The sequence below is a fragment of the Bacillus sp. 1A genome, assembly GCF_052682215.1.
This window is the reverse complement of record NZ_JBQYLZ010000001.1, coordinates 4,675,902-4,733,572: the sequence shown is the minus strand read 5'-3', so window position 1 is coordinate 4,733,572 and position 57,671 is coordinate 4,675,902. Positions and strand designations below refer to the sequence as shown.

The following is a 57,671-nucleotide window of genomic DNA, read 5'->3' as shown; positions in this document are numbered from 1 at the left end:
AATTATGTAACGAATGTGCTTGGCTTCTGGGGGATTACAAATCCAGAGACTGTTGTAATTGAAGGGCACAATCAATATCCAGATCGTTCACAACAAATTGTTGAAGAAGGTTTAGAGAACGTTAAAAAAGTAGCGGCGAAATTTTAATTGATAGTAAATGCAAAAAACCAACATGGATGACCATGTTGGTTTTTTAGTCTATTTCTATGTTAAAAAATGTATATTTATAAAATAAAAGAAAAGTTTGAAAATAGTATTGCAAAATATTATATAGCAAACTATAATGAGTTCAAGAATAGTTAATAGTTGAATTGAAAATTCAGAAAATTCAATTAGTTAAAAATGGAAATGAGATAAAAGGATTGGAATGGAGGTTATATTATGACGAATAAAGTACCGTTTTCGTTCATAGTAGTTATTGGTTTAATGTTATTCGCACTATTTTTTGGAGCAGGAAATTTAATATTCCCGGCAATGCTTGGTCAATCGGCAGGAGAGAATGTATGGATTGCTAACGCTGGATTTTTAGTAACAGGTGTAGGTTTACCGTTGCTAGGAGTATTAGCATTTGGTATTTCAGGTAAAGAGGATTTACAATCGTTAGCAAGCCGTGTGCATCCAGTATTCGGAATTGTATTTACAACAGTTTTATATTTAGCAATTGGTCCGTTATTCGCTATTCCGAGAACAGGCAGCGTTTCTTATGAAATTGGTATTAAGCCGTTCGTGCCAGAAGATTTCAGTTCTACAGCACTTATTCTTTTTACAATTGTATTCTTTAGCATTACTTGTTTTTTTTCGCTAAATCCCGCGAAAATTGTCGATATTGTAGGAAAAATCTTAACGCCAATTAAATTAACGTTCATTGGAATTTTAGTAGTATTTGCTTTTATTCATCCAATGGGAGAAATGCAAGCACCTGCAGAGGCGTATACATCACATGCATTCTTTAAAGGGTTCCAAGAAGGTTACTTAACAATGGATACGTTAGCATCATTCGTATTTGGTATTATCATCATAAATGCGATTAAAGAAAAGGGTGCAAAAACAAAAAAAGATATTATGATTGTTTGTGCAAAAGCAACATTGATTGCTGCATCTATTTTAGCAATAATCTATTCAGCACTTTCATTTATGGGAGCTTCAAGTGTTGCAAAACTTGGTCATTTAGATAACGGTGGTGCAGTATTAGCAAAAGTTTCAAACTATTATTTCGGGGCATACGGCGGAATTATATTAGGGATTATGGTTATAGCAGCATGTTTAACTACTAGTGTTGGACTAGTCTCAGCGTGTTCTTCATTTTTCCATAAGCTATTCCCGAGGATTTCATATAAGAAGATTGCAATTGTATTATCAGTGTTCAGTGCAGTTGTTGCGAATGTAGGTTTAACACAATTAATCGCAATTTCTGTTCCAGTATTAATCGCAATTTATCCATTAGCAATCGTATTAATTTTCCTAACACTACTTCATCCATTATTTAAAGGACGAGCAGAAGTGTATCAAGGCAGCTTATTAGTAACATTTATTGTAAGTATGTTTGATGGATTAAATGCAGCTGGTATGAAATTAGCAGTAGTGAACGATATTCTTACTAAGTTACTTCCAATGCATGAAGTTGGATTGGGTTGGATTTTACCAGCACTTATTGGTGGATTGATCGGATACGGCATTAGCATTATGAAAGCAAAAAATCAAGTTCGATCAGCAGCTAGTACGAATAAGAAAATAAGTTAAATGAAAAAAGTTATAGAATTTGTTTCTATAACTTTTTTTGTTACTATTGATAAGGATAGAAAAAATAAAGTAGTAGGGGAAATATAATGAAAAAAACAATTGATCATATCGGCATCGCAGTTCGAGATATAGATAGTACGATACGTTTTTATGAAAATTGTGAAGTGACAACAAAGTTGTATTCTTTACAAGAAGGTTGTTCATTCTACAACAAAGTTATACACGATACATGAAAGATGTACACTTAAAATAATATAAGATTATATGGGAAAAAGCATAACTTTACGTTATGCTTTTTTGCAATTTCAAAATGGAATTTAAGGGGATCTTGAAGAATTAGTAAAGGTTAGAGTTCTATGGTTACAGAATGATTTTTAATTATTAGGTTAAATATTAAATTAAATATTAAATTAAATATTAAATGGAAATTTGAAGGAGAGTACCAGTTGCTAATTTAAGATTTCTTTATTAGATCTTTATATAGAAAATAAAAAAAGAGCCTGTCCCTGAAACAAGCTCTAGCTACAAGAAATAGCGTAATTGAGATGTCTATATATTACCATTTAATGAATGGAAGTTCTAGGTGTATTATGTTGAGAAATAAATTATAGGTATCTTAATGAAAACTTCATTTGAGATTAAATAAAGTCCCTAAATATAGGGCGTTAAAGTTTTAATTAACTACGTGTGAAGAGAAGTTTTAAAATATTTTTTTTATGGGGAAAAACAATGAGAAAAACTATAGAACAGCATTTTTTATGAAAATCAAGTATGTAATCAGTTCATGATAGAAGAAAGAAATGGTTCAGTGTATAAAAAATTAATTTAGGTGTATTTTACTTTGCAGCAAATATACTTCTTGGAAAAATACAGACAAATGTTATATGATAAATTTAAGAGATTGGGGGAATGAAACTTTGAACGAGTCATATACAGCAGAAGAAGCTGCGAAGAAGTTGAAAATATCTAAATTAACTGTTTATGAACTTATCAAAAGAGGGGAACTGCCATCTTATCGAATAGGTAGGCAAGTTCGAATTGATGTAGAAGATCTACAAAAATACATAGAGCAAAGTAAAACAGGGAGCCTAAAAAATTCCGCTCAATTATCTAAAAAACATAATTTAACGAATGTAATTGTAATTAGTGGGCAAGATATGGCATTGGACATACTAGGGAAATATATGGAGAGTAGTATGGGAAAAAGAATGCTAAGAGCTTATGATGGAAGTCTTACAAGTTTGATTCGTTTGTATAAAGGTGAAGGAAGTATAGTCAGTCTACATCTATTTGATGGTGATACTAAAGAATATAACATTCCCTACACTAAAAGAATTTTAACAAATTCCCAGTATATAATTTTTAATTTACTTTTAAGAAATGTAGGATTTTATGTACAAAAAGGTAATCCAAAGAATATCAAAACTTGGGAAGATTTATGTAGAGAAGATGTAAAGATAGTGAATAGAGAAGTTGGAGCGGGTATACGCGTTTTATTAGATGAACAGTTACGTATTCATAATATACATAGAACAAAGATTAAAGGTTATGATTACGAAGAAAATAGCCATTTTAGTATTGCAACTAGCGTAGCTATGAATAAAGCGGATGTGGGAATAGGGATTGAAAATGTAGCCAATATAACAAAGGTTGAATTCGTTCCATTAATAAAAGAACAGTATGATCTTATTATCTTAAAAAATGAAAGTAATGTTAAAATCATTAATGAGATTAAAGAAATACTGCATTCAACAGATTTTAAACAGGAACTAGAGTCTATTGGAGGATATGATTTAACATTGACAGGAAACACGATATACGAATCTTTTTAGGTAGATTTAATATCTTTTTTATTTATAATAATGAGATATAAAAAGCTTGTTATCTGTTTATAGATGGGATTTACACATAGAAAAAGACTGCTTTATAAAGCAGTCTTTTTCTATGTGTAAAGAATTACTAATTAATAAGATAGTAAGTAGTTTAATAAGAATAATAGACCGATAACACAAATGGTTTTGTTTAATTCTTTTCTTTTTCCAGTTAGAAGTTTTATTATTGGATAAAATATAAAACCAAAAGCTATACCGTCAGCTATATTGTAAGTTAGTGGGATCATAATAATTGTTAGAAAAGCAGGGAAATATTCAGAGAAATCATCAAAATCAATCTCTTTTATGCTTTTTAACATTAAACTTCCAATAATAATTAGTATAGGTGCAACGGCTCCATCTGGAATCATTTTTATAAAAGGCATAAAGAAAAATGAGATGAGAAATAGTAAGCCAACAAAAATAGAGGATAAACCAGTTTTTGCACCAGCCGCTATTCCCACAGCACTTTCTAAACCAGCTACAGTAGAACTAGTACCAAAAACCCCAGCAAAAATGTTAGACATCCCGGTTGCCTGATAAGCTCGATTGAAACGTTTATTGTCATTTTCAAAACTTTGTATGGTTCCTAGATTTTGAAATAATAGAATCATTGTTAAAGAAAAGGTAGCTGTCCAAAAGGAGGCGTTTTTTACTTGTGCAAAAGAAAAAGCATTAAACACAGCTGGGTAATGCTCATATAAAGACCCCATATTATAGGAAGGATCTAATTTTGTTATGCCACAAAGGGCTGCAACCAATGTACTAATTCCTATAACGATTAAAAATCCACCTCTGATATTATAAATAAAAAGGATTACGGCTAATGCCAGAGTAAAAATTGTAAGTAATGTATTTGCTTTAAATAGGTTATCCAATCCAATTATTGTTACAGAAGAATCTGTAATAAGTCCACCTTTCTGAAGTCCGATAAAGGTCAAAAATAGGCCAATCCCTACAGTAATAGCATTTTTTAAGGAGTGTGGAATAGAGTTGATTAAAAGTCTAGAAAAAGGTGTAAATGTAATCAGTGTGAAAATAATGCCTGATAATAATACGACGCCTAAAGCTTCCTGCCAATTTAGTCCTAAAGATTGAACAATTGTATAGGAAAAGAATATATTTTCTCCCATTCCAGGGATAATTACGAGAGGGGAATTTGCCCAAAAACCTATTATAAGGCAACCTAAAAAGCATGTTAGAGTAGTGGCTACTACAGATGCCTCTGTACTAATCCCTGCGTCCCTTAATATGGAGGCATTTACAATCACTATATAAGAAACAGTGAAGAAACTTGTTAGAGCAGCTAGTAATTCTTTTTTTATGGTTGTATTGTAGTGTGTCATATTAAAGTGAGTATAAATCCATTCTGTCATGACATAAGTCTCCTCTGTTCAAATTTTTTATACATTAACTGGATACTTCGTTTTTATTGTGACTTTCAAAGTTGAAATTGTTCTAAATCCAAAAGTATCGTTCCATTCTAGATCGTCAATAATAAGTGACTTATCTTCTATAAAAGGTTGTATGGTATTTAAAAATACTTTTAGTGATTTTCTTGTTAGATTTGCACCGGCACAGTAATGAGAACCAACTCCAAAACTTAAGATTGGAGGGGTGTTTGATCGTTTTTGGCATTCATTTGGGTTTTCATATTTACTCTGATCTCTATTTCCAGAAGAGATAAACAAAATAATTCTATCACCTTTATTAATGAGTTTATCTTCTAAAGGTATATCTTCATTAGCAACACGTGCACAATAGGGAAAAGGGCATTCCATTCTTAAAGATTCTTCAACTATATTTTCTAATGTTAGTAAACTGTAAGGGTTATTATGAGGTAATTTATCATTCTGCGTTTGTATGTAAAGATACATTAATGTTTTTACAGCACTAAGAAATGGTTCATGTCCATCTACTGTTACATTTGCGATTAGGGCTAAACTATCTTCTACTTGATCTACATTTTTCAGTATTAAATCGAATAAACCGTTTTTTTCGTATCTTTGTTGGTCACGAATTTCAGAAATAATGCTATAGGTTTTATCAATAGAGTGAACAGTTTTTTGTGAGTCTTCGAAACTAGGAACCGGAATCCAAAGGAAATCCACAGCTTTAAAAGCTTCTTGTAGAATTAATTTATAATCGTTTACATCTAGGCCCAATAAATTAGCAAGAGTGTTTTCTGTAAACGGTATAGCTATTTCATTAATAACGTCAATGAATTCATTATCTTTATTCAGAGAATTCAATACTTTGAGTGTAGAAGATTTAGCTAACTCTTCTATAATAGAGTTTGTTAAATTGATAGGTACTTGTACGTGTTTACGCAATTCCTTATGATCAGGATTATCCATATACATTAACCATCTAGAGTAAAAATTAGAGAGTTTATCTTTATACTGAACAGGTATATCTAGCTTTTCGATGAATTGTTTTTTTCGATTAGCCTTTAATCGAGAATCTTTTAATAGTTGAGTGATATTGGTGTAATCAAAAACAAGCCACGCATTGAGTTCTTTATCCCAAATAATATTTTCTGTAGCTAAGGCCGCTGTATAAAATTTATATCTATCTTCGATGATTTTTTTTATAGTACTGTTAGTCATTTCGTCACTCCTAGATTCACTTTTATTTGTAATATTAATTTTCTTGTAATTGATATTTCATATTATTGTGAGTGATCTGGTTGCTGGAAGAGAAAAGAGAAAAAATGCTTAAAAAATATATATTTATAGATATGGACCTATTTTCCAGTTATAACTAAATTATATTAAACAATAATTTTAGATATAAAACAATACTTATTTTAACGAAACATAACTAAATATAACAAAACATAACTGGATATATATTTGTTTAATCAATTCAGAATATTCTTCATTTTTTTGTTAAGATGATAATTTTTATGATTAATGAAGTGAAAATCTTTTATTAAATTGTAGGCTATCAAGGGTTGTAACTAAGAAATAAAGCTCCCAAAAGGTTTTTATCCTGAAAACAAAGAAAAAAATAATTTTGCAATTAATAGAATTGATATGATATGTTTTCTTTGTTAATAATTTGAAAAATCTACATAGTCTATTAAATTTATGTTTGATTTATTTTAAAGACATTATAGATAAGCAGAGGGGAAGGTAGATGATAGATCAGCATTGGGTAGAGTGAATAGCTGTGAGTAACTTAAAGTAAAATCACTTTGTTTATTTTTGAGTTATTATATAATCTAGGAGAAGTAAGAAGGGGAGTGCAAATTTTGAAATTTGTCTTTGATTTAGATGGTACAATTTGTTTTAAGGGAAAACCAGTTTCAGAAAAAATTCTTGCATGTTTAGATAACATTAGTAAAAATGGTCACGAAGTTATATTTGCTTCTGCAAGACCTATTCGTGACATGCTACCTGTGATACATCCGCGCTTTCACGAATATACATTGATTGGCGGAAATGGATCTTTAATTTCTCAAAACGGAAAATTAATTTATTCAAAAGAGTTCGAGAAATCGCAACTAAAAAAGGTTCTTGCTTTGATAAATGATTTTCAAGCAACTTATTTAATTGACGGTGATTGGGATTATTCATATACTGGTCCGGATAATCATTCTATACTTAATAATCTAGATCCAGCTAAACTTGCTAAATCTGTTAAGGTGACCTCTTTAAATTCGATAGTTAAGATTTTAATCCTTACAGCAAGCGACATGGAAGAACTATCGAAGAGTCTAAGTTTATTAGATGTTGTTGTGCATAAACATAGAAATGAGAATGTAATAGATATTAGTCCAAAAGGTATTCACAAATGGAATGCACTGCAGGTATTAGGTGTCAAAGAAGGGGAATATGTGGCTTTTGGAAATGATGCGAATGATATAAGTATGTTCGAACATGCTGCATATTCAGTAATGGTTGGACATCATCCAGAATTAGCGCCATTCTCTAAAGAAAGCATCCCTATGGACATAGAATACGAAATAGAGATCATAAATAGGTTAGAGAAACTTTCTGAATTATACAGCCTAAGTCATAATTAAATGTTTAAAAATCCATTAATATATTTTTAAATTATTAGATGTGGAATAATTAAATATTGTAAAATGAAAAATATCCCTTTGGATGATCAAATCCAAAGGGATATTTTCCTAACTTTATCTTAAATTAACTGTTGGATTGTTAGTACAGCTTGGTAGCCAAAGTAAATACCAAAACAGATTAAAATAAGACCTGCTGAAATGGAAATCCATTTCATTACAGTAGCGTTTACAAAGCGTCTACCAAAATGTATGGATGTAGCCATGAATAAATCCCATAGCATAATACCTGCAAAAATAGCTGTACTATACCATAGTGCTTGTTCTTTTCCAATTGTATTTATTGCACTAGTAAGAACAGAACCGTAAATTCCTATCCAAAATACAATATTTAATGGATTTGAGATTGCAATTGCAAATCCTGCTAAAAAAGATTTTAGAGGATGTTCTTTTTCGCCAGTTAAAGAATGATGTACTTGTTTAGGAGCATCCTTAATACTTTCATATCCTAAGTAAAGCATGGTAATAAAACCGAAAATCCAAATGCAAAGTTGAGCAATTGGAGTTGTTAGAAAAGTGGAAACCCCAAAATAAATGAGTAACATCATAATTACATCAGCTGACATAGCGCCTAATCCTACAAACCAAGCACTCCAAAATCCATTTTTAATGCCTTTATTTATTTGAGCCACATTGATTGGACCCACAGGAGCAGAAAGGGAAACACCTAACAATATATAACTAAAGATCATACTAATCATGTTTTTTTACACCTGTAATCGGACATCTCATTACACTTTCTTCATTTGTTTCAGGTAAAATATACTGTTTCCACTCATGTGAATTTTCAGCACCATAATCACCTATATCTGGATGCATTGAAATATTATCGTAGGCTAATAAACGTTTCCTAATAACTTTACGGACTTGTTTTCCTTGTTTGGTATCACCTGTAATATCATCTAACGTTCCGCGGGGTTGAAGGGTAATTTCAAGACCATTCTCTGTATATCTGCTTTGTCTTTCAGCATAGATAGGTGCTCGGCAAACTACAAATATAGGTTCTCCAGCAAAACAAAATTCCCATTTAGCATGGTAAGGATCTGTTGGGATTTCTGGATTCCATGGTTCAGGATCATTTTCGATTAAAAATTGTAGTACATTCCAAAATTGTTTTTTATATTCTTCTGCTAGTAATTGCTTACTTGAGGGTTTGAAGAATATCACTAGCGTAGTCCGCTTGGCAATTTGCTGATATGTCTTTATATATTCATAAATCCCATCTCTAAGCTTTAGCAGCTCTTTTTGATCATAGGCTGAGTCAATAAAAAGATATCTGGACCAACCATGTTTTTCGGAATCTACTGCAAAATAGCAAGGAAACGGTTTAGAATTATCCATAATACTTTTGTGGAAACTGTTGTAAGCGTGTATTTTCCAGTTTTCTAAGAAGTCATTGTTCTTTTCATCAAGAATTCTATTCTGATTATACAAATAAGATTTGGTTAATTGGATTACCACTGTAATCTCTCCTTCTTGTGAGTATAAAATCATTAATTGTTTTCATAAATTAAAATGTTGTTTTTGACTATATTTAAAATTTTATTGATATCCTCTGTGTGTATCTCAATTGTTAACTCAGGTACGCCTGGAGATAGTAGAAATTTATTATAATTATAGATCTTTTTATCTATAATAAGGGTAACCTCATCCTGATATCCGAAAGGGGCTACACAACCGGGGACACAGGAAGTCTTTTCAATCAACTCTTCAGCTGAACAAATTGAAACCCTCTTGCCAATTAGTTCTTTCATTGATTTTGAATCTAATTTCTCGCCTTCAATCGTAACTAGTACATAATTATGTCCGGTTTTATCTTTTAGAAATAAACTTTTACTTGGAACACCTTCTAAATTAAATCTTTTTCGTATTTCTCTATCTGTATCATAATCCAGATTGGGTTCATGCTTGTATTGTTGATAAGAAATATTAGCTTGATCTAATAGTTGCATCACATGATTATACATAATTATCCTCCTTTAAGATTTATGAAGTACATAGAAACTTTTTGTTTCAAAATTAATTTTTGTTAATGTGGCTTATGAAAAGGCACTTATAAAGTAATAGGATTTCGGTATCAAAAAATTCAATATAAGGGTTATATTGGAACCTTTTTAATATATTAAACTTTTTCATTGTAGAAAGGTATTGATAAATTTTCTTTTAAATACGGAAATTCTGAGATGATTTCATTTTCGAAAATTCAGAAAGATATTTTTGTATTGAATAAGAGAATCTGTTTTTAAAGATTAAAATGTATCATTTAATGTTTTGCATGTGGTTTTCTTAGGCTTGTTACAACAAGGATTGTTCTCTATATAATTACATATTACTCTCGGTAGGAGTATTTAGGGCTTGGTTTGCTTCTTTTTTCATTATTAACAAAACAAGTATTATACTAATAACCAGTGAACTAACTCCAACTGATATGAAAGATGAGAATTGAAAAATTTTAACGTCCCAGAACAAGCCGGACAGGTAAGCTCCTAATGCAGCACCTATACCCATGGTAAGAACTGTGTAGGTAGTTTGTCTTTGGCTAATTAAATCTTGGTCTGCATTTAAACTTAAAATGTTCATAGCACAAATGTGATATAAAGCAAAGGTAAAAGCATGCATTAACTGTGAAATTACTAATAAAGTGATGCTTCCGACAAAAAGTTCTATTAATGTCCATCTTAGAATACCTAAAATAGAACACAATAAGAGAATAGATGAAACATTCATATATTTTAGAAGCCTATGACCATAAGCGAAAGTAACAATTTCGCATATAACTGCAAAAGCAATTAATGAACCTATTGCAAAACCAGTATAATTATTTTCCAACAACTTAATAGAAAAGAATCCATAATAAGGTGCATGTGTTAATTCAAATAAGAAAAATACAGAATAAAAAAGAAAAAGTTTTCTTTCAATAAAAATACTTTTTGATTTTTTTTTCGTAACCTCAATCGGTTCAAGGCGAATTAGTAGAATAGAGGAAATTAACAACATAAACCCTAAAAATATTAATATAAACCAAAAAGATAGTGGGCCGAATTTAATAAGGGCATGACTTGCCCAAACTGAAAAGAAAATAAATCCGATGCTTCCCCACATTCTAATGGTTGAGTATCGTTTCATGTCACCATTTAATTTTGATAATGAAATTGTTTCTATGTTGGGTAAAATAGATATCCAAAAAATATTTAATAAGGAGAGTGCTATAACTATAGCCAAGCTATTTTTAACTTGAGTACCAACAAACAGAACGACTAAAAGGAGAACGCATTGTATAAGGTATATGCTTGCTAAATTTCTATTTAGTTTTGATATCATTAGGAATACATATGGTCCTAGTATTCTGGCTAGAATTGAAATGCCAAGGATTATCCCTATCTCTTTGCTACCAAAGTGTAATTGATTTAAAAAAAGGCCGGTTAGCGGAACTACAATAGCAAATGTTGCAAAGTATGAAAAGAAAGTAAAGGAACAGTACTTATCAAATGTTTTCATTTTTATCCACCTCTTTATTAAGATTGGTATTGTTATAGTAGTGATTGATCTGTATTAAGAACGTTTTTTTATTAGCTTGTAGCAACTTGTACTTGAAATTAATATATTCAGTTCTTAAGTGTATTTTATAATGCGGTTTAAATAATTTTTCTCCCAATGATTAGTGGTTTGTAAATTGGAAAAATAATATATTTAGTGATTTTCCACATGCTTGAAATAATTCTTAGTGTCTGGCGTATTTTCAACTGTAATATTTTGGAGAGAAGCCTTTTGTGTTTGTTCCTTCATAGATTAGAAAGTTATTTAATATACAAGTAAATGGTTTATGTTTATAGACTGTATTTTTAACTGAAAGGAGGTAGTAGTTCTTATAATGAAACTAGTCCAGTATAAAATTCTACAGGCTATCCAACCAATAAACTTCTTTTAAAAACATACTAATTTGAAGTTATGTTCCACATTGATTATTTCGAATTTATTGTTGGTAAATGTAAGTACGTATTAATATGAAATCAATTGTAACACCTCCTTTTTTATTATTCTGAAAATACAAAAAGAAGTATACAATACTTTTGATTTAATTGGAATATATTTCTTCGCAGATTTTAATGTATAACTAATTATAACTAAACATAATAAAAGATAACTAGATATAATTAAGTTTGAGTATTTTCAGTTTTTTTTTTCGCAAAAAATTTCTCTTATGAAATAAAATCGCATATTTCGACATGTGATGTTGTTATTTTATAAACATTTATTACATTGTTTTAAAAAAAATGAGGATCCACAATACTTTATTTGTTTAAATTGAGTGAATATTATTGTACAAATGTTTCTCAAAAATTAAATCTGAAAATATAGAAAAATTAGAATTTAAACTATAGTGAGAATGTTGTGGTATGTTCTGTTTGCGAGAATTAAATTTTGTACAAGTAATGCTTTTGGTAAAAGGAGGAGATACAAGAGTACTTTTTTGTTAGGTAATTTATTTATTGTCTTTTATTAAGAAGGGAGAAAAATTATGAAAACAATTAAATCATTTTTATTATGTGCTGTTTCTGTTTTTATGCTCGCAATTTTTACAGGATTCTCTCCTGCTCTGGCGGAAGAAAATGTTAATAAAACTGAGATAAAAGTATTTGCTGCTGCAAGTTTAAAAGATGTTTTAGAGGAAGTTACAGCTAATTATGAGAAAACTCATGGAAATGTAAAGTTTACTTTCACTTACGGTGGTTCAGGCTCACTTCAACAAATGATTGAGCAAGGTCAATCAGCAGATCTATTTATCTCCGCTGCCGAAAAAAATTTCACTCCTCTAGTTGAAAAGGGGTATATCAATCCGAGCCAAGCTATTAATTTTTTAGGGAATGAATTAGTATTGGCAACACCAATCGAAAAAAATATTGTGCATAGTTTTTCAGACTTGAACACAAATAATGTGCAAAAGATAGCTATTGGTAATCCTGCAACAGTACCTGCTGGAATGTATGCAAAACAAGTATTTGAAGGGCTGAATCTGTATGAAGTTTTAAAACCTAAATTTGTATTAGCAACTGATGTAAGACATGTATTGTCGTTGATCGAAACGAAGCAAGTTGATGCTGGGCTTGTATATAAGACAGATGCGCTCATTTCACCTCAAGTAAAAATAGTAGATACAGCAGATTCTAGTTTACATGATCCTATTATTTATCCAATGGGTGTTCTTAAAGCGACACCGTCTCCAGTTGAAACTACAGAATATTATAACTATCTTCAAACGGACCAAGTAAAAGAAGCATTTGTAAAATACGGATTTTCAGTGCTAAATCAGAAACAGGGATTAAACAAAGCAGCATAAACATAAATTGTAGATTTTGTACAAACTTAGAGTATCCACCATTAGATAAAAAATATTTAGTGGTGGATACTTTCTTGTTTTATAAATATCAAATTAAGTATTAACTATAATTAGATAAATAAAGAAGTTTTAATTCTTTTTTAGGAGCTACTTAAAATGAATTCTATGTTTGAAGTTGTCATATGTGATTTAGATGGTACTTTGCTAAACAATAATAAAGAGATTAGTAATAGGACATTAAAGACTATACAATCTTTAAATCAAATGAAAATACCTGTTATTCTCGCAACGGCAAGAGCACCAAGAGATATAGAAACATATTTAAAAGAATTAGCACTTGATACTCCTAGCATTTGTTATAATGGGGCATTAATTTTTGATAATAGAAAAAGTGAAATACTTACGTCTAATATGATTGATATTTCCATAGTGAAAAAATTATTTGAAGTATTAAGAGAAGAAAAAAGCATTGAAAATTTTTTAGCTGAAAAAAATAACGAATTTTGGGTGGATGTAATAGATAAAGATGTACAGTGTTGGATTGATGCGGGTTGTCCACCACATGCAATAGGATATCCATCTACTTTTTTAGATGACCATTTATCTAAGTTGATCGTTAGGGGAAATACCGAATTTATTATCAGAATTTTGGAAAAGCAATTCAAAGAACACTTAATTTATACATTTTCTGACTCCCGTAAAGTTTGGTTAGAAATTTTGTGTAAAAATGCAGGGAAAGCAGCGGCTGTAAAGTGGATAGCGAATCACTACAGTGTGCCACTTTCAAACATAGTGGCCTTTGGTGATGCAGAAAACGATATTGGAATGTTAGAACTAGTTGGTATGGGGGTTGCTATGGGGAACTCTGAAAAAAATGTGCAATTAAGAGCGAATTGTATTGCACCAACAAATGAAAATGATGGTGTAGCACACACTTTACGTGGGATTTTTTCTATATAAAGACTATAACTTATAAAGGGAAAGGATAGAATCTAATGACGAAAAATGGTTTGTTATATACATGCGGTAAATCAAAATCGATGTATCATGGTGAGGAAAATGATTCAATTATCATGCACTTTTTGGATAGTGTATCTTCTTATACACAAAATAAAAATGCTCGAATTATAGGAACTGGAATACTAAGATGTGAATTTTCTTCTCACATATTTGAGTTGCTCCATAAAAAAGGGGTACCTAATCATTATATATCCAATATAGGAATGGGGAGAATGAAAGTTAACAAGTTAGATATGATTAAATTGGAGATAATTCCTCGAAATATTGCAGCTGGTTCAATTGTAAGGAATTATCCTATCCAATATGGACAAGTTTTTAATCAGCCTATTTTAAAATTAGACCTCAAATATTCAAACGATCCGATGATGAATTCCGATTACATTGTTGCAATGGGCATTGCTACTAAAAGAGAAATAGAAGTTATAAGAGAGATAGCTTTTGAATTAAATGCTATTTTAAAGGGTTTTCTTTTGGAAAGAGGAGTAAAATTAGTTGATTTTAAGTTCGAAATGGGAAGAAATGCAGCAGGTGAGTTGGTAATAGGAGATGAAATTTCTCCAGATGGTATGCGTCTTTGGGATATAGAAACAAACCAATCTCTAGATAAAGATGTATTTCGTTACAACAAAGGGGACTTGGTACATGCTTATGAAGAAATATTGAAACGTATAATGCCAGTAGAGAGTATGAAATAATAAGATGAATAATGTAGATGTGAATTTTATTGAATACTCAACTGATACAGCTAGTTTTGAGTTATCTCCAGAGAGAGAACCGGTTTTATATGTAAATCCAGGTCAAGAAATCTCAATGGAAATAATGAATGCATTTTCACAAGAGACGGATAATGAAGAGGAACTAAATAATGTAATTAATAAAGGCAAACATCATCCGTTTACAGGGCCAGTTTATATCAATGGAGCATTGCCAGGAATGACAGTAGCTATAAAAATTAAAAATATTCATTTAGCAAAGCATGCATATACATGTATTTCGCGTTCTTCAGGAGTGTTGAAGGGTCAATTCACAGAACGAAATTATAAGAAAATAGAAATTAAAAATAATAGGATAGATTTTGAGGGAATTGATTTACAGGTTAGACCTAGCTTGGGAGGGATAGGACTAGCTGATCCCTTTAGAACAAGAAATGGTGCAACATGTAAATACGGAGGGAATTTAGATATCCGCTGGTTGGTTGAAGGAACAACAATTTATTTACCAGTAGCTGTCGAAGGTGGTTTATTATACGCTGGTGACTTACATGCTTTACAAGGAAATGGAGAACCCTCAGGGATTGCTTTAGAGGCATCAGGCACTTTACACATAAATGTAAATATATTTGAAAATAATATTCCTACTCCCATTTTACAGGTAGAACAAGGACTTGTAATAATTGGCTTTGGGGAGACATTTGAGGAAGCTGTTAAGATGGGCGTAGATACTTCTACAAAGATAATAGCTCAAGCAAATAATATGAATAAGGCAGATGCCTACATGTTATTGGGATGTACCTCGGACATTGTTATTGGGCACTTAACAGGGAGAATTAAAAGTGTAGGAGTGTTAATTCCATTTGAAGTTTTACGTATAGAAGATGTACTGATTAAAAAGTAAACAAAGAAGAAAATGAAAAATTATTAACATTTGATTTTATATTTTCTATGAAGAGAGGAATCACTTTGTCAGTTAATGAAGAGTTTATTACAATTGCTCTTTCAAAGGGACGCTTATTATCAGAAACCTTGCAGATTCTAAGAGCAAGTGGGATTAATATCCCCGTAGATTTAGAGAGTTCGCGTGAACTGTGTTTTGAGTTAAGTGAACAAAATTTGCGCTTTGTATTGGTAAAATCAGTAGATATTTTACTTTTTTTAGAGAAAGGGATTGCTGATTTAGGCGTTGTAGGAAGTGATTTACTATTAGAAAAGGGTGAAGGTTTTGTAGATATACTTGATCTTAAAATTGGGCAGTGTGAACTGTGTGTATGTGCAAAACCTGGAATAAATATAAGAGATGTAAAATCTGTAGCAAGTAAATATCCTGTAATTACAAAGAAATATTTTGATAAGCAATACCTTGATATAGAAGTGATACATTTAAATGGTTCGGTGGAAATTGCTCCAGTGTTGAATATGGCGGATTGTATTGTGGAAATAGTGCAGTCAGGTAAGACACTTGTTGAAAATGGATTAATAGTCTATGAAAAAATTGAAGAGATTTCAGCAAAAATAGTTAAAAGAAAAAAATCATTATATGAAAAAGAAAAACAAATTAATGACTTTTTAGCAAACCTTAATAATTATTTTTATAACATTAATGTGCCATCTAAGTTATAAAAATAACATTTTGAGAAAATAGGTGGTGTTTTGAAGTGAAAATAATAGTAATAACTGGTGCAAATCGCGGTTTGGGATACGGAATTGCAAAATCATTTGCGGAAAAAGGGCACAAGGTTATTGGATTGAATCGGACTTTGTGTAAAGAAGAATGGTTAGAAGAAATTAAATGTGATCTTTCACAAAAGATAGATATTGAAAAGTCTGTTGCCGAGATAATTAGACGATATGGAAAAATAGATATATTAATAAATAATGCAGGTATAAGAAGATTTAATAACATTTCAAAGATAACAGAACAAGATTGGCAAGACAGTATAAGTACAAATCTTTCAGCCCCATTATGGTTGATTCAGTTTACTGCCCCTATGCTAAAGCAGAGTAAAGGGCTAATCATATTCATTGGAAGCCATGCGGGTGAATACTATTTTGAGCAAGGTGTTGCATATTCAAGTACAAAATCTGCTTTGCACGCAATGGCAGAGGCAGCAATACAAGATTTAAGATACGAAGGAATACGTGTTAGTCACCTATCCTTAGGAGCAATTGCCAACAGGTCGATGGAAAATGATGAATGGAAAATGCGCCCACAAGATATAGGTCAATTGGCTGTTGCAATCTCAGAATTACCATCCAGCATAATGCCTGCTTTTGTAGAAGTTCGGCCTTCTATGCCAAATAGGTCTCCAATTTCTGGATTGGAAAGATTACAGTATATATAGGTGTATTAGTGATGATTTTCTTTTTAGCCCCATTTTGTTACACAAAAATGGGGGTTTTTGGGGTTATCTTTAGAAAAGATTACTTTACAAAAACGAATTATAGTTGAGCTGGGGATTAAAAGAGAAAACCGTCTATTGTGAATTTGAAAAAAGAATAACTATTTATTTAATATTTTTAATTAAACTATATTCCAAAACAATACCTATTATAATAGGTAGGGTTAACCAGTATTCTATGCTCTTGTTATAATAAAAACATTAAGGTGCTGTTCCTCTTTGGAGATGATGATCAACAAGGGGATTTCTTATTTTTTAAAATGTAATTGTCTGAAAAATCCTCTACTTAAGTTTAGTAATAATAATTTCAAGAAAAACTACTAGTTATGATATAAAAAATCTATTTAATTCTATTGATAATGAGGTCAGCCCTTTGAAGATATTTATATTATTTAGCATATATATCCAGAAATTAACGGATTGTTTTTTTCATTGCTTTCAAGGCCTCATGAAAGTTTTATTTTCCATGGGTAATCAACCCATGTAGGGATTTATTCGATTTAGAAAATGTAGTGGTGAAAGTAAAATCCTGTTTTGTATATGGAAAACTAGTAGTTGTTTTCTCATGAGACTATGGGGAACATAATGGAGATTTTGGAAAATAGTAATAAATTAGTGCTGATAAAATTTTCTAATGATGACAAAACAATTATACAAAATTTAGCTGGTATTAAACTGTTGTTAACTTATGATAAACACAAAAAGAGAGCGCAATGTTAATATATTATCGAGGAGTGTTTATTTTAGAAGTTTAAAATCTTAGTAGAATAAATTTAATAGGTAAAACTTTTTTGGAGGTTAATTTGTACTAAGGGTAAATAATACGAATTAGGAGTAAGTTACATGGACAAAGAGTTAAAGAAATTTTTTAAAGTTATAAAAGAATTGAGAGAGAGCAATATTATTAGATCCGACCGTTATTTAGGTGACATTGGCGAACATATTTGCCAGAAACTGTACGGTCTAGAACTAAATAAATCTGGAAGGGAGCAAGGATATGATGGGGTACTAAATCAACAAAAATATGAGGTTAAGTTCCATAATTCGTTAACAAGAACAAACATATATTTAGGAAACCCAGATATTTATGATATTCTTTTGGTTGTACTTGGTCCGGAAAGTCTACTCCGACCAAAAGGTGAAAAAGATTCCTTTCTTATTTATAAAATGGAAAGTGAATATATAAAAGAATCTTTTAAACACAAAACAGGTTTCAGTTGTGGTAAAAGGTATTTTTCAGAATCAATCCCTGATAGAACATATAACCTTCTATAAAAGAGGGGAGGATAATTTTGGGGAATTAATAGTGACAGAGAGTTATTTTTTGAAAATATGTATGCAAATTATCCAAAAAACCTTAGTCTAGAATGAGGGGTTTACTCTAAGACGGAGCGGGTAGTAGTTAACCTGCGTTGAAGTGTTAGATATAGAAGTTGGTGTTTTGGGACAAGATGGAAAATCAAAAATGAAGATTGATAAAAAATAGCCTCTCCAGGTACTATATCTATAAGTGGTTATTTTATTTTACTGAAAAGGTGTGATATGTATGTTTCCTGAGTATAACCCTGAAAATCCTGAATTGTTAGAATCTATCGTGTGTTTCACTGATATATTAGGTTTTTCGAATGAGTTTACTACTTTAAGGGAGAATTCTTTATGAGAGCTATAAGTATTAAATGCCGATAACAAATACTATTTAAAAGCTGTAAATCTATAGTCTCTTGAAGATATCTTTTTAATAGCAACCGTGGCTAACTACTTATTCATGAGTAAATCTACAACATATTTACTAAGCGATTAATTCTCACCATATATAAGAATTTTTCCATCGTAATCATCTGGAAATAGAAAAAACGCTATCCTTTCTATAAGATTTTTTAGAGTTTTATGGAGAAGAATTATTAATTCTTATGAATTCAACAATCACAGATAGTGCGAACTGTTGGCTTATCAAATTAATTAGAACTCATTATACTTCGTTTCATCCTATCCGACATATATTACTTACTATTTTTTTGGGTAAATCCGTGAAAAATCTAACTGAAAATAATGAGGGGAAAATTAATCTTTTTGGCGAAGGACCATATATTTGTTTGAATAAAGCAGCAGAACATTATAATACTCGTATTATAGAAACAGTCGAAATAAAAAAATTTAAAGATAAAATAAAAGGAATTTTCGAATGTAATTGTGGATTTAGTTATTCTAAATTGGTGCCGGATCATATTTCCGATGAAAAAATGTATTGGGAAATTGAAAAATATGGAAAGGTTTGGAGGAATAAGCTATTTGAACTAAGATATGTTGAAAAACTACCAATAGCTAAGATAGCGAGAATATTAGGTACATACGATGCTAAAGTATACTATCATTTAAGAAATAAATTGTGTCTTGAGGATAGACAAGAAGAATTAAAGCATCAAAATAGAAGGAAATATTTGGATTTAAAAGAAAAACATCCTGATTTTTTAATCACTCATCTAAAAAGAATTGATACGAATGTAATCGCCTGGCTGTATAAAAATGACAAAAAATGGATAATGAAAAATAAGCCAAATGTTAAATATAGACGTGGTAACAATTCTAAAACTTATAGAGAAGTGAATTGGCTGGAAAAAGATCTAGAATATTTACATAAATCAAGAGGCATTTTAGATAAATTATACCAGATTGAGCCTCCAATACATGTTACTAAAAATCGTGTAGCAAAAGAGTTAGGTATTAAGGGGTTTACAGGATATGAAAAGAAAACACCTAAAACTGTACAGTATTTACAGATGCATACTGAAGATAGAGAAGGTTATCAGTTGCGAAAAATTAAATATATTATCCCTATATTGATTAATAAAGGAGAAAAAATTATTAAAAATAACATACGAAGTTATGGATCCGTTAAATGTTTCGAGTTTAAAAACCCTGAAATGCAGAAAGAATTTATTGGATTAAGAGAGAAGTATAATTTTTAATATATGTATAGTGTGCAACTATCTTGTTTTAATAAATGTCTTGATTAATTATGGAGGCAATTAAGGGATAACCTTGTTGTAGCTATCTGTAAATTGAAATTGAAAAATAGGGGGTTATATACCTTATGAAATATAACTATCTTGAAACAAAACACTTGTTTCTATAACTTTTTTTGTTACTATTAATAATGAGCAAAAATAAAGTATTAGGGGAAATAAAATGAAAAAAATTGATCATATTGGAATCGCAGTTCGTGATATAGATAGTACGATACGTTTTTATGAACAGGTTCTCTCAGGGGAATTAATAGATCATTACGTAAGTGAAGCACCAGGTGTGGAAAGTGAAGTCGCTATTATAGAAGTGGATGGAGATAGAATTGAATTACTTGCACCGACGAATAATAAGACATCTCCAATTGCCCGATTTATAAAACAAAAAGGTAAAGGTGTTCATCACGTTGCGTATCGTGTCGATGATTTAGATGTGGCTCTAGAAGATTTAAAAGAACAAGGTATTCGGACATTAGAGCACACACTTCGGATTAATAAGCACGGTAGAAGATTAATATATCTTAACCCAGCGGATACAGAGGGAACAATCATTGAGTATTGTGATTATCCAGAAGAGAAGTAAAGAAATTTTATGATTGAAGAAGGGTATTACGTAATAACGTAATGCCTTTTTTATTTATGTATTTCACACTTTCTTCACAAATAATTCACGATAACCTTTCTTCTTTAGGAACTTACATAAATATATTTTATGATATAATAACAATCGACTTTAAAAATGTAAGTTGTATCTGTGAAGGTAGTTACTATCATATTAGAAGTTTAGAGGTGAAAGAGAAATAAAGAGTTTTACTGTATAGAAGTTTATATTTAATCAGGTTAATATTTATTCAAGTAATCGACTTGGTAAGTAGATGTAATGAAAATAGAGCGATGAGGAAGAAAGAAGTGAAATGAGTGTGAAAGTAATGAGAAGGTTAGGGGCATGGTTATTAATTGTATGTATGCTTATTATATCGATACCGAAAAGCGCATCTGCTCATGCGTACGTTGTGAAATCAAACCCTGCTGAAAATGAAACGTTGAAGAAAGCACCATCTGTAGTGAAAATTGAATTTGATGAGGATATACAAGTTTCGCATTTTAATACATTGTTTGTAAGAGATACCTCAGGTACAAGAGTAGATTTAAAAGATGCTCATATTGATAAAGAAAATAAAAAATTATTAGAAGCAGGGTTAAAAGAAAATTTAAAAAACGGACTCTACTCTATTCAGTGGAAAGTGATTTCTGCTGATGGGCATCCCATTCAAGGAGTGATTCCGTTCCGAATTGGGTCAGCAGAAGCGGGAGCAGACGATATACAAGTAGAAGAGATGGGGTATGTCCCGAAAATAGATATGATTATGGAACGTGGAGTTTTATATACAAGTTTCTCACTATTTATAGGAGTGCTATTCTTTAATCTTATTATGTATAAAGGGAATGCAACCTCGGTTCGATCAAGGAGTAAGAATGTAATATGGATCTCATTATTGGGTATATTGATTAGCTTATTATTCAATCTGCCATTGCAAGCGAAAATAAATGCTGATGTTTCATGGTTAGAAGCATTCGATCCATTACTATTAAAAGAAACATTACAGCTTTCTGTTTTTGGATATGTATGGATTACTCAAATGGTTCTTATTAGTTCGCTTATAATTGTTACTTATTTTGCGATGAAGTGTGAGAAGCTGTCGTCGTTTAAAGTATGGAGCATTCCAATACTATTGTTTATCGGGATACTTGTTATGAAAGCCTTTAATAGTCATGCATTTGGTTTAAAGTTTAAAGAGATTGCGGTCGTTATGGACTTTCTACATTTATTCGCAGCTTCGTTATGGGTCGGAGGTCTATCATCCATTATTCTTCTTTTACGTAAAGAGGAAGACAAGTGGAATATGTATTGGGATATGATTAAGCGTTTTTCACCGTGGGCAACAGGTGCTGTCATCGTGATTTTAATAACAGGTCTTTTTAACAGTACATTCTTTATACCAACAATTCATTCGTTATTTGATACGAAGTATGGTTTAGCTTTATTAGCGAAGATACTTTTATTCATTTTCATGGGGATATTGGGAATTGTTCATTATGTGAAAGGGAAAATGAGAGCGGAGCAAGGATTAGGCGCTACGGTGAAAGTAGAGTTTATCATAGGAATTATCATCTTTGTCATCGTAGCTTTTATGACAAACGTACAAACACCACCGATGCCTCCTACTGGACCTTTTACAGAGAGTAAGCAACTAGATAATGGGTATGAACTTACTTTACATGTAAGTCCTAATAAAGTAGGACAAAATACATTCCATATTACTTTAAAGGATGAGAACGGACAACCTGTTACCGATATGGAGCAAATTATTTTAACTACGCAATCATTGGATATGAACATGGGAAAAGGTTCATTTAAAGTTTCGGCCGTTTCACCAGGAGAATATGAAGCGGAAGGTATGTATATTAACATGACAGGAAACTGGAATATACAAGTGCATGGATTAACAAAATCTCTTGATAGCTTTGATGCGGATTATAAATTTATAGTAGGCGGCAGATAAAGAGAAGGTATAAATAAAAAGGAGTTAATAGAAAATGAAACGTATAAAAAAAATTGGCACAACAATGATCGCAACAATTATTGCAATGGGAATTTTTTCGTTACCTGTTAGTGCGCACGTCACTGTGAAACCAGAAGCTTCGGACGTTAATTCTTGGGAGACTTACACGATAAAAGTACCAGTTGAAAAGAATGTAGCAACGACAAAAGTTACATTGAAAATACCGTCTGGAGTGGAATTCCAACAGTATGAACCAGTACCAGGATGGAAAGTGGAAGAGCAAAAAGATAATGCTGGAAAAGTGAAAACTGTAGTATGGGAAGCAACAGGAGAAGGGATTTTACCTGGCCAGTTCCAGCGATTTACTTTCGTCGCTAAAAATCCGGATAAAGAACAAAAAATAGCTTGGGATGCATATCAACAATATAAAGACGGAGAAATTGTTGAATGGACAGGCGATGAAAAAGCTGAAAAACCACATTCACTTACTACAATTGCAAAAGGTACGTCATTAACAGGAGAACATGGTGAAGTGTCTAGTGTAGAACAGAATGAAGGTACTAGTAATATGCAAGTAATAGCGATTGTCTTATCTATTTTGGCGATTGTATCGTCGGCAGGTGCGTGTGTTTTTGTAGTACGCCGTAAAAGGTAAGTAAGATTGAAAGGTCTCATCGAAAATAATGAGACCTTTTTTATTAGGTCTATGGATTAGAAAGAATGAAGATAGTGGTACTATTATAGCCACTCTATAATGAAATTTATTGATGTATGGAAATCAATTGACGATTATTAAGTCTTCCGGCAGGATATCATGTTCGAGCCAGTTTTCAATTAAAGTATTAAATAGTATGGGATTTGCTAAAGAGATTCCATGACCAATTTTAGGAATGATAATACCTGTGCAATTCGTATTATTTTCAAGGATTTCAGTCATTGAGTCTTTCATAATTCTTTTTTCTTTGTTTCCAACAGTTACTAATATATTACTATTAGCATCCTTGAAACCTTCTGGTATTGTAAACGACATATTTTCTTCTAATATCCTTACAAATGTATTTTTATTTATTTGACAACTGTCATGATAATAGTTATCAAAATGTGTTTCATCTATGTACATTGATGTTGCTTGTATTTTGGAAAATGTCTTACTCTTTATTAGGAAGTAGGTTAAGCTAAGGGAGCTTATTAATGTTTTAGCGAAAGGGATTGGTTTAACTAATGCGCTATTGATCATAGCATATTGAATTAAGTTTGGCTTCATGCTGAGCATGGAAATTAATACTTGAGCGCCTAATGAAAACCCAATTACTATAACAGTTTGACCCTGACTTTTTTCTTCAATTAGGTCTATGATTTTTTCAGCACTAAAGTTTATTGAGAAAGGATCTTTACTTTTATTTTTTCCTTGCTCAAGTAAATCAGGAACAAGGCAGTGATAGTTAGTAAAATGTTTAATTTGTTTGTCCCACATCCAACCACTGACTCCACCCCCATGAATAAAAACCATAAGTGGTGAGCTTGAATCTCCAAATTCTTTATACTGTAAAACCATATAATGCCCCCTTATGATTAGAATTGTTAGTCCATCCATATATAGTAGAGGTAATATTCTTACTACTTAAGTATCATCATACAATAAAAAGAAAAAAATTCCTTTTAATAAAACTCTCTGTAACTGAACTGTACTGATAAAAGGGTGAAAAAGAGCCTACAAACAGCAGGCTCTTTTTCATTTTTATTTCACTTCAACCTGCTGCCTTACAGCAAGTGTTTTCGGCTTTATATTTACGAAACAAATACTCACCACAATAAATAATAGTCCGATGAATAAGCTAATAGTAATGGCCTCATGTAAGAAAATTGAACTTACAATAATAGCGATTAAAGGAATAAGAAATGTATAAGCCCCAACTTTACTTGCTTCACCAGCTCCAACAAGAGTAAAGTATGCAAGCCATCCCATTGCAATAACAAAGAATGAAATAAAGAGAAGTACGCTAACAAATGGTATACTCCAAGCGATACTAGACCAGCTTTCAAACTCTGAACCAAATCCAATTAAGCAAAGTCCACCAATAATGAGCTGAAGTGTTACCATCCAAATGGAATTAACGCGGTGCCCAGTCTTCTTAATAAATACTGTTCCAAGTGCCCAGCCAATAGCGCATCCTATCGCGAGAAGGATTCCAAAAATAGAAATATGTCCAGTTAAACTACTAGAGCTAATGACACCTACGCCAATAAATCCAAGAACAAGCCCAAAAATTTTTAAGCCGTACATAGATTCTTCAAGCCAAATCCATGAGAAAATGCCCAGTAAAACAGGTTGTAGAAATACAATGGCTGAAAATAACCCAGCGGGCATATATTGAAGGCCTACAGTTTGTAATCCGTAAAATATAATGATGTTAAGTAAAGAAGAAATAACGTATAAATGCCAAGTTTCTTTTAAGTGTAACTCTTTGTATTTCGGTAATGCGAAAAGGAGTAAAATGAATCCTCCAATTAAAGTTCGAACGCCTGCAAATAAAACGGGTGGTGTATAATGCAGGGCAAACTTAGATAAAGGCCAATTGATTCCCCACATGAAAACGAGAAAGGTAAGGATTATGGCCGTCTTAGTTCGAGAAAGCTGTGTCACGGTAAGACCTCCTTGTTGTTATTCATTTCACTATGATATGATATCGACTGTAATAAATAAAATGAATCTTTTTTATAAGGAGTATAAGTGATTAGTTATGACCATTACACAACTGCAAGTATTAATAAAAACTGTTGAGTTAGGTAGTTTTACGAAGGCTGCTCGGGTGTTAAATATGACGCAGCCAGCTGTAAGTCATGCGATTTCAAGTATTGAGTCAGAGTTAGGAGTTACGATTCTTATACGTGATAAAAGAAAAGGGCTAATCGTTACGGATGTAGGAAACAGAATTCTTGTGCATATTAGAGAGATTTTGAACGGTGTAGAGAAGATTGAACAAGAAGTTGCGATGGAGAAAGGACACGAAGTTGGGACGATTCGAATTGGGAGTTTTCCGAGTGCTTCTGCACATTTCTTACCCAAAATGATAAATCTTTTTAAGGAGAAGTATCCGAACTTAGAAGTCGTTCTTTGTGAAGGAACGATTAAAGAAGTTGAAGATTGGTTAGTATCGAGGGTTGTTGATATAGGAATTGTTATTTTGCCTAATAAAGAGATGGAGATTGTCCCATTAACGAAGGGGAAAATGGTTGCTATCTTAAGAGATGATCATCCTCTTTGTAAGAAGGACTCTATTGCAATTAGTGATTTAGAGAATGAACCGATCATATTATGTAAGGGTGGATACGAACCACCCATTATTGATATGTTTAAACAAGCAAACGTACCACTTCGGGCTGAGTATGTAATATCGACCGTTACTACAGCTTTAAATATGATTCAAGAAGGGTTAGGTATTGCAATATTAGCTCAATTATCTTTAACGAATTTACCACAGAATGTGCAAACGAGAGAATTGGAACCACAAGTATGGAGAGAAATTGCTTTAGCTGTTCCTTCATTAAAGGATTCCTCAATCGCTGTGCAGCTATTTATTGAAGAATTTCAAGCGCTATTTACAGAATAAAAAGAGGTGTCTCATATATCATAATGGGACACTTTTTAATTTGCTTATAAAAAATCTATGAAAAGGATTGACTTATCTTTTCGTTGTAACTATAATGATTACATCGAGGTGGTGATCACAATGAAAATTAGTAGCCGCTTTTCTATAGCTGTTCATATTTTATCTATTTTGAAAAACAATCCATCTTCACTTTGTACTTCAGACTATATAGCTGAAAGTGTAAACACAAATCCAGTAGTCATTCGTAAAATGATGTCGTACTTGAAACAAGCTGGTTTTGTATATGTAAATCGCGGTCCAGGTGGTGCGGGATTATTAAAGGATTTACATGAAATCACATTGTTAGATGTATACCATGCAGTAAATGTAGTCGAAGAAGACAAACTATTTCATATGCACGAGCAACCAAATCCAGATTGTCCAATTGGAGCAAATATTCAAGCAGTGTTAGAAGTTATATTAATACAAGCGCAATCCGCGATGGAAGAAATTTTGAGAAATATTACGATGGGGCATTTGTTTGAAACTTTGCAAGAAAAAATGAATGCTTAAATCATATTTATATTTTTTTATTATTAATGTAACTAATTTGATTACAACTATAAAGGTAAGGTGTAAAAGTATGACTGTAAAAATGAAAGTATACTCAGATTTTATATGTCCATTTTGTTTTTTAGCAAAAGGTCCATTAGATGAAGTAGCGAAAGAGAAAGATGTAGAAATTGAATGGATGCCATTTGAATTACGTCCAAGTCCATATTCAAAAATAGATCCATGGAATGAGCCAGAAAAATTAGGCTCATGGGATGCTTTTATTCTTCCAACTGCGAAGAAGTTAGGAATCGATATGCGTTTGCCGCGTGTTTCACCGCATCCATATACACATTTAGCTTTCGAAGGATGTCAATTTGCGAAAGAACGTGGACTAGGAAATGAGTATCATCACCGCGTATTCACAGCATTTTTCCAAGAAGAGCAAAACATTGAAGATATTGATGTTTTAACAAAATTAGCGGTAGAAGTAGGTCTTCCTGAAGCTGAATTTAAAGATGCTTTAGTAACTCGTAAATATAAAGAAAAGCATCAAGAAGCAATTCAGCATGCATATGATGAAGCAAATATTATGGCTGTTCCAACTGTCATGATTGGAGATGAAGTCATTCAAGGGCTTGCTAGTAAAGAAACGCTACAAAGAGTCATCGATAAAGAAATTGAAAAGGATAAAACAAATTCATTTGAAGGTATGCAATGTAATACAGATGGATATTGCTAATTCGCTTGTTATGAAATAACAAAATAAATTATAAAACAAATATTTGGAGGAATTAAAATGTCAGCAACTACAACAAATTTAAAAGAAGCAATCGTGAACCGTCGTTCTATTCGTAAAGTAACAAAAAACGATGCAATTACGAAAGAAAGAATTGAAGAAGTTTTAAAAACAGCTTTACACGCACCAACATCTTTCAATATGCAAAGTGGTCGTATGGTTGTATTAATGGATGGAGAACATGAAAAGTTTTGGGATATTGTTAAAGAAACACTAAGAGCCCGAGTACCAGCAGAAAACTTTGAAGCGACTGTAGAAAGATTAAAAGGTTTCCATACAGGTGTTGGGACTGTGTTATTCTTTGAAGATCAAGCAACAGTAGAAAAAATGCAAGAAAATGCACCATTATATAAAGATCAGTTCCCATTCTGGTCTCATCAAGGAAATGCAATGTTACAACATACTGTATGGATGTTATTATCGGCTGAAGGAATTGGTGCATCCCTGCAACACTACAATCCAATCGTAGATGCTGAAGTGAAAGAAACTTGGAACATTCCAGCAGAGTGGAGCTTAGTAGGACAAATGCCATTTGGTGAGCCAAATGAACAACCAGGAGAAAGAACATTCTTACCTACTGAAGATGTAGTGAAATTTTATTAAGAAATTTAATATATAAAAAGTTAAATAAAAGGAGAGTACATATTAGCCATATATGTGCTCTCCTTTCGTATGTAATGTTAAACACTTACTGCAAGAACAATTTCCTTCATATGAATCGAAGTCTTTCCTTACAATTACAAATCTATTATGTTTATTATTTTGAAATGACAGTAAACATCCCCGTCATGTTTGGTGAGTAATCCTTAAAATCAAATTTTTCATAGAATGATTCTTTATCTTGTGATGCAAATAAACCGACAAACGCTTTATCAGGGGCATTCTCATGTAAGTATGCAACTAAACGATGCATGATTTCTTTCCCGATACCATGTTTCTGATAATCCGGATGAACTACTATATCTTGAATATAGAAATAGATAGATTCGTCACCAACAATTCGCCCCATGCCAATTATTTGTTCATTATCTTTCACTGTGATGCAGTGAATAGAATTCTTCAGTGAAGTATCTGCTACATCAAAATTCATATAATCAGTCCATCCAACAGAATCACACAAATATTTGTACTCTTGTAGTGTTGGAATGTTATGTTTAAACTCATATGTTTTCAAAATAAACCCTCCAAGTCCTTAAATTCAACAAGTATATAAATTCGACATTTTTTTGTCTTTTCCTCTTATGTAATTGCTTTCACCTATTGAGTTTCGTACAGTTTCCTTATTTATATTTGTGTTAATTTATAAGAGTTTAGGGAAGAAATATAGAAAATAATGAAGTAGAAAGGGAAGTGGCAAAATGAATGATGAGAAAAAATATACAGTGGTAGGTACTGATGTTGAGGAAGTAAAACGTTTAAATAAAAATTCAGGGTTAACATATAATCAGGTGAAGGAATTATTAGCGAAGCAAATGAAAAAAAGAATGAATTAAATTGAAATTTTTCATTTTTTCATTTAGCATTTTAATAAGAGAGGGTTATAAGGATAACTCTCTTTTTCAATACAATTGAGCAACTTTTAGAGTGGAGGAACAACATGAAGAAGTGGGTAAAGATAACGCTGTCAATTGCTGGAGGTATTGTCCTATTGGCATGTGCCGGAGGATATTACGTGTATAAAAACTATTTTCCAAAGGAACCTGAGCGTATCGTATACGATAAAGATAGAGTGTTAAAACCGATACATAACCAGTTGAAAGGAATTAACATAGAAAACGTAAAGATAAAAGAAAAAGAAGTCGTAAATGCGACTGTAGATGAGTTTCAAAAAATGATTGATGATGGGAAATTATCATATGAAGAATTAACGAGTATATATCTTTTTAGAATACAAGAACATGATCAAAATGGAATAACATTAAATGCTGTTACAGAGATAAATCCAAATGCAATGGAAGAAGCGCGAAAGTTAGACAAAGAGAGGGATTTAAATAAGAAATCGAACTTATACGGCATGCCGGTTATCGTAAAAGATAATGTACAAACGAAAAATGTGATGCCGACAAGCGCGGGCACTTATGTGTTAAAAGATTGGATTGCAGATGAAGATGCGACGATCGTGAAGAAGTTGAAAGAAGAAGGTGCTTTTGTTTTAGGAAAAGCGAATATGTCTGAGTGGGCAAATTATTTATCTTTTACAATGCCTAGCGGATATAGCGGGAAAAAAGGACAAAATTTGAATCCATACGGTCCGATTACGTTGGATACATCGGGATCAAGTTCGGGATCTGCTACAGTAGTTGCGGCAGATTTTGCACCACTTGCAATCGGGACGGAAACGACTGGGTCAATTGTAGCACCCGCGACGCAGCAATCAGTAGTTGGGTTACGTCCATCACTAGGTATGGTGAGTAGATCTGGCATTATTCCGTTAGCTGAAACACTTGATACAGCAGGGCCGATGGCAAGAACGGTGAGGGATGCGGCAACATTATTTAATATAATGGTAAGTTATGATGAAAAAGATGCTATGACAGAAAAAATGAAAGATAAAGAAAGAATTGATTATACGAAGGACTTATCAATAGACGGATTGAAAGGGAAAAAAGTAGGAGTTCTTTTTTCAATAGATCGACAAGATGAGAATAGAAAAAAAGTAGCAGAAAAGATTAGAAAAGACCTTCAAGATGCAGGTGCGATATTGACTGATGATATTCAGTTAAACGATGGGGGAGTAGATAATCTGCAAACATTAGAATATGAGTTCAAACATAATGTTAACGATTATCTTGCACAGCAAAAAAATGTACCGGTAAAATCGCTAGAAGAGATTATAGCGTTTAATAAAAAGGATAGTAATAGACGAATAAAATACGGACAAACATTAATTGAGGGATCTGAAAAATCTGCTATAACGAAAGATGAGTTTGAAAAAATAGTGCGATCGAGTCAAGAAAATGCAAGAAAAGAGCTAGATAGATATTTAGTAGAAAAAGGTTTGGATGCTTTAGTTATGATTAACAACGAAGAAGTTCTTCTATCAGCTGTAGCTGGCTATCCAGAATTAGCGGTGCCAGCAGGATATGATAACAATGGAGAGCCAGTAGGTGCAGTGTTTGTCGGGAAGCAATTTGGTGAAAAGGAACTCTTCAATATGGGATATGCGTATGAGCAACAGTCTAAAAATAGAAAATCACCAAAACTGTAAAAAGGTAAACGAAAAAAAGCTCTATGAGTGGGGTAATATGAAAAGAATCTAACAATATAAAAAGAAAAAAAGGATTCTTCTCAATTAGTAAGAAAGATTGTCTATAGAAGTTCATAAAATGTAATATATTCAATTTCCATCCATTGAAGGGGGAGGTTAAATCTTAATGAATGAAGTGAAAAATTTCTTTCGAAGTAGAGGGTTCCAACGGTTTCTCGTTTTAATAATAGTAGCGCTTGTATTATATGGATTAAAAAGTATGATTAATTTAATATTAATTACGTTCATACTGACATTTTTAATGGATCGGTTTCAACGTTTTATTTCAAAGAAATTGAAAGTGAATCGGAAAATTGTTATCGCATGTTTGTATATAATATTAGTTACGTTTATCGGCACAACATTATATAAATATTTACCTGTGCTAACGATACAAATTTCCCAATTGATTTATCAGTTTAGGTTGTTTTTTCAAAATCCACCTGATAATGAAATCATTAAATATGCACTGTCAACTATTAATGGGATGGAAGTATCAAAATATATAGAACAAGGTGTAGATGTCATCTATCAATCGATTGCAAATATAGGAAAAGTCAGTTTGCAAATACTCCTCTCTCTTATTCTAAGTTTATTTTTCTTGTTAGAAAAAGAACGCATAATATCATTTACTTCGAAATTTAAAGATAGTAGTCTGAAGGTTTTTTATGAGGAGATTGCTTATTTTGGTGAAAGGTTTGCAAGATCGTTCGGTAAAGTAATTGAAGCACAGTTTTTAATTGCGGTTGTCAATTGTGTACTCACTGTAATTGCACTTGTGATTTTAGGATTTCCGCAGCTTCTTGTATTGGCTGTCATGGTCTTTCTACTCGGTTTGATTCCTGTTGCCGGTGTAATCATTTCTTTGTTTCCACTTTGTATTATTGCTTATAACGTAGGCGGGGTAATGTACGTTGTATACATACTTGTGTTCATTACAGTAATCCATGCTCTTGAAAGTTATTTTTTAAATCCGAAGTTTATGTCTGCGAAAACGAATTTGCCAATCTTTTATACATTTATGATTCTCATTTTCTCAGAACATTTCCTTGGAATATGGGGGCTTATTATCGGTATACCAATCTTCATTTTCTTATTAGATGTACTTGATGTAAACAATGAGGAACAGTTTAAAAAATAGGAAATGATAGAAAATAACTGATGTTTTCAAGGAATAATCAAAAAAGCAACCCAAAATAAATTGGATTGCTTTTTTGCATACACGATTAAAGAACTGGAGCCATTGTTTCTTTTAATACTTGAACAGAGTGATCGAATTTTAATTCTTCTTCTTCACTTAATTCCACTTCTAAAATTTCACGAACACCGCCGCGATTTAAAACAGCAGGTACGCCGATATAAACATCTTTTTGACCGTATTGGCCTTCTAAGTAAGCTGATACTGTTAATACGCTATTTTCGTCGTTTAAAATCGCCTTTGTAACACGTAGAAGTGACATACCAATACCATAGTAAGTTGCACCTTTTCGCTCGATAATATGGTAAGCTGCATCACGAACGTTTATGAAGATTTTGTCTAAATCTTCTTGCGTGTATGTGTTGTCTTTATCAAGAAGCGTTTGTAATTTTTGAATACCGACTGATACGTGACTCCAAACAGGAAGTTCCGTATCACCATGTTCACCGATAATATAAGCATGAATGTTGTGTGGACCAATATCGAAATACTCACCTAACATATAGCGGAAACGAGCAGAATCAAGAGTTGTACCAGAACCGATTACGCGTTCTTTCGGTAAACCAGATTCTTTCCAAGTTACGTAAGTTAAAATATCGACAGGGTTAGTTGCGATTAAGAAGATACCATCAAATCCGCTATCCATAATACTACGAACGATTTGTTTAAAGATTTTCGCGTTTTTCTCAACTAAATCTAAACGTGTTTCGCCTGGTTTTTGTGGTAATCCAGCCGTAATGACTACAAGATCAGCATCTTTACAATCTTCGTAGCTGCCTTTCCATACTCTAGTTGGAGCTGGAGCAAATGGAACAGCATGACTTAAATCCATCGCTTCTCCTTCAGCTTTTGCCTCGTTTACATCAACTAAAACAAATTCTTCAGCTACAGCTTGGTTAATCATGCAGTAAGCATAACTACATCCAACTGCTCCTGTTCCTACTAATACTACACGGTTAATCCCTTTTTTCATTTCAAAATTCCTCGCAATTTCATTGATTTTATTATGTAAGATAATACGTCTTACTTCTATAGATTCATATCTAGTTTATTACATTTTATAAAAGATATTCAAGTATTTGAAAATGTATCCGTGCAATTTCTTGCACGAAACATAGGAAGTAAGTGAACCGAATATAATGCAATAAAATCCTTTATCGAAGGGGAAAAGGGCATGATGCAGCCATTAACGATGGAAAGAATGCTCCATATTATTAATGTGGGGCTCGTTAAAACGAATAATCCAAAGCAGATTATTATCGCTGGCGCAGGAATTTCAGGATTAGTTGCAGCATCGTTATTGAAAGAAGCAGGGCATAACATAACAATTTTAGAAGCGAATAACCGAATAGGCGGAAGGATATATACGATCCGTGAACCGTTTAGCAGAGGCTTATATTTTAATGCAGGGCCAATGCGAATTCCTGAAACACACGAGTTAACTTTAGCTTACATTCGTAAATTTAAATTACCATTAAATCTTTTTATAAATAAAACCGCTTCAGATATTATTTATACGAATAATATTAAAGCGAGATTGAGCGTATTTGAAAAAAATCCAAGTATACTTGGATATCCAATTTTAGAGAATGAAATAGGGAAAACGGCAGAAGAGCTAATGTTAGTAGTGCTAGAACCAATACTTAATTTTATAAAAAAAGATCCTAATAAAAACTGGATCATCGTTGAAACAAAGTATAAAACATATTCGCTCGGATCATTTTTAAGTGAGTATTATTCAGATGGAGCAATAGATATGATTGGGGTACTTCTAGATATGGAAGCATATATGGGAATGTCTTTAATTGAAGTATTACGTGAAATGATCTTTTTTACGTCAACGACAAAATATTACGAGATAACGGGCGGAATGGATACATTACCAAATTCATTTTTACCGGAGTTAAAAGATAATATTTTTATGTCGTATAAAGTAGAAAAAATTATACAGGAAGATAATAAAGTGATGATGCAAGTAACAAGTGAACAAACGTTACATCCATTTATGGTGACAGGCGACATTGCTATTATCACAATTCCATTTTCAGCGTTACGATTTGTAGAAGTTCAGCCATATCATTTATTCTCTTATTTTAAAAGACGAGCAATTCGTGAATTAAATTATATTGCTGCAACTAAAATTGCGATAGAATTTAAAAGTAGATTTTGGGAGAAAGCGAGACAGTGTGGCGGTAAATCTATTACAGATTTACCTATACGATTTACATATTATCCGAGTTATGGTATTCATACACCAGGGACAGCTATCGTTTTAGCGAGTTATACATGGGCAGATGAGGCGTTAACGTGGGATAGTCTCCCGCAAAGAGATCGTATTCGTTACGCATTAAAAAATTTAGCGGAAATATACGGCGACATCGTCTATAGTGAGTTTGTTACTGGAACATCTTTTAGCTGGAGCCAAAATCCGTATTCTTGCGGCGCATTTACGGCTTTCGAACCAGGTCAAGAGTTAGAGTTATTTCCGTATATTACGCCGCCAGCTGGCAAAGTACACTTTGCAGGAGAGCATACGACATTAACACATGGATGGATGCAAGGAGCAATAGAGTCTGGAATTCGAGTTGCTTATGAAGTAAACGAACAGTGAAGATATATTTACAAATCACTATTCTTTTAATAAAATGATTAATATAAATCGTAATTATTACGCTTTGAATACGTTTGAAATAAAGAAATGGATGGTTGATCAAATGAAAAAAGTAGAAATTCATATATTAGGTGGCTTTTTAGGAAGTGGAAAATCAACATTATTACAAAATTTATTGTTAGCGGAAAAAAAGAAGAATAGAAAAGTTGCAGTATTAATGAATGAAATTGGTGAATACTCGGTAGATACAGATATTATTGGAAAAGAGAATGTTTTAAGGGAACTTCTGAAAGGATGTATTTGTTGTACGCTAAAAGAAGAGCTTGAAATACAATTACACTCGTTATATCAGCAAGAAAGACCAGATGTCATTTATATAGAAACGACAGGTGTTGCACATCCAATTGAAGTATTAGATGCGTGTGTATCACCAATTTTAGCACCTTTCTTAGAAGTGAAATCAATTGTCGTCGTTTTAGATGCAGTAAGGTGGTTAAATCGAAGAGTATTAAGTGCAAACGTTCAGCAATTATTGCATGAGCAACTAAAGTTTGGTAGCCACATTTTAATTAATAAATCAGATTTACTAACAGATGCGGATAAGAACAAAGTAATTGAAGAAGTGAAAGCAATAAATAATCATGCGAAATTGTTTGAAACAAAATATTGTAATATATCTTTAGAAGACATAGAAGAAGCTGAATTTACGAATGATGGGGAACATGAGACACTACATGTAAAACAGCATTTACATATACAAACGATGACATATCAATTTACGAAATCGATTGATCAAGATAAATTATACGAATGGCTTTCGAATTTACCAGATAGTATTTATCGTGTAAAAGGATTTGTGAAATTCCATGGAGATAAATACCCGCACTTATTCCAATATTCATTTGGGGTACCAACTTTACTGGAACAAGATTTCGGTTTCCCGACGAACTTGGTAGTAATAGGAGAAGGGCTAGATAAGAAACAATTGGCTGAAGGGTTAGAGAAAGTAGAAAATAATTAAGTGTTTTTTAGATAGGCTGCAATAATTGACTTAAGAACTTAAGTTAATTATTGTAGCTTTTTTCGTGATTAATACTGTAACGAAACAGTATTTTCAACTGGGAAGCAGAATATATATTGATTGTATGTCCGTTTCCATTAAATAGGAAGGTGATTATAGATTTGTGCCGAATGTAGAGGATACCACAAGAGTTTTCCATTACCTATCTTATAGTTAGTCATGATTACGGACAGGGGACTTTGGCGTGTTTGACTCTATCAGAAAGTAAAGTATGGGGAGGATCACAATGTCGATGAAAAAACGTAAATGGCTAAGAACGGTGGCTACTGGTTGTATTTTAGGTTCGTTATTAATAACGGCAGCTTGTTCAGGAAAGAAAACAAGTACAGAGGATGAAAAGACGATTAAGGTAGGGGTTCTTGCTTCATTAACAGGTCCATTAGAATCGTATGGAAAACAAACGGTGAACGGATTTGAATTAGGGTTAGACTATGCAACGGGTGGAACTGGGAAAGTGGAAGGGAAGAAGATTAAGTTTGTTGTAGAAGATACGGAAACGAAAGCAGAGGTAGCGGTTAAAAAAGCTACGAAGTTATTAGAAGAAGAGAAAGTCGATTTTTTAGTCGGATCTTCTAGTTCAAGTGATACATTAGCAGTTTTACCACTAGCTGAAGAATATGAAAAAATAATGGTTGTAGAACCGGCAGTTGCTGATAGTATTACCGGAAAGAATTGGAATAAGTATGTTTTTAGAACAGGAAGAAGTTCTTCGCAAGATGCGATTGCAGGAGCAGCCGCAATCGCCAAAAAAGATGTAAAGATTGCGACGTTTGCCCCAGATAATGCATTTGGCCGTGAAGGAATTGCAGCATTTAAAGCTGGAGCAAAGAAATTAGGTGCGAATATTGTAAACGAGCAATATGCTGATATAAATTCGACTGACTTCACTGCAAATATTCAAAATATCATTAGCTCAAAACCAGATTATTTATTTATCGTTTGGGCAGGTGCGAATTCACCTTGGAAACAGTTGAAAGATATGAATGTGGAAGCGCAAGGTATTAAAATTTCTACCGGTGCACCAGATATACCGGCATTAAAAACGATGGATGCGTTAGTAGGAATGCAAGGTTTTTCTGTTTATTATCATACACTCCCGAAAAATAAGGTGAATGATTGGTTAGTGGAAGAACATAAAAAACGATTTAATGGTGCGGTGCCAGATTTATTTACAGCAGGTGGAATGTCAGCGGCAATTTCTATTGTAGAAGCTTTAAAGAAATCAAAAGGGGATACAGATGTAGATATGTTGATTAAGAAAATGGAAGGAATGGAATTTGATACACCGAAAGGAAAGATGAAGTTTAGAGAAAAGGATCACCAAGCGATGCAGACACTTTATTCTATCACATTGAAAAAGCAAGATGGTGTTGACTATCCGGTGCCAGTACTAGAGCGAGAATTAACGATGAAAGAGACAGAACCACCAATTCAAAATAAATAGACTGAATTTTCTGTTGTTTTTGTATAAAGAGGGGATACCCTCTTTATACGTATTTCTTTCATACTTAAAGCTTTAAAGGGAGGGATTTCGTGACACATTTGCTTGAAACGAAAAATCTTAGCGTATCTTTTGGTGAACATCATGTTATTAAGGATGTGAATTTGACAGTACAAAAAGGAAAGCTCATTTCCATTATTGGACCAAATGGTGCAGGAAAGACAACGTTATTTAATTTACTAAGTGGGCAAATTTCTCCAACAAAGGGTGAAGTGTATTTTAAAGGACAAGAGATTACAAATTTATCAATTTCAGATCGAACTCGATTAGGAATTGGTCGTTCTTTTCAACTTACAAATATATTCCCAGAGTTAACGGTACTTGAAAATGTTCGATTAAGTGTTCAATCATTCGTGCAAGATTACTATAGTTTTTTTCCGAGTTCGGCAAAATTTAAGCAACAAGTGGGAGAGGCGAGACGTTTTTTAAAAACAGTCTTACTTCACGAGAAAGAACATGTATTAGCGAAAGATTTAGCGCATGGAGAAAAACGAAAGTTAGAGCTTGCGATGTTACTAGCTTTAAAAACGGATGTATTACTACTTGATGAGCCGACGGCAGGTATATCAGTTGAGGAAGTACCGGCTATTTTACAAGTGATTGAAAATATTAAGAAACATCCAGAGAGTACAATTGTACTTATTGAACACAAAATGGATATGGTACTAGGTTTGTCAGACTATCTTATCGTTTTATTCCATGGAGAGCTATTGGCTGAAGGTTTGCCCGAAGAGATTATGAAAGATGAGCGTGTACAAAGTGCTTATTTAGGGGGATTATATAGTGGCACTATTACAAGTAAATAATATAGAGACGTATTTAGATCAGTTTCATATTTTACAAGGGGTATCTCTTGCTGTTGAGAAAGGAACGATTACTGTACTGTTTGGAAGAAATGGGGCAGGGAAGACTACGACATTACGTTCGGTTATGGGATTTCACCATATCGCACATGGTGAAATTTATTATGATCGTACACAAGTAAATGGATTATCTACACATTTAATTTCAAGGAAAGGAATAGGGTATGTACCAGAGAATCAAGGTATTTTTCACGATTTGACAGTAGAAGAAACATTCGCTCTTGCTAGGGGTAAGGGAGAAGAAGCGGAAGAGAAAATTGAGTGGATGCTTGAACTATTTCCAGATTTAAAGCAGTTTTGGCACAAAAAAAGTGGACTCTTAAGCGGAGGACAAAAACAAATGCTAGCAATTTCAAGAGCATTTATTAATAGTGATGGTTTATTACTTATTGATGAGCCGAGTAAAGGCTTGTCCCCTATTATGATAGAAAAATTAATGATAGCTATTTTAAAAATGAAGGAGAAAACAACAGTTTTACTCGTTGAACAAAATTTTATGATGGCTAGTCAAATTGGGGATTACTTTTATATTATGGATAACGGAAAAATTGTTCATAACGGTTTTATGCATGAATTAAAAGAGGATAAGGAAATGTGTCACAAATATTTAGGAATCTCTTAACATGAATCCGGGGTGAGAAGAATGGATGTGTTAATCAATTTATTTGTAAACGGGATTTCAACAGGGATGCTTATTTTTTTATTAGCATCAGGTCTTTCACTTATTTTCGGTTTAATGAGCGTTCTAAACTTCGCACATGGTGGTTTATTTGCGTGGGGAGCGTTTACAGGTGTTTGGTTATTTAATATGACAGGTAGTTATGTATTAGCGTTAATTGGAGCGATCGCAATGGGGATGTTTCTTGGATTCATTTTAGAAAGATTCCTTATTAGACCGGTATATGGAAATCACGTTCGCCAGCTTCTTGTAACGCTTGGAGGAATGCTTGTACTTAGTGAATGTATTAAAATATTTTGGGGGCCAAATCCAATTGGTGCTAAATTACCGTTATGGTTACAAGGTAGTTATACATTTGAAGGCGTTATATTAATTAAATATCGTCTATTCGTTATTTTAATTGGGATCATCATTTACATTGCCTTACTATTATTGCTCAAAAAAACAAAGATAGGTCTAATGATCCGCGCTGGTGTAATAGATAAAGAGATGGTTCAAGCGCTCGGTATTAACGTAAAAGCAATATTTTCTTTCGTCTTTTTATTAGGAGCAGGGATGGCAGCGTTGGGAGGCTTCTTATTAGCGCCGTATTCAGGCGTTATTTTCGCCGAGATGGGTATGCAGTATGCGATTTTAGCTTTCATAGTAGTAATCATTGGAGGATTAGGAAGCGTACAAGGTTCAGCAATCGCATCTTTAATTGTCGGATTAGCGGGTGCCTTTACAGCGTATTTTATACCGGATTTATCACTTGCAATCAATATGTTAATGTTACTATTTTTCTTAATAGTGAAGCCAAACGGACTTGTTGGTGAAAAGGGGTGAAATGGTGAACAGCACATCAAATCGAATTAAAGTATACTTCGGAGTATTTATGCTCATTTGTTTAAGTGTATTTCCATTCGTAAATGATTCACGGAGCTTGTTAATTTTGTTCACTCAAATCTTCATCTTTGCTATTTTTGCAATGAGTTTTGATGTATTGCTTGGGTATACAGGAATTGTATCGTTCGGCCATTGTATGTTCTTTGGTATAGGAGCATATGGGGTAGCACTTTTATTTGATCGGCAAGGAGTATCCATAACGAACTTTTTAATAGGGATAGTAGCTGCAATTATCATTTCAGCAATTGTTAGTTATATAATCGGTTTGCTTTCGTTACGGCTGAAAAGTCATTTTTATGCAATGTTAACACTTGCTATTTCACAGTTGTTTTTCGTACTTGCTGAAAAGTGGCGCGGGCTTACTCACGGAGGGGATGGTTTTACATTTGGTGTACCAGACTTATTCCGTGATCGTTTTAACTTTTATTATGTAACACTTATATGTTTAATTGTCATTTTTATTCTGTTACGTCTTTTCACAAAATCTTCTATTGGAAAAGTATTAAAGGCAATTTCACAAAATGAGCAACGTGTTGAAGCATTAGGATATAAAGTTCTTCATTATAAAATTATTGCTAGTATTGTTGCAGGAGTAGTTGCTACGATTAGCGGTGGTTTATTTGTTATCACACTACGCTTTGTTAATACGACTGTATTTTCAATTGAAATGACATTAAATGCATTATTGATGACAATGATTGGAGGCGTTGGAACGTTAATTGGAGCAATTGCTGGAGCTGGAATTATTGAATCACTGAAATATTATTTATCAGAACTAGCCACAGCGTATCCGATTTTTGAAAGATGGACAATTATTCTTGGTTTATTGTACATTATCGTCTTGCTAGTTTTTCCGAAAGGATTAGTTGGCACGATTAAGAGACTGAAGAATGTGAAACAGAGTAAGAAGGAGAAAAGTGCAGAAGTGGAGCAAAATGTGTGAAAAATCAATTGTATAGAATATGAAAATCCCTCTTTATAGATTCGTAAAGGAGGGATTTTTATTGGCGTATGTAATTAGTTAGTTTGATAGCTCTTCTATTAATCAAATAGTTCATCAGGGATTTGTTTTAAAGAGTTTTCATTTGTAAAAAAATGAACAGCTAATTTCTCAACTGGAATATCTTCAATTGGTTCCAATTTATCATTTCTAATCGGTAAAAAGGCTATTCCGTTGCCATCGTTTATAAAATCTTCAATGAGTGAATAAGAATCTAATTGCTGAAGTTGATGCTGAGATAGATTATTTTCTTTTAGAAATTGTATCGTCTTATTTCTAAAAGGGCACTTTTTGTCATTGCTAACGAAGAAGAGTTCCTTTGAAAAGTCAATGGTACACTTTTCTTTCGCTTTTAATAAGCCTATAGAAATTGAAGTGGAAAATACTTTTTTAAACGCTGTGTCCGGATAATCCTCATAAGTAATGACCATATCAACGTTTTGTTGCTGCAGTAATTTTTGCAAATGACTACTATTTTCTACATATATTTGATAATTCCTGAAATTTTCTTTAATACGCTTACTTACATAATTAGTCAAAATAGATTGTGACGTCGCAATTATATAAGAAGAACCATTCGTTTTAATTTTATCTTTTGCTTCTTCTACTAGAGCTAATATTTGATTCGTGTAGTCTAATAAAATGTCACCGGAAGGTAATAAGGAAACGCCTTTGTTATCTCTATGTAGTAAAGGAGTTTCTAATTCTTGTTCTAATTTTTTGATTCGCTCAGTTACGTTTGGCTGAACATATCCTAACTCTTTAGCAGCTTTACTAATAGAACCTTCACTAGCTACAGTTTTGAATATAATAAGATCATTTATTTCCATGTATCACAGCTCCTTATAAGGTATCATTATAAATGATATCAAACATAATTTATACCTATTTTACGTTAGTCAATCATCGGTTTATCATTGTGTATATAAGATAGAAAGTGAGTGATAAACATGATTGGAATGCAATATAAGGTTATTTTGCCAAAGGATTATGACATGGAAATTATTAAAAAAAGGGTAAAGGATAATGGATATAAAACTGATGGTTTTCAAGAATTGAATTTCAAAGCATATTTAATTACTGAGGCAGGTAAGGATGGGAATTTCTATAACTGTTATGCACCGTTATATATTTGGAATGGTCATGAAGGAATGAACAAATTTATCTTTGAAGGGTATTACGATAATATTTTACAATCTTTTGGGTGGCAACAAATCAATATAGGTGTTCCATTCGTTGTTAATCTAAGTGATGATTTTAAGAAATGTAAGTATGTTGTTGAATATGTGGGAAGTATTTCTCAAAAAAATTCATTGATTGGGACTCAATTTAATATTTTTAATAAGAATGTCCAGAATACAGAAAATTGTAAAGGGAATGTAATAGTGTATAACTCAGATAAGTGGGGATATAGTCAGTTTGAATTTTATGAAGTAAAGCCTGAAATTGAAGAGATAGAGGGTATTACAATATATGAGGTTTTACACATTTCACAGTAGATGCGGAATTGAAATATAAATAAATTATTTATAAAAAATCCATTTTGATTCAAGTAATAATGTTCAAAATGGACTTTTCTTAATTATCTTATGTATACTCAAAACAAATTACTGCTTTTCTTAATTCTTTATTAAAGAATAAGTAAATACGATCGGCACCGTAAGCTTGAAAATAATATCCTGTAACAAATCCAACATATGTAAAGGGATGTCCATATTCATCTTTTGGTACATATAGAAGATTCGTAAAGTCAAAAATTTCGTCTTCGTTATCGCAGTCTTCTAATAATTCTTCACCTTCTTCTGTCATAAAACGAACATCATCTAGGATGCCATTTACCACGGGATAATTTAGTCCCCAGCCATTTGTTTGTTTTTCAGCAAACTCTTGTTCTAATACTTCTACAGATGTTATTTCTTTTTCAAAGCTAGAATAAGGATAAATTTTTTGATTACGTTGAAAATACTCTTTACGGATTTGATAATTTCTTTCATTACTCTCGTAGGCTTGTTCTATTATGTCAGAATTATTTTGTTCGATTTCGAAATAATTCCAATCCGCTTCAAATTTATATTTTCCATTAATGACATTGAATCCTAATGTATCTGCTTTCGTAAAATTTGTGTGAAATGGTTTGGTGAAATCACCCACGCAACCATCATGGATTTCTTTTGCTGACACAATATGTAACCATTCGTCCAATTCCGGTTCAATACATTGTAAGTTTATAGAACAAATGGGTAAAAAGTGCTTTTTATGTTGTTCCAAATCATCATAAAATATGTCTTCATATTCAGGAAATGGTTTTATAAATTGTTTAGAAATATGCATGTTCTGCCCACCTTTATACTAGTGCTTTGTTTAATTTTATCATTTTATTTGAATTTTTTCTTATTTAAAACTTTATGATACTCATAGTTATGGGAAGAAAGAGTTCGTAAGTAAGGTAGATATCTTATTGTTAAGATTTTATCATATGTCGAACAGTTGAGAGATGAAGCAAAGTAAGACTTCATACTTATACATAGCCTTACTACATTCGACACATAGCGACAATATACTGTTCGTTTATCTGTTAGTATAGTATATAGTTTTTGGGGGTTTTTATCATTTTCACATTGGGGGAAGGGAATTTATGTTTAAAAAAATCGCGACAGTCACTTTAGCAGGGACGTTAGCTTTCAGTTTATCGGCATGTGATGAGAAGAAAGAAGTAGCAAAAACTGTATCAAATGATACTAAGGAAGAGCAAAGTAGTGCCAAAAAAGAAAATACGAAGAATGAAGATACAAGAGAATATAATGTTGAAAAAACTACTGAAATTAGAAATCAAAAATTAACAGTCCATAAAGTACAAATAGCACAAGTGGCAGAATATGATAAGCTGGAAAAAGGTAATGAGTTTGTTATTGTTCATGTTACAGTAGAGAATATTGGTAATCAAAAAGTTAGAATTAACCCATTAGATTTCTACCTTGAAAGAGGCGATGGAAGTATTGTGGACCATACATTTTCAACTAGTAATAAAAATATTTTTAAAATTAAAGATGTAGATCCAAACGGTAAGTTAACAGGAGCTATAACATTTGAAGCGAAAAAAGGTGATTCTAATCTTGAATTAATTTATAGACCTGATGTTATGTCTAAAGAGGAAGTAAAAGTAGAGCTTAAATGATTTATCCCGTAAAAGTCCGATTGGTGTAAACAAGGGTCTTTTATGTAAACTTATACAGGTTTTACATGAAGACGGTATGCTCAAATGAATTTACGGTACGAAAAAGAAAATAATAGATTAGATGGTGTGAATTTCAAGCATACTGTTTTGAAAACCAAAAATAAATGCATGATAAGGATTGGCGTTGGAGCTTAATCCTTTTTTTATGGAGATGTAGAGAATGGCAAGTAGACCTAATACTACACGAGTGATGCCGTTAGTTAAGTACATGGAAGTTGAGTTATATAAAAAATGTGATTTTCTCTTGCTTTTTTATCACTTGCGTAGTAAAGTGATAGTAAGATTCACGATAGGAAGTGATCAAACATGCGTGATAATACGATAGGATCATTAATATGGTTACGTTTAATACGATTTACGAACCAAAGTAATCAGATGTCAAATGAGTTTTTAAAACGTTTTGATTTAACGACAGCTCAATTTGATGTGCTTTTACAAATACGTACGTATCAACCACTCACACAAATGGAGTTAGCTGAAAAGGTAACTGTTACACAAGGCGGTATTTCTCGAATGTTAACTCGTCTTGAAAAAGAAGGATATATAGTACGAAAACAAGATTGGAAAACGAAAACAATTAGTCTTACAGAGCAAGGCGAAGCAGCTTTAGAGAGAGCATTGCCAGAGCAACTTGCATTTCAATCATCGTTTTTTGATGATGTATTAAATGAAGAAGAGCAGAAAATATTATACGAGCTAATGACGAAAGTTCATAAGCATAGTGAAAAAAAAGAGTTGCCGCAAGAGTAATTTTTTTTACACTATCAATTGACTAATCAAGTGAAAAGTAATTGAAGAAAATGAATACGACTGAATTAAAGGAGAGAGCAACTATGGAAAAATACCGTATGGATACAAGTAAAGGAATAGAGTTTGGATTATATTCAATTGGGGATCATGTTTTAAATCCACATAACGGAGAGAAAATTAGTGCAGAACAAAGAATTCATGAATTAATTGAAACAGCAAAGTTAGCGGATGAATCTGGACTTGATGTATTTGCTGTCGGTGAAAGTCATCAAACGCATTTTACAACGCAAGCTCATACAGTTATTTTAGGAGCTATTGCACAAGCTACGAAAAATATAAAAATTGCAAGTTCAGCAACGATAGTAAGTACATCAGATCCGGTACGAGTATATGAGGACTTTGCTACAATTGACTTGATTTCTAATGGACGTGCAGAAATCGTGGCTGGTCGTGGATCTCGTATTGGGGGATATAGTTTACTTGGTTATGACGTGAATGATTATGAAGAATTATTTGAAGAGAAGATGGATCTTTTATTAAAAATTAATAAAGAGGAACATGTAACATGGAACGGACAGTTCAGAGCGCCGCTTACACATGCATCGGTTATTCCGAGAGCGAAAAATAATAACTTACCAATTTGGCGTGCAGTTGGTGGCCCGCCAGCTAGTGCGATTAAAGCAGGACGTGCGGGTGTGCCAATGATGATAACAACACTAGGTGGTCCAGCTATTAACTTTAAAGGATCAGTAGATGCTTACCGTGAGGCTGCGGCGCAAAGTGGATTTAATCCAGCAAATTTACCAGTTGCAACAACGAGTTTATTTTATACAGCAAAAAATTCACAAGATGCGTTTAGTGAATACTATCCTCATATTAATGCTGGTATGCTTACACTGCGTGGTGGTGGGTATCCGAAGCAACAATTTACAAATGCAGTAGATTACCGTGACGCATTAATGGTTGGTAGCCCGCAACAAATTATTGAAAAAATGCTTTACCAATATGAATTATTTGGGCAACAACGTTTTATGGCACAAATTGATTTTGGTGGCGTACCACTTAATAAAATTGAGAAAAACATCGAATTAATTGCTACTGAAATTTTACCGGCTGTTAGAAAACATACAGCAAAATAATTTAAAAAATACCGAGAGTCTAATCGATTCTCGGTATTTTTTTATGTATTAATTTTGTTTGAAAAAATGACAAAAAAATGAATTTTTAGTCTAGAAAGAGGGCGGGTATTTTCTATTTTTGAATAACATTATTTTGTGTTTGAATTTTAGAAATATATTTTTCTCTTGACAAAAAACTAACTGATTTCCCCGTTGGTTTAGAGGACATTTTTTCGCATGAAAGTCAAGTGTATGAAGAGAAAAATGATTATTTTATTGATATGAAAGTAAGTCTTATATTAAAAAAATACATTTTAGTAATGAGAAAAATCTAATTCAAAAAAATGACAAAAGACATATTTCAGACAAAATGATGTCAATAATACGTCAAAAATCAGCTGAATTTACTATGCAGGTATATTATACAATTCGATTAACGGATAAAACACTACTGAAATAGTGAAAAGGTAAATTTTATGAGAAAGTTTTTTTGTAATTATCTTGAAAACTGAAAATTTATATTTTCTAAAAGTACATAAACAAATTTATCTTTCTATATTTCTAAGATTTGAGTTGTTTTATTCATACAACTCAATTGAAATTACGATATAAAAAATTATGAAGGAAGTGATTGTAGTATGGAAACGCTCGAATTGGCACGAATACAATTCGCATCAACAACGATTTTCCATTACTTTTTTGTTCCGCTGTCTATTGGTTTAGCTTTTATCATTGCGTTAATGCAAACGTTATACGTGGTAAAGGGACAAGAAATTTATAAGAAGATGACGAAGTTTTGGACACAAATATTCCTAGTTAACTTTGCGGTAGGTGTAGTAACTGGTATTTTACAAGAATTCCAGTTTGGCATGAACTGGTCAACATATTCACGTTTCGTAGGTGATGTGTTTGGTCCATCACTTGCAATTGAAGGCTTATTAGCATTTTTCATAGAGTCTACATTCCTAGGTTTATGGGTATTCGGTGAGGACAAATTACCGAAGCGAATTCACTTGTTATGTATTTGGCTCCTTTCAATTGGAACAATGTTATCAGCATTTTGGATTTTAACTGCAAGTGCATTTATGCAATCGCCAGTAGGATATGAAATGGCAGCAGATGGACGTGCACAGATGAATGATTTCTTAGCGATTATTCAAAACCCACAATTATGGGTACAATTCCCGCATACAATTACAGCTGCGATTGCAACTGGTGCATTCTTTATTGCAGGTGTGAGTGCATGGAAAATAACGAAAGCTCAAGAAACTGAAGTGTTTAAAAAATCGTTCCGCATTTCTATCATTGTTGGAACACTTACAACGGCGTTAGTATTATTCTTCGGTCATGCGCAAGCACAACAATTAATTAAGACACATCCAATGAAAATGGCAGCAGCTGAAGCGTTATGGAATACGAGTGAGGATCCAGCGCCATTTACAGTATTTGCGAAAATTGATGCAGAGAAGCAAGAAAATTCGTTTGAAATTCAAATCCCTTATATGCTAAGTCTATTATCATTTGATAAATTTAGTGGTCAAGTAGAAGGGATGAATCAAATTCAAAAACAATATGAAGAAAAATATGGGCCTGGAGATTATATACCGCCAGTACACACTATGTTCTGGAGTTTTAGAGCGATGGTAATGAGTGGAACATTTATGCTTCTTCTAGGAGCATACGGATGGTTCTTATCAAGAAAAGATCGTTTAGCTGAAAAAACTTGGTATTTAAAATTAATGGTGTATGCAATTGCACTACCGTTTATCGGTAATACAGTAGGATGGATTATGACTGAAATGGGACGTCAGCCTTGGGTAGTTTTCGGTGTTATGAAAACGGAAGATGCTGTATCTCCAAATGTTACGTTCGGAGAAGTATTATTCTCTTTAGTTTCATTCACATCACTATATTTAATTATAGGTGGAATCACTATTTACTTATTCGTTCGTATTATTAAAGGACATGAGAATAAGAAAGCGAAACAGGATTCTCAAAGCCATGATCCATTTGATAAGGAGGAAGAGTATGTTATCTCTTAATGAGTTGTGGTTTATCATTATTGCAGTTTTATTCGTAGGCTTCTTTGTACTTGAAGGTTTCGATTTCGGTGTAGGTATCGTTTCAAGGTTTTTAGGGGAAAACGATTTAGAGAAAAGAATTTACTTAAATACAATTGGCCCATTTTGGCACGCGAATGAAGTATGGCTTGTTTGTGCAGGTGGGGCTATGTTCGCAGCATTCCCACACTGGTATGCAACTTTATTTAGCGGGTTTTACATTCCGTTTGTATTTATGCTTCTTGCTTTAATTATAAGAGGGGTTTCCTTTAAATTCCGTGCGAAAATAGACAATCATAAATGGAAAGGTTTTTGGGATTGGGGTATGTTTTTAGGAAGTTTACTACCGCCTGTTCTTTGGGGAGTTGCAATTGCTAACTTTATGGTAGGTATTCCAATTGATGAAACGAAAAATGCTGTAGGTGGATTCTTACCATTACTTCATCCATTTGCATTACTTGGAGGAGTTATGTTCCTTCTGCTATGTATTGTTCACGGATTGCAATTCCTTACTATACGTACAACTGGTAAGTTAAGAGAACGTGCACGTATTGCTGCGTTGAAAATTGCACCGCTTGCAATTATAGCACTTCTTATTTTTGCCGGTGTAGGGTTATGGAAAACAGATATATTCACTGGTCATGGTACAGAGTGGATTATGGTTCCGGTCGGAGCTTTTGTAGCATTATGTGCGTCAACATTATTAAATAAAAGAAGAAGAGATGGTTGGGCTTTCGTTATGACGAGTTTAACAATCATTTTACTAAGTGCGAGTGTGTTTGCCGGCATGTTCCCACGTGTCTTAATTAGCTCGTTAGGGTCAATATACGATTTAACAATTTATAATGCAGCATCGGGAGATTATGCACTAAAACTGATGACGTATTTTTCAATTGCTATATTGCCATTTGTTTTGGGAAGTCAAATATGGAGTTTCTATGTGTTTAGACAACCTGTTAAGTCAGATAAAGATTTGGAGTACTAATGAAAAGAAAAAGAGGACTTCCATCGTATCCTGGTAGCCGAGTTTTATATGTAGTGTTAACAATCATTAGCATTTTAGAAGCTATAAGTATTATTGGGCAAACAGTGTTTTTAGCACGGGCTATTACGTTTTTATTTCAAGGAGAAACAGTGCAATCTGTGTTAAATGAAACGGTTTATTTTGGAATCACGTTTGCAGTACGTCATATGCTAGTTCGAATTTCGCAAATATTAGTGGAACGTTTCGCTGAAAAAACAGGATCGCTACTGCGAAAACAATTAATAGAGGCATATTTCACATTAGGTCCACGGTATGTTCAAACTGCTGGAACAGGTCATCTGGTTACCTTATCGATTGAAGGTATTGAGAAATTTAAAACATATATTGAATTAACAATTCCTAAAATGATTAGAAGTAGTATCGTACCGGGACTAATTGTACTATATGTTTTTACGTTAGATATTGAGTCTGGAATCATTTTAGTTGTAACGATTCCTATCGTAATTACATTTATGATCCTACTAGGATTAGCAGCGCAGAAAATGGCGGATAGCCAATATGAAACATATCGAGTACTTTCTAATCATTTTGTAGATACGTTAAAAGGATTAGAAACATTAAAGTATTTAGGGAAAAGTAAACAACACGAAGGAAAGATTGAAAAAGTAAGTAAAAGGTATAGAAAAGCAACGATGCGTACTTTGCGAGTTGCTTTTCTTTCTTCTTTTGCATTAGATTTCTTTACGAGCTTATCAATCGCATTTGTGGCGGTCGGATTAGGGATACGTTTAATAGATGGGACAATTGTACTATTGCCAGCCCTTACGATTTTAATTTTAGCTCCAGAATATTTTCTGCCGATTAAACAAGTTGGAGCGAATTATCATGCTACGTTAGATGGACAACTTGCAATGGAGCAAATAGAAGAGATTTTACAGCAACAAAAAGAAATAGGAACGAAAGAATCTAATGTAGGTTTAATATGGAATGCCTCTAGTAACTTGAAATTACAAGATGTAAAAGTAAAGAATAATGAATCTGAAAAAGCTATATTAGAGGGAATTGATTTTACTTGGAAAGGCACCGGCGCTATAGGTGTAATTGGTGAAAGTGGGGCAGGGAAATCGACGTTAATTGACGTATTAGCAGGATTTTTAACTCCTTCGGGTGGAAAGCTGATAATAAATGGTGTGAAAATTGACGGGTCTACTCGAGAAGATTGGCAAAAGAATATTGCTTATATTCCGCAGCAACCTTATATTTTCCCGCTTTCATTAAAAGATAACATTTGTTTCTATGAAACGAATACAACTGATGCAGAAGTGGAAAGAGTTATTAATGAAGTTGGTCTTCGTTCACTCGTTACATCGCTTCCGAACGGGATGTATGAAAGAATTGGAGAAGGTGGACGTATGCTTAGTGGCGGGCAAGAACAACGTGTCGCTATGGCGCGTGCACTTTTAAGCAAAAAGCCAATTATTTTATTAGACGAGCCTACAGCACATCTTGATATTGAAACTGAATTTGAAATAAAGCAATCGATGTTACGTCTGTTTGAAGGTAAGCTAGTATTTCTTGCAACACATCGTCTTCACTGGATGAAACAGATGGATCATATTCTTATTTTAAATAAAGGGGAAATGATAGAAAGCGGCACGTATGAAGAACTTTTAAAGAATGAGGCATTACATTTTCAAAGGAAAGAGAGGGGATAGAGATGAGTAACTGGATTAAACCTTATATACAGCAAAATAAAGGTAGAATGACTGTAACTATTTTCCTTGGTCTTCTTGGAGTTAGTTCAGGTGCGATGTTACTTTTCATTTCAGGTTATTTAATCTCTAAATCTGCTCTTAGACCAGAAAATGTAATGGCTGTATATGTTCCTATCGTTGCAACACGTGCGTTTAGTATAGGACAAGCGGTATTTCATTATTTAGAGCGTTTAGTTGGACACGATGTCGTACTACGCATATTAGAAAAGATGAGAACGAAACTATATAGAATAGTAGAACCGCAGGCGTTATTTTTCCGCTCACGATTTCAAACGGGCGATATGTTAGGTATATTATCCGAAGATATAGAGCATTTGCAAAACCTATATTTACGTACAATATTTCCTAGTCTATTAGCATTAGTTGTATATAGCATATTCATACTTGTTATCGGTGCATTTGACGTAGTATTTGCACTTATTGCAGCATGTATGTTGGCTATTATCGTTTTTCTTCTTCCGTTTGTATCATTACTTTTAATGAAGCAGCATCATGTTACTTTAAAGCAAGGAAGAAGCCGTTTGTATCAACAACTAACAGACGCTGTTTTTGGGTTATCTGATTGGCAAGCAAGTGGTAGAAAAGATGAATTCATTGATAAGTATGTAGAGCAAAATGCTCAGTTGTTAAAAACGGAAAAAAGAATGAAGCGCTGGAATCATATTCGGGACAGTATCATTCAATTAGTAGTGGGGATTGTAGTTATTTCAATGATCATATGGACTGGAAATGAGGCGGCAAGTGGACAGATTGCACCTACCGTTATTGCGGCTTTCGTCTTAATGACGTTATCAGTCACAAACGCGCTTATTCCTCTTTCAGATGCTATCGATCGAATTCCATCATATGTAGAATCTGCTCATCGTCTAAATAAAGTAGAAGCTAATGATGTTTTACAGGATGAAAAGGAATTACATGAGGATAAAGATTATGTTGCATCAAAACATATAGACATTGAATTAAATAATGTATCGTATAGTTACCCAGATAGTAATGAATTTGTATTGAAAGAAGTATCACTGCAAATAAAGGCAGGAAAGAAAATCGCCATTTTAGGAAGAAGTGGAACAGGAAAATCTACTTTGTTAAAATTGTTAGCAGGTGCGCTAAGCCCGTTGCATGGTGAAGTTTTATTGCATAGTGAACATGCTCATACGAATCTTTTATCAAAATATATTTCTGTATTGAATCAAAAACCGCATTTATTCGATACGACAATTGGAAATAATGTGCGAATCGGTAAACCAGAGGCTACGGATGAAGAGATATGGACAGCTTTAGAGAAAGCACAATTAGCTTCGCATATAGCTTCTCTTCCAGATGGATTGCAAACAAAAATGCATGAAATGGGGAAAAGGTTTTCTGGTGGAGAAAGACAACGGGTTGCTTTTGCTAGAACGCTAATGCAAGAGGCTCCAATTATTGTACTTGATGAACCTACGATCGGCTTAGATCCAAAGACAGAACTATCTTTAATAGAAACAATGTTTTCTGCAACAGAAGAAAAGACTGTTATTTGGATTACACACCACCTTGTAGGAATTGAACATGTAGATGAAGTTATATTCCTTGATCGTGGTCAAATTGTGATGCAAGGCAGTCATGAACAACTTCTGAAAGAAAACGAGAAGTATCGAAAGCTTTATGAGTTAGATAAAGGAATATAGTTTGAATAAGTAATAATTGTTAAAATAGCTACGCCAAATGGTGGAGCTATTTTTGTTTTGAAATGAATATTCTATTCTTTTTTAATGTTGGATTGCAGATGTATATGATCATTATGAATGAAAAATGAATTTCATATTATACATATAATGGAGGGGGATATATATGAAGGAGCAGTATAAAATTATTGTTTTAAGTGATGAAGTATCAGGGGCAAGGATTCAAAATGCATTAGACAAAAATAAATGTAAAACAATAGTTCATGTTGTAGACGTTTCAACTATTGTTCGTATAGAAAATTCTTTTCAATATATAGTCATTTGGAGAGTGGACGCAGAAAAACTTACAAATGAATTGATAAACAAGGGCGTGCAAAGTAAAAAAATTATTAATTTAACAAAATACATGTATGAATGGAGGAATAAATTAATTTCTATATATCAAATAAATCCGGATCTTATGTTTTTATACATGTCTATGAAAAAAGTAAAGAGTGATCCCACATATGAATTGTTTGCTACCGGTTTGTCTTATCCGCATTGTGGCATAAGTACGGAGCTCCTCTCAAAAAAGTCAATAAAATTAACACTTCCATCGCAAGATCTGTACTATGATTATTTAATAGCGTCACAACTTCTATCAAACGATCATTCATTTCAATATTGTTTGATAGGAATAGCCTATTTCTCTTTTTACTTTGACATGTCGTTATCATCTGAAGCATATAGAATTCACAAAGTATATTATCCATTGTTTCAAGACGGTCATCATACTGTAGTTCATTCTCCTCTACCCACTGATGGATTCTCACATCTAGATAGTCCGAAACCACTTTTTTCTATTTTTAATTTGCATTTTGAATATATTTTATTAGACGAACTAAAAGATGAATCATTGATACTACCTTGGATAAATGCTGAATGGAATACCACTCCCCTTCATATTCCTTTTGAAGAACATGGGAAAATGAGAGCAGCTTCACATGCTAAATTGTCGTATCCTCATACTTTAGTTGAAAATAAAACGATTTTTAAAACATATTTAGAATTACTGTTAAAAAATGATATAAAGCCACTAATTGTTGTCTTCCCTGTTACTTCACATTATTTCAATTGTAGTAGTAAGAAATTAAAAGAAGATTTTTATAAAGTTATAAATGAGTTTCAAGCACAATATTCTTTTCAAATCATAGATCTATTTGATTCACCATTATTTTGTGATGAAGATTTTTATGATAGTGATCATATGAATAAAAAAGGTGCAAATAAAATGTCCGCGTTATTAAATATGTTTATTCAGGAACGAAAAGTATGATATTTCGATTCATATTTGCATAAAAGTATATAGGCTCCATACAGTTAAAGTAATGTGATTTTTGCATCGCGTATACAAATAATATGCGAAGAGGTGAGAGAGTAAAATGAGAACTCGTATTGAAAGAACTGTAGAGGTGGTAGATCAACTTCCGTTGGTAAGTGTGTTAATTCCTACGTATAATCGACCTCGCTACTTTGAAAAGGCATTATGTAGTGTGTTAGAACAAACGTATCCTAATATAGAAATTATAGTTGGAGATGATAGTACGAATGACGAAACAGAAAAGGTGTTACAAAAATACTTATGTAATCATTCAAATATTATTTATATAAAAAACAGGTCAAATCTCGGACAATTTGAAAATACGCTAATGTTATTTAATGAAACGAACGGTGAGTATGTAAACTTTTTAATGGATGATGATATATTTCACGTGAATAAAATTGAAAAAATGATGAAGTATTTTTTGAATGATCTAGATAATGAAATTAAGCTTGTAACATCTCATCGCCAAGTAATTGATGATAAAGGGAAAGAACTACGACATATTTATTCAACTGTTCGTTTATTTGAAGAGGATACGATTATAGAGGGAACAGAATTAGCAAATAGGGTAATTGTGGATCAAAAAAATTATATTGGAGAACCGACAACAGTTTTATTTCGTAAAAATGATTTACAAGAACCGTATGGGATTTTTGATAAGAGGCGGTATCTATGTAACGTAGATATAGCTTCATGGTTATCTTTATTAAGTAAAGGAAAAGCAGTATATATAGCAGAGACACTTAGTTACTTTCGATTACATCCAGATCAACAGTTAAATGAATCTAATAAAATGATGGATGGGTTAGAAGATTTTTCACATAGTATTATAGCAGGAAAAAAATATGGTTTCTTATCCGACGAAAAAGAATTAGACAAAGCGATAACTAATTTTCTAGATTATGCAAGAAGGATAGTTCCATCATCGATATTGTATACATTAGACTATTATCAAAAAATTAGGCGAAAGAAAATAAACATAGAAAAGAAAAAACAACATATAAATAATAATTCTCCTTTACCAAAAGTAAGTATACTTATTCCCGCGTACAATAGACCTTATTACTTGGAATTAGCGCTCAATAGCGCACTGAATCAAACATATGAAAATATTGAAATTATTATTTCTGACGACAGTACAAATAATGAAGTTAATGCTATGATTCAACCGTATTTACGTGAATATGAGTGTATTACATATGCTAAAAATGAAACTCCGTTAGTTGCTGAAAACTTTAATAAGTGTATAGAACTTGCGAACGGGGATTATATAAACTTTTTATTAGATGATGACTTATTTCATCATGAAAAGATCGAGAGAATGATGAAATACTTTTTGACGTTAGAAAATATTTCATTTGTGACGTCATATCGTGAACTGATTGATGAGAATGGAGAGATATTACCCCCCTCAACATTGAATATGAAAATTGCGAAAGAAACTACACTTTTTGAAGGAAAAGAATTAGGAAATTACATATTAAAAAATTTAAAAAATATAGTTGGTGAGCCGACAACTGTTCTGTTTAATCGAGATTTGTTTGAAGGGAAGTTTGGGTATTTTAAAGGAAAGGCTTATTCTTCTATTAATGACATTGCAACTTGGCTAGATATGATGAGGAAAGGAAAAGTAGTTTATATACAAGAACCTCTTAGTTATTTTAGACAACATAGTGGACAAAATCAAAAACAAATACATTTTATTTTAATGACAATTGAAGAGTGGATTGAATTAATTATAGATGCATATAATAGTGGATTTTTAAGTTCTGAGAGAGATTATAAAGAGAGTTTATCTTATTGTTTAGAAAATGCGGGATTTATAGTTAAGGATGCGGTAAGAAATGGGGAACTAGATCAAATTTATAATGAAAAGATAAAAAAAGGGTTAAACAAGCTAGTCACTCATATGTTTGAGAAAGAATGTTGTTATTGTCAATATTGCAATCAGCAATTTGAAAAATTTTCACCTTGGCCAGCACATTATGATTTTCCGAAATATAAATTTGAGATGTGGAATAAAGATACAGGGATATGCCCAGTTTGTAGTTCAATGGATCGTGAAAGGTTGTATCGTGCGTACATTGAAATGGAAACGGACTTGTTAAGTAGAGAATACACTATGCTTCATATTGCACCTGAAGAGAAGTTAAGAGATTGGTTTAACGAGTATAAAAATATTACGTATGTATGTGGGGATATAGAACCAAAGGATCCATTAATGAAGGAAATTGACGTTACAAGCATTACATATGATAGTAATACTTTTGATGTAATTTTATGTAGCCATGTATTAGAACACGTTCTTGACGATGACAAAGCAATGCGAGAGTTATATAGAGTATTAAAGCCAAATGGATGGGGGATTATTCAAGTACCAATCGTAATGAATGTAGATTCTATTATAGAAAATAAATTAATTGTAACACCACAATTGAGAAAATTAGCTTTTGGTCAAGAAGATCATGTGAGAATTTATAATCAATCGGGATTCATTCAACGATTAATGAATGCAGGGTTTAAGGTGGAATTATATAACGTAGCTGAAAGAAAAGGAATGAAAAGTGCTAGGAAATTTGGATTATCTGAAACAGATACGCTCTATATTGTCCGAAAATGATAGGAAGGAATAGATAGATATGGAGAATATTCCTTTTTTGCGTGCTTCAACTGTACCTGTAATTGAGTATTTGGACGAATTGAAGGAAATTGATACATCTCACATATATACGAATTATGGACCTATAAATCAACGTTTTGAAGAAACAATTATGTCGGAATTTTTTCAGAACAGGGGCGCTGTTACAACAGTGGCAAACGCAACGTTAGGGTTAATGGCCGCTATTCAACTTAAGAAAAGAAGAAAAGGAAAATATGCCCTCATGCCTAGTTTTACATTCCCTGCGACTCCATTAGCGGCTATTTGGTGTGGATTGGAACCTTATTTTATTGATATTTCAATAGATGATTGGTATATGGATAAAACAGTACTTTGGGATAAGATTGAAGAATTAAAAGAAGAGGTTGCGATTGTTGTCCCATACGCAACTTTTGGATCATGGATGGACTTAGAAAAATATGAAGAATTAGAGAAAAAGGGTATTCCGGTTGTCGTAGATGCGGCACCGGGATTTGGGTTAATGAATGGAAGTATGCATTACGGTCAGGATTTTAGTGGTATGATCGTATATAGCTTTCATGCAACAAAGCCGTTCGGAATTGGTGAAGGAGGGCTCATATATAGTAAAAAGGAAGAAGATATACAACGTATTAAAAGAATGGGTAATTTCGGATTTGATAAAAATCGTGAATGTACGATGATGGGGTTTAATTGTAAAATGTCTGAATATGCGGCAGCTGTTGGGATTGCGACTGTGAAAAAATGGAATCAAAAGTTAAAAGAACGCACCCGTATTTCTGAATGGTATAAACAATTGTTACAAAGTAATGGATTAACGAAAAAAGGATGGAAACTCCAAAAGACAGAAGCAGTTATTCAACAATTTATGCCTATTCTTTGTCCGGAAGAAGTTCACAACATACAAGTAATAGAAGAACTGAAAAAACAGAAAATAGAAGCTAGATTATACTTTTCACCATCATGCCACCAACAAGTTCTTTTTAGAAATTATAAGTCTACAGATTTAATAGAAACGAATAAAATAGCCAAACGAATAGTAAGTTTACCTTTATGGGAAGGAATGACGAAAGAAATAGTAGAACAAATTGTAATCTGTTTAGGGCAGAAGGTGGTGTCGGCAGATGAATAGTTTTTATAGTCAAGAAGAGCTAAAGAAAATTGGATTTTTATCTGTTGGGAAAAATGTATTGATTAGTAAAAAAGCAAGTATATATAATCCAGGTGTTATATCAGTTGGTAATAATGTAAGAATTGATGATTTTTGTATTTTAAGTGGTAAAATCACAATTGGAAGTTATTCGCATATATCAGCGTATACA

The 57,671-nt window shown here is 32.7% G+C and carries 53 protein-coding genes and 1 pseudogene (2 of these 54 cut by a window edge); 42 read left to right on the top strand and 12 right to left on the bottom strand.

All coding sequences use genetic code 11. From position 1 onward, the window contains the following. The 4 genes from ACUN0F_RS24210 to ACUN0F_RS24195 form a co-directional block, all read left to right on the top strand. On the top strand, positions 1-147 hold the final stretch of the coding sequence (locus tag ACUN0F_RS24210; protein ID WP_264461222.1) for an FMN-dependent NADH-azoreductase. The gene continues 546 nt to the left of window position 1, outside the view; only the last 147 of its 693 coding nucleotides appear in the window; its start codon lies beyond the left edge, outside the window; its stop codon occupies positions 145-147. 234 nt (positions 148-381) lie between these two features. Then, the gene (brnQ, locus tag ACUN0F_RS24205) at positions 382-1,740 is read left to right on the top strand and encodes a branched-chain amino acid transport system II carrier protein (protein ID WP_445540321.1); all 1,359 of its coding nucleotides are present in this window, start codon (positions 382-384) and stop codon (positions 1,738-1,740) included. 86 nt (positions 1,741-1,826) lie between these two features. Next, positions 1,827-1,973, top strand: a complete 147-nt coding sequence (locus ACUN0F_RS24200) for a hypothetical protein (RefSeq protein WP_000750844.1) — start codon at positions 1,827-1,829, stop codon at positions 1,971-1,973. A 651-nt stretch (positions 1,974-2,624) separates the two neighbouring features. Continuing rightward, positions 2,625-3,572 carry a substrate-binding domain-containing protein gene (locus ACUN0F_RS24195; protein WP_445540320.1) on the top strand — a complete coding sequence of 316 codons (948 nt, stop codon included), beginning with the start codon at positions 2,625-2,627 and terminating at the stop codon, positions 3,570-3,572. Between the two features lie 131 nt (positions 3,573-3,703). Here the strand turns inward: ACUN0F_RS24195 and ACUN0F_RS24190 are convergent, their stop codons facing one another. Both ACUN0F_RS24190 and ACUN0F_RS24185 read right to left on the bottom strand, forming a co-directional pair. Further along, positions 3,704-4,987 (bottom strand): NCS2 family permease, encoded by a 1,284-nt coding sequence (locus ACUN0F_RS24190; protein WP_445540319.1) that lies wholly within the window; start codon positions 4,985-4,987, stop codon positions 3,704-3,706. A gap of 27 nt (positions 4,988-5,014) precedes the next feature. Beyond that, positions 5,015-6,220, bottom strand: a complete 1,206-nt coding sequence (locus ACUN0F_RS24185; protein ID WP_445540318.1) for a cytochrome P450 — start codon at positions 6,218-6,220, stop codon at positions 5,015-5,017. Between the two features lie 647 nt (positions 6,221-6,867). Between ACUN0F_RS24185 and ACUN0F_RS24180 the strand changes: the two genes are divergently transcribed. Next, positions 6,868-7,641, top strand: a complete 774-nt coding sequence (locus tag ACUN0F_RS24180) for an HAD-IIB family hydrolase (protein WP_445540317.1) — start codon at positions 6,868-6,870, stop codon at positions 7,639-7,641. A 119-nt stretch (positions 7,642-7,760) separates the two neighbouring features. On the opposite strand, the gene ACUN0F_RS24175 is transcribed toward ACUN0F_RS24180, so the two are convergent. The 4 genes from ACUN0F_RS24175 to ACUN0F_RS24160 form a co-directional block, all read right to left on the bottom strand. Continuing rightward, positions 7,761-8,399: a LysE family translocator gene (locus tag ACUN0F_RS24175; RefSeq protein ID WP_445540316.1), complete on the bottom strand. Its 639-nt coding sequence runs from the start codon at positions 8,397-8,399 to the stop codon at positions 7,761-7,763. Then, entirely contained in the window at positions 8,392-9,159 is a 768-nt protein-coding gene (locus tag ACUN0F_RS24170; RefSeq protein WP_000236657.1) for a YqcI/YcgG family protein, read from the bottom strand. Before ACUN0F_RS24170 ends, ACUN0F_RS24175 begins: the two co-directional genes overlap by 8 nt. Positions 9,160-9,191: 32 nt before the next feature. Beyond that, a complete protein-coding gene (locus ACUN0F_RS24165; RefSeq protein ID WP_445540315.1) occupies positions 9,192-9,665 on the bottom strand; it encodes a YbaK/EbsC family protein in 474 nt (157 codons plus the stop codon). A gap of 355 nt (positions 9,666-10,020) precedes the next feature. Continuing rightward, positions 10,021-11,196 (bottom strand): MFS transporter, encoded by a 1,176-nt coding sequence (locus tag ACUN0F_RS24160; RefSeq protein ID WP_445540314.1) that lies wholly within the window; start codon positions 11,194-11,196, stop codon positions 10,021-10,023. Positions 11,197-12,217: 1,021 nt separating this feature from the next. On the opposite strand from ACUN0F_RS24160, the gene modA reads away from it, so the two are divergent. The 11 genes and pseudogenes from modA (at position 12,218) to ACUN0F_RS24105 (ending at position 23,410) form a co-directional block, all read left to right on the top strand. Next, positions 12,218-13,036, top strand: a complete 819-nt coding sequence (modA, locus tag ACUN0F_RS24155; protein WP_000849077.1) for a molybdate ABC transporter substrate-binding protein — start codon at positions 12,218-12,220, stop codon at positions 13,034-13,036. 156 nt (positions 13,037-13,192) lie between these two features. Further along, positions 13,193-13,996: a Cof-type HAD-IIB family hydrolase gene (locus ACUN0F_RS24150; protein WP_445540313.1), complete on the top strand. Its 804-nt coding sequence runs from the start codon at positions 13,193-13,195 to the stop codon at positions 13,994-13,996. 35 nt (positions 13,997-14,031) lie between these two features. Then, the gene (locus ACUN0F_RS24145; RefSeq protein WP_000164571.1) at positions 14,032-14,751 is read left to right on the top strand and encodes a phosphoribosylaminoimidazolesuccinocarboxamide synthase; all 720 of its coding nucleotides are present in this window, start codon (positions 14,032-14,034) and stop codon (positions 14,749-14,751) included. 4 nt (positions 14,752-14,755) lie between these two features. Continuing rightward, on the top strand, positions 14,756-15,670 hold the full coding sequence (locus ACUN0F_RS24140) for an acetamidase/formamidase family protein (RefSeq protein ID WP_001066710.1): 915 nt from the start codon (positions 14,756-14,758) through the stop codon (positions 15,668-15,670). A 65-nt stretch (positions 15,671-15,735) separates the two neighbouring features. Then, on the top strand, positions 15,736-16,392 hold the full coding sequence (gene hisG / locus ACUN0F_RS24135) for an ATP phosphoribosyltransferase (RefSeq protein ID WP_445540312.1): 657 nt from the start codon (positions 15,736-15,738) through the stop codon (positions 16,390-16,392). A gap of 35 nt (positions 16,393-16,427) precedes the next feature. Further along, positions 16,428-17,114 (top strand): SDR family NAD(P)-dependent oxidoreductase, encoded by a 687-nt coding sequence (locus ACUN0F_RS24130; protein WP_000692393.1) that lies wholly within the window; start codon positions 16,428-16,430, stop codon positions 17,112-17,114. 900 nt (positions 17,115-18,014) lie between these two features. Next, the gene (locus ACUN0F_RS24125; RefSeq protein WP_445540311.1) at positions 18,015-18,446 is read left to right on the top strand and encodes a hypothetical protein; all 432 of its coding nucleotides are present in this window, start codon (positions 18,015-18,017) and stop codon (positions 18,444-18,446) included. Positions 18,447-19,057: 611 nt separating this feature from the next. Continuing rightward, a pseudogene (locus ACUN0F_RS24120) lies at positions 19,058-20,137 on the top strand (TnsD family Tn7-like transposition protein); the annotation flags it as partial. A 220-nt stretch (positions 20,138-20,357) separates the two neighbouring features. Then, positions 20,358-20,774 (top strand): VOC family protein, encoded by a 417-nt coding sequence (locus ACUN0F_RS24115; protein ID WP_445540310.1) that lies wholly within the window; start codon positions 20,358-20,360, stop codon positions 20,772-20,774. Positions 20,775-21,105: 331 nt separating this feature from the next. Then, the gene (locus ACUN0F_RS24110; protein WP_445540309.1) at positions 21,106-22,755 is read left to right on the top strand and encodes a copper resistance CopC/CopD family protein; all 1,650 of its coding nucleotides are present in this window, start codon (positions 21,106-21,108) and stop codon (positions 22,753-22,755) included. A gap of 34 nt (positions 22,756-22,789) precedes the next feature. Next, positions 22,790-23,410 carry a YcnI family copper-binding membrane protein gene (locus ACUN0F_RS24105; RefSeq protein WP_046955032.1) on the top strand — a complete coding sequence of 207 codons (621 nt, stop codon included), beginning with the start codon at positions 22,790-22,792 and terminating at the stop codon, positions 23,408-23,410. Positions 23,411-23,533: 123 nt separating this feature from the next. On the opposite strand, the gene ACUN0F_RS24100 is transcribed toward ACUN0F_RS24105, so the two are convergent. Both ACUN0F_RS24100 and ACUN0F_RS24095 read right to left on the bottom strand, forming a co-directional pair. Beyond that, complete coding sequence (locus tag ACUN0F_RS24100; RefSeq protein WP_264461225.1) at positions 23,534-24,310, bottom strand: alpha/beta fold hydrolase; 777 nt, start codon at positions 24,308-24,310, stop codon at positions 23,534-23,536. A gap of 183 nt (positions 24,311-24,493) precedes the next feature. Beyond that, positions 24,494-25,399: a DMT family transporter gene (locus ACUN0F_RS24095; RefSeq protein WP_046959133.1), complete on the bottom strand. Its 906-nt coding sequence runs from the start codon at positions 25,397-25,399 to the stop codon at positions 24,494-24,496. Positions 25,400-25,496: 97 nt separating this feature from the next. Between ACUN0F_RS24095 and ACUN0F_RS24090 the strand changes: the two genes are divergently transcribed. From ACUN0F_RS24090 to ACUN0F_RS24075, 4 genes are all read left to right on the top strand, one after another. After that, positions 25,497-26,366, top strand: a complete 870-nt coding sequence (locus tag ACUN0F_RS24090; protein ID WP_000156766.1) for a LysR family transcriptional regulator — start codon at positions 25,497-25,499, stop codon at positions 26,364-26,366. A gap of 120 nt (positions 26,367-26,486) precedes the next feature. Continuing rightward, a complete protein-coding gene (locus tag ACUN0F_RS24085) occupies positions 26,487-26,918 on the top strand; it encodes an Rrf2 family transcriptional regulator (RefSeq protein ID WP_000704068.1) in 432 nt (143 codons plus the stop codon). Between the two features lie 70 nt (positions 26,919-26,988). Beyond that, the gene (locus tag ACUN0F_RS24080) at positions 26,989-27,639 is read left to right on the top strand and encodes a DsbA family oxidoreductase (protein ID WP_000216675.1); all 651 of its coding nucleotides are present in this window, start codon (positions 26,989-26,991) and stop codon (positions 27,637-27,639) included. A 57-nt stretch (positions 27,640-27,696) separates the two neighbouring features. Next, entirely contained in the window at positions 27,697-28,299 is a 603-nt protein-coding gene (locus tag ACUN0F_RS24075; protein WP_001277030.1) for a nitroreductase family protein, read from the top strand. Positions 28,300-28,453: 154 nt separating this feature from the next. Here ACUN0F_RS24075 and ACUN0F_RS24070 read toward each other — a convergent pair whose 3' ends face one another. Beyond that, a complete protein-coding gene (locus ACUN0F_RS24070) occupies positions 28,454-28,870 on the bottom strand; it encodes a GNAT family N-acetyltransferase (RefSeq protein ID WP_445540308.1) in 417 nt (138 codons plus the stop codon). 184 nt (positions 28,871-29,054) lie between these two features. Between ACUN0F_RS24070 and ACUN0F_RS24065 the strand changes: the two genes are divergently transcribed. The 3 genes from ACUN0F_RS24065 (at position 29,055) to ACUN0F_RS24055 (ending at position 32,084) form a co-directional block, all read left to right on the top strand. Beyond that, positions 29,055-29,189 carry a hypothetical protein gene (locus ACUN0F_RS24065; protein WP_283885315.1) on the top strand — a complete coding sequence of 45 codons (135 nt, stop codon included), beginning with the start codon at positions 29,055-29,057 and terminating at the stop codon, positions 29,187-29,189. Positions 29,190-29,293: 104 nt separating this feature from the next. After that, positions 29,294-30,904 carry an amidase family protein gene (locus tag ACUN0F_RS24060; RefSeq protein WP_445540307.1) on the top strand — a complete coding sequence of 537 codons (1,611 nt, stop codon included), beginning with the start codon at positions 29,294-29,296 and terminating at the stop codon, positions 30,902-30,904. Between the two features lie 166 nt (positions 30,905-31,070). Further along, on the top strand, positions 31,071-32,084 hold the full coding sequence (locus ACUN0F_RS24055) for an AI-2E family transporter (RefSeq protein ID WP_087980217.1): 1,014 nt from the start codon (positions 31,071-31,073) through the stop codon (positions 32,082-32,084). Positions 32,085-32,169: 85 nt separating this feature from the next. Here ACUN0F_RS24055 and ACUN0F_RS24050 read toward each other — a convergent pair whose 3' ends face one another. Further along, entirely contained in the window at positions 32,170-33,114 is a 945-nt protein-coding gene (locus ACUN0F_RS24050) for an L-lactate dehydrogenase (protein WP_000715320.1), read from the bottom strand. A 201-nt stretch (positions 33,115-33,315) separates the two neighbouring features. On the opposite strand from ACUN0F_RS24050, the gene ACUN0F_RS24045 reads away from it, so the two are divergent. From ACUN0F_RS24045 to ACUN0F_RS24015, 7 genes are all read left to right on the top strand, one after another. Further along, complete coding sequence (locus ACUN0F_RS24045; protein WP_445540306.1) at positions 33,316-34,752, top strand: flavin monoamine oxidase family protein; 1,437 nt, start codon at positions 33,316-33,318, stop codon at positions 34,750-34,752. Positions 34,753-34,855: 103 nt separating this feature from the next. After that, positions 34,856-35,773, top strand: coding sequence for a CobW family GTP-binding protein (locus ACUN0F_RS24040; RefSeq protein WP_046959140.1), 918 nt, complete (start codon positions 34,856-34,858; stop codon positions 35,771-35,773). 286 nt (positions 35,774-36,059) lie between these two features. Continuing rightward, the gene (locus ACUN0F_RS24035) at positions 36,060-37,277 is read left to right on the top strand and encodes a substrate-binding domain-containing protein (protein ID WP_445540305.1); all 1,218 of its coding nucleotides are present in this window, start codon (positions 36,060-36,062) and stop codon (positions 37,275-37,277) included. Positions 37,278-37,366: 89 nt separating this feature from the next. Then, positions 37,367-38,140, top strand: coding sequence for an ABC transporter ATP-binding protein (locus tag ACUN0F_RS24030; RefSeq protein WP_264461233.1), 774 nt, complete (start codon positions 37,367-37,369; stop codon positions 38,138-38,140). Continuing rightward, positions 38,118-38,819, top strand: a complete 702-nt coding sequence (locus tag ACUN0F_RS24025; RefSeq protein WP_001196686.1) for a branched-chain amino acid ABC transporter ATP-binding protein — start codon at positions 38,118-38,120, stop codon at positions 38,817-38,819. The genes ACUN0F_RS24030 and ACUN0F_RS24025 overlap by 23 nt, the downstream gene beginning before the upstream one ends. 21 nt (positions 38,820-38,840) lie before the next feature. Continuing rightward, complete coding sequence (locus ACUN0F_RS24020; RefSeq protein WP_445540304.1) at positions 38,841-39,701, top strand: branched-chain amino acid ABC transporter permease; 861 nt, start codon at positions 38,841-38,843, stop codon at positions 39,699-39,701. Positions 39,702-39,750: 49 nt separating this feature from the next. Next, positions 39,751-40,704 (top strand): branched-chain amino acid ABC transporter permease, encoded by a 954-nt coding sequence (locus tag ACUN0F_RS24015; RefSeq protein WP_033662677.1) that lies wholly within the window; start codon positions 39,751-39,753, stop codon positions 40,702-40,704. A gap of 98 nt (positions 40,705-40,802) precedes the next feature. Here ACUN0F_RS24015 and ACUN0F_RS24010 read toward each other — a convergent pair whose 3' ends face one another. After that, on the bottom strand, positions 40,803-41,591 hold the full coding sequence (locus ACUN0F_RS24010) for a LysR family transcriptional regulator (protein WP_000405002.1): 789 nt from the start codon (positions 41,589-41,591) through the stop codon (positions 40,803-40,805). Positions 41,592-41,711: 120 nt separating this feature from the next. Between ACUN0F_RS24010 and ACUN0F_RS24005 the strand changes: the two genes are divergently transcribed. After that, entirely contained in the window at positions 41,712-42,260 is a 549-nt protein-coding gene (locus ACUN0F_RS24005; RefSeq protein WP_445540303.1) for a DUF4865 family protein, read from the top strand. A gap of 88 nt (positions 42,261-42,348) precedes the next feature. Here the strand turns inward: ACUN0F_RS24005 and ACUN0F_RS24000 are convergent, their stop codons facing one another. Beyond that, complete coding sequence (locus ACUN0F_RS24000) at positions 42,349-43,092, bottom strand: hypothetical protein (RefSeq protein ID WP_046955019.1); 744 nt, start codon at positions 43,090-43,092, stop codon at positions 42,349-42,351. A gap of 304 nt (positions 43,093-43,396) precedes the next feature. On the opposite strand from ACUN0F_RS24000, the gene ACUN0F_RS23995 reads away from it, so the two are divergent. From ACUN0F_RS23995 to ACUN0F_RS23945, 11 genes are all read left to right on the top strand, one after another. Beyond that, positions 43,397-43,936: a DUF4352 domain-containing protein gene (locus ACUN0F_RS23995; RefSeq protein ID WP_000473155.1), complete on the top strand. Its 540-nt coding sequence runs from the start codon at positions 43,397-43,399 to the stop codon at positions 43,934-43,936. 366 nt (positions 43,937-44,302) lie between these two features. Beyond that, positions 44,303-44,746 (top strand): MarR family winged helix-turn-helix transcriptional regulator, encoded by a 444-nt coding sequence (locus ACUN0F_RS23990; RefSeq protein ID WP_001205523.1) that lies wholly within the window; start codon positions 44,303-44,305, stop codon positions 44,744-44,746. 83 nt (positions 44,747-44,829) lie between these two features. Next, the gene (locus ACUN0F_RS23985; RefSeq protein WP_046959148.1) at positions 44,830-45,885 is read left to right on the top strand and encodes an LLM class flavin-dependent oxidoreductase; all 1,056 of its coding nucleotides are present in this window, start codon (positions 44,830-44,832) and stop codon (positions 45,883-45,885) included. Between the two features lie 617 nt (positions 45,886-46,502). After that, positions 46,503-47,906 carry a cytochrome ubiquinol oxidase subunit I gene (gene cydA / locus ACUN0F_RS23980; protein ID WP_000448888.1) on the top strand — a complete coding sequence of 468 codons (1,404 nt, stop codon included), beginning with the start codon at positions 46,503-46,505 and terminating at the stop codon, positions 47,904-47,906. Beyond that, entirely contained in the window at positions 47,893-48,909 is a 1,017-nt protein-coding gene (cydB, locus tag ACUN0F_RS23975; RefSeq protein WP_445540302.1) for a cytochrome d ubiquinol oxidase subunit II, read from the top strand. The genes cydA and cydB overlap by 14 nt, the downstream gene beginning before the upstream one ends. Next, positions 48,909-50,624: a thiol reductant ABC exporter subunit CydD gene (cydD, locus tag ACUN0F_RS23970; RefSeq protein ID WP_046955016.1), complete on the top strand. Its 1,716-nt coding sequence runs from the start codon at positions 48,909-48,911 to the stop codon at positions 50,622-50,624. Before cydB ends, cydD begins: the two co-directional genes overlap by 1 nt. Positions 50,625-50,626: 2 nt before the next feature. Next, positions 50,627-52,351 carry a thiol reductant ABC exporter subunit CydC gene (gene cydC, locus ACUN0F_RS23965; RefSeq protein WP_000073474.1) on the top strand — a complete coding sequence of 575 codons (1,725 nt, stop codon included), beginning with the start codon at positions 50,627-50,629 and terminating at the stop codon, positions 52,349-52,351. 163 nt (positions 52,352-52,514) lie between these two features. Then, on the top strand, positions 52,515-53,663 hold the full coding sequence (locus tag ACUN0F_RS23960; RefSeq protein ID WP_445540301.1) for a hypothetical protein: 1,149 nt from the start codon (positions 52,515-52,517) through the stop codon (positions 53,661-53,663). A gap of 106 nt (positions 53,664-53,769) precedes the next feature. Further along, positions 53,770-56,331, top strand: coding sequence for a glycosyltransferase (locus ACUN0F_RS23955; protein ID WP_445540300.1), 2,562 nt, complete (start codon positions 53,770-53,772; stop codon positions 56,329-56,331). A gap of 19 nt (positions 56,332-56,350) precedes the next feature. Beyond that, a complete protein-coding gene (locus ACUN0F_RS23950; protein ID WP_445540299.1) occupies positions 56,351-57,481 on the top strand; it encodes an aminotransferase class I/II-fold pyridoxal phosphate-dependent enzyme in 1,131 nt (376 codons plus the stop codon). Next, positions 57,474-57,671, top strand: partial view of an acyltransferase gene (locus ACUN0F_RS23945; protein WP_046955013.1) — the start only. The gene runs 369 nt beyond the window's last position; 198 of the gene's 567 nt are visible here — the first part of the coding sequence; it begins with the start codon at positions 57,474-57,476; its stop codon lies off the right edge, out of view. Before ACUN0F_RS23950 ends, ACUN0F_RS23945 begins: the two co-directional genes overlap by 8 nt.

Excerpts from the sequence above, each read along its gene's own strand:
- ACUN0F_RS24035 (WP_445540305.1), top strand. The coding sequence starts at position 36,060 with ATGTCGATGAAAAAACGTAAATGGCTAAGAACGGTGGCTACTGGTTGT.
- ACUN0F_RS24165 (WP_445540315.1), bottom strand. The coding sequence starts at position 9,665 with ATGTATAATCATGTGATGCAACTATTAGATCAAGCTAATATTTCTTAT.
- ACUN0F_RS23985 (WP_046959148.1), top strand. The coding sequence starts at position 44,830 with ATGGAAAAATACCGTATGGATACAAGTAAAGGAATAGAGTTTGGATTA.
- ACUN0F_RS24150 (WP_445540313.1), top strand. The coding sequence starts at position 13,193 with ATGAATTCTATGTTTGAAGTTGTCATATGTGATTTAGATGGTACTTTG.
- ACUN0F_RS24080 (WP_000216675.1), top strand. The coding sequence starts at position 26,989 with ATGACTGTAAAAATGAAAGTATACTCAGATTTTATATGTCCATTTTGT.
- ACUN0F_RS24190 (WP_445540319.1), bottom strand. The coding sequence starts at position 4,987 with ATGACAGAATGGATTTATACTCACTTTAATATGACACACTACAATACA.
- ACUN0F_RS24040 (WP_046959140.1), top strand. The coding sequence starts at position 34,856 with ATGAAAAAAGTAGAAATTCATATATTAGGTGGCTTTTTAGGAAGTGGA.
- ACUN0F_RS24195 (WP_445540320.1), top strand. The coding sequence starts at position 2,625 with ATGATAAATTTAAGAGATTGGGGGAATGAAACTTTGAACGAGTCATAT.
- ACUN0F_RS23960 (WP_445540301.1), top strand. The coding sequence starts at position 52,515 with ATGAAGGAGCAGTATAAAATTATTGTTTTAAGTGATGAAGTATCAGGG.
- ACUN0F_RS24075 (WP_001277030.1), top strand. The coding sequence starts at position 27,697 with ATGTCAGCAACTACAACAAATTTAAAAGAAGCAATCGTGAACCGTCGT.
- cydC (WP_000073474.1), top strand. The coding sequence starts at position 50,627 with ATGAGTAACTGGATTAAACCTTATATACAGCAAAATAAAGGTAGAATG.
- ACUN0F_RS24055 (WP_087980217.1), top strand. The coding sequence starts at position 31,071 with ATGAATGAAGTGAAAAATTTCTTTCGAAGTAGAGGGTTCCAACGGTTT.
- ACUN0F_RS24115 (WP_445540310.1), top strand. The coding sequence starts at position 20,358 with ATGAAAAAAATTGATCATATTGGAATCGCAGTTCGTGATATAGATAGT.
- ACUN0F_RS23995 (WP_000473155.1), top strand. The coding sequence starts at position 43,397 with ATGTTTAAAAAAATCGCGACAGTCACTTTAGCAGGGACGTTAGCTTTC.
- ACUN0F_RS24015 (WP_033662677.1), top strand. The coding sequence starts at position 39,751 with ATGCTCATTTGTTTAAGTGTATTTCCATTCGTAAATGATTCACGGAGC.
- cydD (WP_046955016.1), top strand. The coding sequence starts at position 48,909 with ATGAAAAGAAAAAGAGGACTTCCATCGTATCCTGGTAGCCGAGTTTTA.
- ACUN0F_RS24060 (WP_445540307.1), top strand. The coding sequence starts at position 29,294 with ATGAAGAAGTGGGTAAAGATAACGCTGTCAATTGCTGGAGGTATTGTC.
- ACUN0F_RS23950 (WP_445540299.1), top strand. The coding sequence starts at position 56,351 with ATGGAGAATATTCCTTTTTTGCGTGCTTCAACTGTACCTGTAATTGAG.
- ACUN0F_RS24140 (WP_001066710.1), top strand. The coding sequence starts at position 14,756 with ATGAATAATGTAGATGTGAATTTTATTGAATACTCAACTGATACAGCT.
- ACUN0F_RS24175 (WP_445540316.1), bottom strand. The coding sequence starts at position 8,399 with ATGATTAGTATGATCTTTAGTTATATATTGTTAGGTGTTTCCCTTTCT.
- ACUN0F_RS24045 (WP_445540306.1), top strand. The coding sequence starts at position 33,316 with ATGATGCAGCCATTAACGATGGAAAGAATGCTCCATATTATTAATGTG.
- ACUN0F_RS24000 (WP_046955019.1), bottom strand. The coding sequence starts at position 43,092 with ATGCATATTTCTAAACAATTTATAAAACCATTTCCTGAATATGAAGAC.
- modA (WP_000849077.1), top strand. The coding sequence starts at position 12,218 with ATGAAAACAATTAAATCATTTTTATTATGTGCTGTTTCTGTTTTTATG.
- ACUN0F_RS24065 (WP_283885315.1), top strand. The coding sequence starts at position 29,055 with ATGAATGATGAGAAAAAATATACAGTGGTAGGTACTGATGTTGAGGAA.
- cydB (WP_445540302.1), top strand. The coding sequence starts at position 47,893 with ATGTTATCTCTTAATGAGTTGTGGTTTATCATTATTGCAGTTTTATTC.
- ACUN0F_RS24085 (WP_000704068.1), top strand. The coding sequence starts at position 26,487 with ATGAAAATTAGTAGCCGCTTTTCTATAGCTGTTCATATTTTATCTATT.
- ACUN0F_RS24105 (WP_046955032.1), top strand. The coding sequence starts at position 22,790 with ATGAAACGTATAAAAAAAATTGGCACAACAATGATCGCAACAATTATT.
- ACUN0F_RS23955 (WP_445540300.1), top strand. The coding sequence starts at position 53,770 with ATGAGAACTCGTATTGAAAGAACTGTAGAGGTGGTAGATCAACTTCCG.
- ACUN0F_RS24110 (WP_445540309.1), top strand. The coding sequence starts at position 21,106 with ATGAGTGTGAAAGTAATGAGAAGGTTAGGGGCATGGTTATTAATTGTA.
- ACUN0F_RS24050 (WP_000715320.1), bottom strand. The coding sequence starts at position 33,114 with ATGAAAAAAGGGATTAACCGTGTAGTATTAGTAGGAACAGGAGCAGTT.
- ACUN0F_RS24125 (WP_445540311.1), top strand. The coding sequence starts at position 18,015 with ATGGACAAAGAGTTAAAGAAATTTTTTAAAGTTATAAAAGAATTGAGA.
- ACUN0F_RS24020 (WP_445540304.1), top strand. The coding sequence starts at position 38,841 with ATGGATGTGTTAATCAATTTATTTGTAAACGGGATTTCAACAGGGATG.
- ACUN0F_RS24160 (WP_445540314.1), bottom strand. The coding sequence starts at position 11,196 with ATGAAAACATTTGATAAGTACTGTTCCTTTACTTTCTTTTCATACTTT.
- ACUN0F_RS24090 (WP_000156766.1), top strand. The coding sequence starts at position 25,497 with ATGACCATTACACAACTGCAAGTATTAATAAAAACTGTTGAGTTAGGT.
- ACUN0F_RS24010 (WP_000405002.1), bottom strand. The coding sequence starts at position 41,591 with ATGGAAATAAATGATCTTATTATATTCAAAACTGTAGCTAGTGAAGGT.
- ACUN0F_RS24185 (WP_445540318.1), bottom strand. The coding sequence starts at position 6,220 with ATGACTAACAGTACTATAAAAAAAATCATCGAAGATAGATATAAATTT.
- cydA (WP_000448888.1), top strand. The coding sequence starts at position 46,503 with ATGGAAACGCTCGAATTGGCACGAATACAATTCGCATCAACAACGATT.
- ACUN0F_RS24145 (WP_000164571.1), top strand. The coding sequence starts at position 14,032 with ATGACGAAAAATGGTTTGTTATATACATGCGGTAAATCAAAATCGATG.
- ACUN0F_RS24200 (WP_000750844.1), top strand. The coding sequence starts at position 1,827 with ATGAAAAAAACAATTGATCATATCGGCATCGCAGTTCGAGATATAGAT.
- brnQ (WP_445540321.1), top strand. The coding sequence starts at position 382 with ATGACGAATAAAGTACCGTTTTCGTTCATAGTAGTTATTGGTTTAATG.
- ACUN0F_RS24100 (WP_264461225.1), bottom strand. The coding sequence starts at position 24,310 with ATGGTTTTACAGTATAAAGAATTTGGAGATTCAAGCTCACCACTTATG.
- ACUN0F_RS23990 (WP_001205523.1), top strand. The coding sequence starts at position 44,303 with ATGCGTGATAATACGATAGGATCATTAATATGGTTACGTTTAATACGA.
- ACUN0F_RS24005 (WP_445540303.1), top strand. The coding sequence starts at position 41,712 with ATGATTGGAATGCAATATAAGGTTATTTTGCCAAAGGATTATGACATG.